The organism is Fibrobacter sp. UWP2 (assembly GCF_900141705.1).
Lineage (GTDB): Bacteria > Fibrobacterota > Fibrobacteria > Fibrobacterales > Fibrobacteraceae > Fibrobacter.
The window spans coordinates 1-57,671 of sequence record NZ_FQYM01000003.1 but is presented as its reverse complement, the minus strand read 5'-3'; the positions used below and the strand labels follow the sequence as shown (position 1 = coordinate 57,671).

Here is a 57,671-nt window from a genome sequence, read left to right as displayed (position 1 = left end):
TTCTTGACATCCTCGCTTGCAGGCAACTTTTCGGGAACGATGCCACGATCAAGGAGCATCTTGCGGACGGCGCGATTGTTGTCCACATGTTCCCTCTCGATTCTCTTTTGTCCGAAAAGATTCTTGGCCTGCGTCTTGACCGAAGTCATCTCGGCGGCAAGGTCCTTCGCCTTGATGCTTACCGTAGGCAAGAAGTCTGCCAGCGGACGGCTTGCAGGTACGTTATACTTTCGCTTCAAGAGATTCGTATCAATGTTGAACAGCGCTTGGTCGCCCTTGGAGCGGATGACAGCAAAGCCCTTGCTATCCACTCCACGTTCAAACAATACTCCAGAAAGCACCTTTTCGGTATGAGCAAGTTTTTCCCTCGCCTGCACACGTTCCAGTTCGCGAATGCGGCCTTCAACAATTTCCGCTACACGAGTCTGCACAGCAAAGTAATTCTGTGCAAATGAGATTTCCGGCTTGCGCGAATCTCCGTTCTGCGCAATCAGGTAGCAGGCGTAACGCGTGAGCATATAGTCAGACACTTCTCGAACAGAACCACTACCAAGGGAGACCATTTTCCCGGCGCCGGGAAAATGGTTCTCAGCGATTTCTCCCGCATTCTTGCAAGCCTCCATCGCCTTATCAATAGCGTTCTGAAAACGCTCCCACTTGGTATAACCAAGTAGCGTACTCAGGTCGCGCGCACTCCAGCATTCCACCCCCTGGTATTCGCAAGCAATCGCCTCGAACTTTTCGAACAGGGTCTTGATTTCTTCGGACTTCATTGTCGTCTCCTTTTGGTCGCATTCTGCGACCGGTTAATGTTTAGAGACGTCCTTGTAAAACCGAAACCCGATTAAAACAAACGTGCCCAGGCCGAGAGCAGCGGAAATAAACTTGTTTATTTTCATTGCCGAGGCCAAACGCGTTGCGTTATAAACGCAATAACGCACCTCGCCTTTCCATAGCGAGATGCGTTCAGGCATTTAATGTACCAAAAACTTAAAACGCAGACAAGTAGTTCAACAAAATTTTACAAATACAGTCCGAATCGGACATCGCACTTGACGCCGGCAAAATCGGCGTAGTTCATCCAGACGGCGCAACCGGCGCTCACCCCGTTAATCAGCACGTCCTCGTCTTCGATGATATTCTTGCGGTTCTGCAATGTATGTTCGTAGCGCACGCCCACTGAATAATGGTACAAGGGTTCAACACGATCCTCGCTATCGAACGGCCTATAAGATGTCACGCCCATGCCGACTTCGGGCGCAATTTTCCAGATGCCGTTCATGTCGATTGGCGGCCTGTAGAATAATTCCCCATTGAGGAAGTACACCGACGCATTCGCTCCCCCGCCCATCATTGCGTAAAACTCGCCAAACCGGAAAACAAAGCCGAAAACAAGGTCCAGCCCGAACATCACCTCCCTATCTTCGGCGACAAACGGAGCAGTCAAGGACAATCCCAAATAATAGTCCTTGTAGTTCCGGTTTTTCTCGTTCCACTTTTTCCTGTTCTCCTTGAGTGTGCGTTCCCTCTCCCGTTCTCTCGCCTCGCCTGCACCTTTCTCGTCTGCCGCCTTTCTCCGCTGGCATTCCGTATCGTCCTTGTCGCAAGAAGTCGCCCAATCAGCAAGGCCCAAAATCACCTCCAGTACGGTAGGCTTTTCGTCCTCGCTATATGATTTTGAAGAACCCGCCCATGCCGGAAAAACAAGCATGCACACGCATACCAGAATCATCCGCAAATTGTGTTTAGGCGAGAACATAACTAACCCCCATATTCATGAAGATATATTAACGCACTTGAAAATGAACGTAGGTTATCAGCAAATTCAGTGCGCTCGTCGGAACTTATTTCTTCTTCGCTTTCCATTGAACTGCGCCACCACATGGTCACGAAACTTTTCAGAACTCGGCATGGATTCCTCTCAACTTTTTTCACAATATAAAAAATTAATTTGTATATTCTCCCTATGCTCAACTACGTATTCCTCATCCTCGCCATTGTCGCGGAAGCCGCCGGCACCACGCTGCTCAAGATGTCGGAACAGTTCACCAAACTCGTCCCGTCCATCGCCTCGCTCGTCTGCTACGTGGCGTCGCTTTACCTGCTGAGCCTTTGCCTGCGCACCATCCCCATCGGCATCGCGTACGCTACCTGGTCGGCGCTCGGCATCGCCCTCATTACAATAAGCGGCATCTACTTTTTCAAGCAGACGCCCGACTTGGGCGCTATCATCGGGCTCGTCCTGATTATTTCTGGTGTAGCGGTCCTGAATCTATTTTCGAAGATGGATATCCACTAGGTTCACAGAACCTTTTCCATGTACACGCATTCGAATGTGTCATGATGGGCTTTACCGCTTTCGTTGAAGCGGTAGCCCATTTTTTCATAGAAGCTTGCGGCATTTACGCGGCTCGAAATCTCGATTTTCTTGACGCCAGCCTCGCACATCCACTTCTCGGCCTCGGCGACAACAGAGCGGCCCAATTGCTTGCCGCGGTATTCCGGCAGCACCACGACACGCCCGATTTCGGCAACACCTTCGCGAAGCTCGAACCAGCGGCATGTCGCCACCGGATAAATACCATCTAGCGCCAGAATGTAATGGCAGTTTTCGCCATCATGGGCATCGACTTCGGCATCGAGCGGAATCTGGTACTTGCGCATCATCGCAGTCATGCGCACGTAGTAGACGCCAGCGCGCTCACATTCTCTTGAAACCCGGATAATTTTCATTGAAGGTCCGGCTAATCTTCGTCTTCCACAATACCCATGAGTTTCATGGCGCCTTTCCAGGTTTCCTTGTTTTCGAAACCATCGCGCTTGCCGCCGCCGTAGCGGGCGTGCGCGAATTCTTCCACAAGCGATTCCCAACCTTCGAGCTTGCCGTCCTTCACAAGCGTATCAAGGTTCACCGCGGAGGCGGCCATTCCGAATTTACCGGCCACGCATTCCTTGCAAATGCTTTCCAGCTCCAAAAGCCACTCACGGCTGTCAGCCGTATTCACTCGCTGCTTCAGGACCATCATTTTGAACCGCAGTTCCGCGGCAGCGGAATTCTTTGCGGCGACCTCGGCTGCCTTTGCCTTGCGGCGACGCATGCGCCACACGGCCGCCACGGCAACGCACGCCCCAACGCACAGTCCCACGGCAAACGGCACCGCATTGAACTGCTCCGACACGCGCACCGGTACCGGTTCCGAGCGCATCTGCAACGGTTGCCCCATCTGGGTCGGTATTTCGAACCGGAGGGCGGGAATATTCAGGCTACCCGTATCCTGGGCAACAAGTTTGTATGTAAAGGTGATTGAAGCGACTTCCTTGCCGTCCTTTACCGATCGCGAGGACTCCTGCGAAACACCCACCTGCGCAATGCCCTTGGCGGTCGCCGTGCTCGTGGGCATTACCAAAAGGGCAGACCCCTGCACACTCCAACTGACTGTCACGGGGAAATCAAAGGTGTCGCCCACCGTGAGCGGGCCCACCGCCCCAGCCGTCACATGGATGCCCAAGTCCTCCGCCGTCGGCATCGGCAGGGCGGCGGCGCTGTCCAAATCCGTTTCTGTATTCAAGCTATCTTGTTCCATACCGCCGAATATACAAAAAATCCGCAGTCCAGAGACCACGGATTTCTAAAATGCAAACTAGAGGCTAGAAAGTCTTTGTGAACATGCCGTTCAAAAGTTCGCTGTACAGCATCAGCAAAATATCTGTAAAGTAGCTGTTGGCGTTGTTGGTAAGGCCCGATGCATTCACGAGCTTTGTACAGTCTTCAAGCCATTTGGAATTGGTGCCTATACCCGTTGCGCACCACGCTGCCAGCCATTGCGTGGGAACCGAGGTATTCTTTGCCACATCGGCGCCCTCGGCCAAATTCCAGGAATAGTTGATGGCCAAGGCTGCACTACCGGGGTCACCATTCGACTTCGCCACAATGAAGTTGTTCAAGACGGTGAGGACACTCAGGGCGCGCGGATCCTGGAACCAGTAGTAATCCCAAGCAATGCGCCACGGAATGCGCACGGATTCCTTGTTGAAGGAATGGTAGGTGAAGCCGGTCTTTTCGTTACCGGCGGCACCATTAGGCGGATTGACCGAGGTCAAGCCAATCAAACTCCAATCCGGGAAAACGCCTGTACCTGCGGCCTGCATCTTTTGCATGTAGTCGTACATGGCATTCAGCACGGCCTCCCACTGGTGAGTTCCATCGTACATGGCGAACAGGCGCAGTGCCACCGGAGAGAAATAGCTCAAGTTGTAGGTAATCGGCTTCCCGTTCTTGCCATTCCACATCGAAGTGTTACCCGACATAATCATATATGTCCCCGGTTCGATTTCCTCGTCCCAAATGGCCTTCGCAATAACCAAGGCATCGTTCAAGTATTCTTGATTTTGGGTCTTCTGGTACATCAAAATAAGCGATGTGGCAATATCCAAATCGGCGTCCGTAGCACTGGAGTTGTCCACAAGGTCAAATGTGAAAGACCTCGTAATCCAAGGCGTCAGGTTCTGGTTGTTGTACGCCCTGTAACCACGGGAGTAGTTCCACAAGCGATTAAAGGTCTCTGCATCGTTTTGGAACGCGGAGATAAGCATGCCATAGCCAATGCCTTCCGACACGGTACAGGCTCGAGACTTCATCGCACCCGAAATTTCGGTTTTGCACTGGTTATTGGAAGCCTGGGTAGACCAAATCACACGGCCTGCCGCAGCGTACGGACCATTGAACACATACGAAAAACCGCTGGCAAAATCAACATAATACTGGGATTCCGCTTCCAAGGTCACATAGTGGAAACCCAACCACGAAGGGTACAAACCAATAGGAACATTCGGGTTAGCCACAGAAGCAAGGGCGGCAACCGTACCTGCAGGCGTCGACGGAGTGGTCCCCGTAGAGGAGGCAGGGACTGGACCCGCCTGCGACATAGGGGTAGAGTTGAACGGATCAACCGGAGCAGCCGCGCTATCGGATTCGCCGCCACAAGCCGACAGGCCCAAAGCCAAACTTGCCATTAGCGGTATCAAATATTTCTTGGTGTTCATAAAAACCTCTAATTTTGCTAATCTCGCCATAATATATATTCAAATAGCCCATTTCGTGGCAAAAAGAACTAAAAAATAGCCTTGTGCATCCCCAAATTTGAAACAAATCACAGCAAACCGGCACTTTTCACCACAAAACATAAAAAAGGCCGCCCACAGGGCGCCCTTTTTAACACCGAGACCGAGTTCAAGAGAAGCCGGAACATCAACCGTATAGACGATGCAAATGCCACCCCAAGTGGAAGCATTGGCCGGTTCGGCAGGACCACCGGAGGCGGTCGCAGTACCAGCAACATTGAAACCTATACCGACACACTCCCTATTTAAAGGCCCTTGCGTCTTCACATAATTAATTTATATAAAAAACTTCTGCGGCACAAAAAAAAGACCGCCCTAAAAGGACGGCCTTTTTAAAGTGTCAGTCAAGGATTACTTGATGATGATCTTCTGGCTGAAGTCGACGGACTTGCCAGCGACGCGGACCATGTAGACACCGGCGTCGAGAGCAGAGAGGTCGAGAGAAGAAGAAGCATCGATAGAGCCCTTAACAACGATCTGGCCCTGGAGGTTCATCACTTCGGCGGTAGCAACGGACTTGATACCGGAGAAGGAGAGGGTACGACCAGCGAGCATAGCCTTCACAGAGGAGGCAGCGCGGACGGCCTTGATCGGAGAACCTCCGTTAACGCTAGCAACAGCGACGATGTTGAACTGACCAGCGGTAGCATCGGCAGCCTGGATCTTGAACTTCACAGAAGCGAGAGAAGCGCCAGCTTCGGCACCAGTCACCTTGCCCTTGCCCCAGCCAGCCTGGTTGAAGCCAGACCATTCGGTGCAAACCTGCTTAGCAGAAGCGGACTTCGGGAGGCTCACGAACGGGTTGTCGTAACCGATTTCGGCATCCTTGTCGTCGCCAAGACCAAGTTCCAAGGTAGCAGGAACATCAACCGTGTAGGAGATGCAAAGGCCACCCCAAGCGGAAGCGTTGGCCGGTTCGGCAGGACCACCAGAGGCGGTTGCAGTACCAGCAACGTTGAAGCCAATGCCGACGAACGGCTTGTAGGTCAGAGTACCGGCAGCAAGGGCGAACGAACCGCAGACACCACCGCATTTGTCAATGACGGGATCGAGGGCGTTGTCGCTATATTCGTTACCGAGAGCAACCGGCCAAGTGATTGTGGACTGACCGCCATCGGCGTCGTCAGCGTAGTTATACCAGTAACCGGCAGTTTCGGTGCCGTTGTCGAGACCGGTATTGACAAAATATTCGCCATCAGCACCAGACCAGCTCATTGCGGAAGCAAAGCCGGCAGCAGCGAGGATAGCTGCAGCGGAAAGGATTTTCTTATTCATAATTCTCTCTCTTGTTAATTGTTATACCCCTAGGGGCGGTTTGATGGTAATATAGTTTATTTTCTCGATGTTTGCCAATTTTTTTTTGAAAAGCAAAAAAAATGTAAGCTACATCTCATTTTGACTAGGAACACAATGCTTCAGAGTCCTTTGTTCTTTTTTTTTTACAAACAGCGGCCGTTAATCCATTGCAAACCAATGTGTTAGAGGTCACAAACGGCTCCTTCGCAACTTTTTTATTACTTTCAAGTCCCCCAAAAGCCTTTTGGGGAAATCTATTTTCACTATTATGTGTATAGAGAGAAAAAAACTACTCGGCACGGTCCTCGCGGCCGGAGCCATTTGTGCATCAACTGCGGTTGCTGCACCCCAATTCCCATTCCCGCAGCAAGTCACCTATAAGTATGGGCACACAGCCACCTTTGTGGACCCAGCTGTCATCCAGAGCCATTTTAACGACTGGAAGGGAGCCTGGTACAAAGACATGGGTGACGGCACCGCCCGTATCATTAGCCCCAACGATAGTACCGAGATGTCGGTCTCCGAAGGCATCGCCTACGGCATGCTCATCATGGTCTACATGTCGAGCAATAACGGCGACCACCAAAGCGAGTTCGACAAGCTCTGGGCCTACTGGAAAAAATACTCCAAAAACAACGGCGGCATGAACTGGCACGTGAACAACAACTCGGGGCGCGCCGACGACGGCACCGCCACCGACGCCGACCTGGACGCCGCCATGGCCCTGGTCATGGCAAGCAAGCAGTGGGGCAAGGACTCCTACCTTTCTGATGCCAAGGCCCTCATTAGCTGGATCAAGAGCAACGACATGGAGAGCGACGGTCGTGTCAAGGCTGGCAGCAACTGGAACCCCGCCCTCAACTCGAGCTACGTATTCCCTGCCGCATTCAGGCTCTTCAAGGATGTCACCAACGATTCCTTCTGGGAAACGGCGATTACAAACAACTTAAAGCACGTTTCGCAATGCCAGAATGCGACCACAGGGCTTATGCCAGACTGGTGCGACTGGAGTTCACACAAGGCGACCTCCACGGGCGCAGCCGTTTCGGGCGGTTCAGGCGGCTTTTACGACGACGCGGCCCGCACCCCGTGGCGCATGACCATGGGCTACCAGTGGTACGGCATTGAGGATGCCAAAAAGATCAACGACAAAATCGTAGGCTGGCTCGACAGAACGACCTATAGCAACGCAAGCCTCATTTGGCCCGGCTACAGCCTAGACGGTGCCTCCCCCTACAACATGTTCGTCACATCGACCTATGTAGGCGGTCTAGGCCTCGCCATGGCGTCTGCCGACAATCCCGGCTACTATCTCGAAACCATTTACGACGCCCTAGGGAACACCGTAGGCAAAAAGAAACCCGCCGACGGCAAGGGCGAAGCCTACTACCCGGCAACCTTGAACATTCTTTACTTGCTCTCGATGAGCGGCAACATGCCCAATTTTTACGACATGAGCGGCCTCACCAAGTATACCAAGACCGAAATGCGCCAGCCGCAGACGCCTGCGGGTACGCTCTTGCCCGTTAACGGCACGGCGAGCATCTCGGGCTACACCGGCTGGGGTGCCTATGGCGACAAGTTCGGCGTAACCGTGGTACACCCGGATTCCGGCAGTTCGGGTCTCTTCCAGCAGGCAGACGGAAGCGTTGTCGGCGCCATCGAGTTCCGCATTGCCCCGGAACCCACCTACGACGCCACCGCCGATTTAAAGTACCCGTTTGCGGGTTTCGCCCTCTCGTTCGACGAGAACGATAGCTACTACGACCTTTCCAACATTGCCAAGATAGTCATCAACTACAAGAGCCAAGGTGTTATCCGCTTTGCCATTTTGGACCAGCAAACGCAGCTGGACGGCAACGAAGGCGGCGAACCGGGCATTTACCTGCACCCTACGGACAATTACACTACGCTTGAAATCGACGTCACCTCGGCGAACTTCGCCACCAGCTACGACGCCTTTGTCAAAGACAAGTTCGTGGTACCTTCGTGGGTTACCACCATCCTTTCGCACGATGACGTGATGAAGGCGGTACGCGGTTTCAAATTCGAGCCGAAAATGCAAAAAGGCGGTTACGGAGCCATTTACCTGAGACAGTTTGACATATACGACAACACAGGCAAGCTTGTCACCACCTTGAGGAACCCCAACGCCGGACTCAAGCCCATTGCAGCGAACAAGAACGGTCTCTCCTTGAACGGGAAAACCCTCCAATACGCAGGTCTCGGCAAAAACGCAAGGCTCGAAGCCTTCGACTTGAACGGAAATTTGGTCAAAACGCTAAAAATCAGCGGTTCCGGTGCAATTGAGGTAGGAAACCTGCTCCCCAGCAAAGGAACTTACATCATCCGGCTTTGTGACAAGTCTTACACAAAAACCCTGCGTATTCAGCGGTAAACAGAAAAAAAGGTCCCCTAAAATTCATTTTTGACATAATAAATTATCTTATAGTAAAAAATCAGGAGTTTTTATGAAATTGAGTAAGCTGCTCCCTTGTCTTCTTTCCTTGGCGGTCATCCCGGCATTTGCCAGCGCCACGACGGCAGTCCCCAAAAAGGTCGGCCCTGTTAGCTACTATGGCGCCCTCCACACCAGCGGCGGCAAAATCATAGGCGAAAAGAACAACCAGGAAGTCATGCTCCGTGGCATGAGCCTTTTCTGGTCTGACGCAACGGGCCTCCCGTACTACAAGAAGGACGTGATCAGCTGGGCTGTAGACAACCTGAAAATGGACGTGTTCCGTTTTGCCATGGGCATTACCTGCTATAGCAGTACCTCGCAAAAATCCAACGGATGCGTCGACAGCGCAGACTCCCTCTCTAGCGGCTACTCCTACGCCACCTCCCCCGACAGCTACAAGACCATCGTCGACAGGATGGTGGAAGCTGCCGTCGAGAACGACGTGTACATCATCATCGACTGGCATAGCCACCGTGCAGAATACGAGCAGAGCATGGCGAACTCCTTCTTCAAGGAAATCTCGGCCAAGTACGCCAAGATCCCGAACGTGATCTACGAAATCTATAATGAACCCGTCAACACAAGCTGGGGAACCATCACAAGTTATGCAAACCAGGTTGTGCCGGGCATTCGCGCCAACACCCAGAACCTGGTTCTCGTCGGAACCCCGAGCTGGTCCCAGTTGACCTCTTACGGTGGCGTCTCCGGCACCAACATAGGCTATGTATTCCACTTCTACGCCGGCACCCATAAGGTGGGATCTTACGGAAGCCGCATCACGGCGGCCAAGAACAGCGGCAGCCCGGTGTTCATTACCGAATGGGGAACCGTCAATGCCGACGGCGCCGGTAGCGCCGACCAGGGCGCCACGAGCGACTGGATGAATTTCATGGAACAGAACAAAATCAGCAACTGTAACTGGAGCTTGCGCCAGACGAACGGCAAGGAAACCTCCGGCATGTTCGACGGCAGCACGGAACTTTCATCCCAGGGTCTGCTTGCCTCAGCAACCTATAGTACTTCTGGTAACCTTGTCAAGCAGTACCTCACCAGTCACGGACAGTCTTGGGCAGACTCCTTGATCAAGGGCAAAAACACCGGCTCTTGTGCCTTTAAGCACGCCCAGGCCAAAGAAACCGACGGTCAGCTGACCAATGCCCTCAAGTCGGGCTGCACCTACACATCGAGCAACGAAAATGTCGTGACGGTTTCTGGGTCCACTCTCGAAATCAAGGGAGCCGGCTACGCCATCTTGACAGGCAATGACGGTTCACAGAGTGTGGTCACTATTCACGAAGTCGCCAAGCAGACCATCCCGAACTTTACCGACATGTACTGCCGCTACAACGATGCCGACACGCACCCCTGCAGCATCGGCCGCGGAGCCAACTACTCGGGAAGCAACTCCAGCAACGCCACCTTCGACTGGATTCTGGGTTCCGAGAAAAAGACTCTCGAAGGCGCCACTTACACCCTCAAGGCTTTGAACCCGGACATTGTGGATATCAAGACCGCCAAGTGCACGAACTCGACTTACTGCTCTTCGACGCAAAAGGAAGCCAGTTCTGTAATCATGCTCCAGTTCAAAAAGATTGGCGAAGCCAAGTTTGTCGCTACGGCTCCCGCAGTTACCGGCTACACCGCCATGAACGACACCATCACGGTCACCTACCGCAAAGGCGAAAACAAGCTCTCGAACAAGATCAAAGACATGGTTCTCTCTCCTGGGGCTACCGCCGCCGGGGCTGCTCCCGACAAGACCCTGCTGGGAACCCCGATGAGTGTCTCGTTCAATGGAGAAGCGACATCGGCCTACATCACCAAATCGGGCACGGACCTTGTCGCTGGGACACAGAACGCGATTATCTACTACAAGGCTTACGCCGAAGAAACCGACGTTCTCGACGCCATCTCGAAAACGGTTACCATCATCATTGGCGACTCTGCCAGTGCGGTCAACAAAAACGAATACTACAATCTTTCCACCCCGGTCCTGGTAAAGGGCGTCTCCGGCGTCAAAGCCCAGTTCAGCAACAACGGTGTGGTGTTCTCCTCGAACTCCAAGAGCCCGCTTGAACTCTCCATCTTTAACGTGAACGGAGAAGAAGTGTTCCACAAGACGCTGAACTTGAGCCTCGGCTCTCGTTACGTCTCGCTAACCGGGCTCAAGTCTGGAAGCTACATCGCCAGCGTCAAGCAGGACGGCGGCAGAACCGTGTTCAACTGGAACAAGAAGTAGTTTATATCATAGAACAAAGAAAACCCGCGCTTCTGTGTGAGGCGTGGGTTTTCTTTTTGCCGTCTCCGGCAATCAACAGTACGTATTTACGTAGCGCTTTTGAAACTCCGGATCCTCATAGAGCCAGTGCTTTTCTTCCATGGACTGGTATTGCCATTCTATGGCCTTCATGTAGTTCTCGGGATTGCACAGCGCATTGAACTTAGCATCGAGTTCTTCGTCCGTTCCCGACTGGTTCACTAGTTGTTCCTTGGGAATGTAGCCATAGGGACTCCCCGCAAAATCGCTACCGAGGAACACGGCTCCCAAGGCGGCGGCTTCCTTCAATTTAAGGTCGCTCTTTGCCTTGTTGAAGTTGATGTTAGTCAAGGGCGCCAGGTAGAAGTCGGGGCGATAGCTTGCCGCCACCGAAGGGAACTGCATTACGCTGGTGTACGGGATGGTCGTGTACTTTCCTTCGAGCCCCTCCAAAAAGGAAGGCGTCCCAAAAACGTAAAAGTCGATGGTCCCCTCTTCAATACGTTTGCGCAACCACGGCACCCAGGGTCCTTCAAAGTCGCCCAGGTTGTCGGGAGTGCAATGCCCGAGAGCGCCCGCGTACATGACCTTGGGGACTCCCTGGAAAGACGATGTCGTTTTATGAGCGCCAAACAGCGATTTAGAGACCCCGTTGGGAGAAACAACCGCATTGACGCCCAAATCCGACTTGATGCGGTTCGCCAAATAGCGCGTGGAACAAACCACCGTATCGAACAGCGGGAGGATTTGCTTGTAGCGGCCGGCGACAATCCCTTCCACATCGCCCAGCCCCTTGGCGTCCGCCTTGATGATAGGCGACAAGTCCCACTGGAGGTCATCAATGTCGGTGACCAGTTTAAAGCCGCATTCTTTTTTGAGCTTGGCGTACATCATGACGGCTTCCATTTTGCCAGAGGCCGTGGGTCGCGGGATAATGACGGAGCGCACCTTCTTGAGTGCTTCCCTGCTCGTGCAGGTCATATGCGTAATAGAAGGGAACACCTGGAATTCATTGGCACGCATAAATTCCATCATAGGCAAAATAAGCCTTACCCAGTCGGACTGTGCCATATCACTCGGATGCACAATGACGTGAAACTTGTTCATAACAATTCCTCTTCTCTTTAAAAAAGCCTTCCCCGTTGCGAGGAAGGCTTTTCAAAGTTCCTAGACAAGCTAAAATTACTTTTTCTTCTTGGGCTTGTAATCCATGTCGGGGCGAATCTGCAAACCGATGGTCACCAAAAGGGACACAATCGGTTCGTGATGGTCCTGGGAGAGGTCATAAACGGCCACGCCCCCCATGCCGTCACCCTTCACCTGTTCGGCCACGGCCTTCACAGAGGGGATGCCCATGAACACAATCGCTTCGGAAGCACTCACGGCAAGTTCAGACTTGCTGGATTCATCGAAAGTCACCTTGTAGTCAGGAGTGTTGAACTTGCCCATCAACTCGGCATAGGAGAGATAACCTTCGTTGCCGCTACCCGTTCCCTGGTGTGCGGAGCCAAATCCGGTCGCGCCCATGAAGGACTTGCCGTAAAGGTAGATTACCGGGACCAACAGATCCTTTTGAACACCCTTCTCTGCGACAGCATTCAAAGCCTGCTGGACAATTTCGGCACCCTGGTTAGGAACCAAGGTCGAGGATTCTTCGGTCATCTTGTCGGCCATGAACACGTCCACATAGGTAAGGCGGTTCAGAGCTTCGGCGGTATAGCCGTCAAGACCGGCATCGGGGTAAACCGCAGCCGTCACAATCGAACCCGACATGCCGTCGACCAGAGCAGAGACCATCTTGGCGTAGGCCTCGGCATCTTCGCCCGTGAGGTTCTGCCAATCGAGTTCCACACCATCGCCGCCATTCGTAGAAATCCAACTGCTGAGGTTCGAAACAAACGTCGGCAAAACTTCTTCGGAAGTGGCGATAGTCTTTAACGTGCCCTCGGCTTCGGCGCCACCCACAGAGACCACCAACTTGACGTTGTTCTCCTTGGTGAGGCGGACGAGTTCCTTAAAGTTCTCGGCATCGTTTTCGTCGGCAAAGGCGACCGAGCCGTCTTCACTCGGAACCAAGTTCGCATAGTGAATGTTGGTCACGAGGTTGTAACGGATATCCTTGGGATAGAACTGGGAGTACTGGCTCCAATACGGATAGTAGCCCACGATTTTGTCGGCGGCAGCCTGTGCAGAAACAGCCATACCCAAAGTCAAAGCTAATGCAATTACTTTCATATTCATAACAACCTCGCCTTACTTGATTTCGCGGACAACGCCGGCTTCATCAACGCAATAAAGTTTAGTAACCGGGTACGTTTCGGTAATGGCCGGGTTCGACGCCTCGTCTTCCTTGCACTTGCGGTAAGCCCAACCATTGTCACGACCAAACAGAATGTACTGGATGCTAAAGGCCATGGTGTCAAGCGGAATCTTCTTCAGCCTGGTCAGGTCGTCTTTAGTATCAACAAAGTTGAACTTCTCCAGGTAGTTCTTAGTCACCGTAGGAATACCGGTCGAGGGGACCGTGTCCACCTTGGTCACACAAGTGGCCGAATCCACAACAGACGTTCCCATGTTCTTTCCGGACATCACCCAAATAGAATCACCCATGGTGTATTCCTTGAGGGTTCCGGCAGAATCAACGGCACCCTTTACAGAAACAATGGAATCAGGAGAAGTCGCCCCTTCGGGTGTAATGGTAATGGGGTCAAGCAACTTGATCTTGACTGTGTCGACGGCATCGCCTTCACCGGCCACAAGCTGCTGCAGGTTCAAAACCGTAAACTTGTTACCGCAAGTCGTTTTCTCTGATACCACCGGAAGCCAAATGGAATCCCATTGTGCTTCAGAGAACCCACCCAAATTGGGGTCAGCATAAATCTGGTGGATCTGGTCCAAATTGGCATGGAACGAATCGACATCGGCACTGATTTGTTCCGTTGTCAATTTCGTCTTGGCCTCGGCATTGTAGGTGTTGACGTAATCACGGACCTGCAAGCTGACCAGTTCCGGATGCAACTGCATGTAAACGGCATGGTCAAAATCATCGGGGAAGTTTTCTTCGACAGCCTCGGAGTATTCCACATCCATCGAAGAGCAAGCAACCATAGAAATTGCCGCAACAGAAATCAAGTATTTGTTAAGAAGTTTCATTGTACGTACCTCTTAGAAATTAACCGTTACATCGGCAATGATTACATTCTTATCTATGGCGAGCGAACCCTTACCAGGCTTGCCGACGCGAAGCTCGTTTCCAAACTCGTCGTACATCACGTTACCCGATTCGTCGAGTGCTGGGCTATACTCCACTGTATTGAACGTAAGCTTGTCGGTCAACAAACCGTATTGAACAGAAACGTAGGAATTCGGAGCAATTTTCACACGCGGGCCAGCCAGGAGCATGGTCTCTTCGGCCTTGACCAGGTTGAGATCCAGCGCACCGTTGGAAATCCGCCACAAGCCTTCGCCAAACTGCTTTTGGTACATCTGGTAGCCACCGAGGAAGCTGATCGGTCCCCAAATTTCGGCAGAAACACCAGCCATAAGGCGGTCGCTCTTGCGCTTCATGAACGCGTCTTCTTCGCTATGGTCATAAGAGCCTTGGAACACCAAGGAACGACCAATGTTCACCAGCTGGCCGATGTCAATGGATCCGCCTGCGGCGTATTCCATAAAGGTATCATCGGCGCCGTCCCACTTGATTTGGGCAAAGTAGGCGTCAAAGGTCACAGCGTCATTCCACTTGAGATTCAACGACAGGTTGAAGCCGTTGCGGTCCGGCGTGGCAAGACCAAACGGCAAAGCCATGTTCACCGACGGGTCTATAGCCAAGAGGACGTTTTCTTGCATTTCCAGTTTCTTGATGGTACCGGCATCGTAGCCATTGCGGTAGAAGTGGGCGTTTTTGTAGTTGTTGTACACCTTCGAATACAGATACTGGGATTCAGCCGTATTGGAGAGGGCGCCCACCAGGGACTGAGACGTCATAATGTTTGTGACGTTGAGCGGATTCGAATTGTACACAGACATATAGAGATTTTCGAGGCTCGACATGCCGAATGTGTTTACAGCGGTCGAATAAATGTCGTTGCTGTAGAGGGCGTTGGCGTTCAGCACCACAGAACCGCCGCGGAAGTTCGGAGCAGAAGCCATTTCGGACCAGAACTTCTCTTCGGTCTTGAGGTAGGTGAACTTCAAGGCTCCGGCAATGCCGGCAATATCGAGATTCACATACGGAGTCACGTAGAAGCTCGTCCCATCTTCGTCAGCAACATCTTCGTTGTAATAAGTGTCTGCCACCAAGGGAGCCGTGCTCACGTACACCGTAGAGGTCAGGTCGCCGTCGGCATTGATATACGTGCCTTCGGCCACCTTGTACTGGGATTTCTTTTCGGTTCCGTAGTAATCACGGTTGGCTTCCCAATTGGACATGGCGAATTCACCGTTCAAACCAAACGTGACCGGCAAGGTCGACAGCATCTCCTTGGAATCATAACCGAGCTCAAAAGACAAGACAGAGTTATCTTCGTAGTAGACAGTGTCACCGGCTTCAAGGCCGTGGGAGCGACGGGTCTTTACGCGGTCAAACACATCGGTGTAGTTCACACCGAGGCTTGCCCCAAAAGCACCGGCACCGAGGCGGGCACCATAGAAATAGCGGTCGGACCAGTCGAAGTCAAAGAACAACAGGTCTGTCTTTTTGGCCACGTTGCGGAGACGGGCTCCGGTCAACTGGGCGTGGATATCGTCCATCGGGCCAAGCTTGCCGCTGTGGTAATCGGCATTCACACCTTGCAGCAAACGGCGGGAGGTCGTATCCAAATTGCGCTGGGCCAATGCCTCAACACGCTTTTGAGCGAACACTTCCGGTTCCTGCAGCAAGAAGTTTTGCGGAACGTTGAGGGTAAGCGGGGTAAAGCCAACACGCATGTAACCCAAATTGAAGTCCAGGTGCTTGTTCAAAATAGAACCGTCGTAGCTGAACCAGTGCCCAATGACCGGATTGTTGTTCTCGTCAAAGGCATTCTGCCAATCCTTGTGCAAGCGAAGCTGCAAGGTGACCATGGACTCGCTACTGGGGCGAGCGGTCATCATGAGGTTCACATCGGAATAAGCCTGCGTTTCGTCCGTTGGCGAATCATCGCTAAACTGGCTGGACTTGGCCATCGAGACTGCCGCCCCGGCCTTTGCCGTTCCGTTCAGCTTGAGACCCAGCACCGACTCCTGGAGAGAATCCAGCTTTTGCAGGAGGGACTTCTGTTCTTTTACAACCGAGTCCTGGGCGCCAGCAGCAAAAGCCGCAGCGGCAGAGAACAAGACTGCAGAAGTGAGAGCGATTGTGCGATTTTTCATATTGAAATTCATGCTAACATCCTCCCTTTAAAATTCCACGTTAAGGGAAGCTTCAATGATAAACTGGCTGAACTCATGCTTGTACTTGCCATTATCCGTTGCCACATCGTAGTAGACCGGCAGGTTGTAGAGGGCGTTCTTTGTAGCAGCACTTAGCACTTTCGCCTTGGACGGGTCCTCGGCGTTGCTCGCATTGTATTCGGCAACCACAGCCGAGGTGTTGTACTCGTTGCTCACGTTGATGGTGCCCAAGTTCAAAGCAAGCCATGCATTGTTTTCGATGGAGTAGTCAAAGCCGACCATCCATTGCATTTGCTTACCCTTCATGAGCGGAGCCATTTGATTAGAAATAGCCGCCTGAAGATCGTTATATTCAGTATTGATCATCTGGAAGCCAGCCGTGAATCCCAAGCGAGGTAAGTACTGAACATAAAGGCCGGCATTGATGAAGTCGCTAGTGAGTTCACCCGAGCCTCCGGCTTCCAAGTCGGACTTGTTAACAGAACGTTTGTAGGATCCCGAAATTTCAAGAGGCTTGGAGAACCCAATGGCCTTGAAAATGTCGACCTTGGCGCCACCACCAAATTCCATGTAGTTGACCGACTTGAAACCAATCAGCGGGTCGACCTGGTTCAAGAAAGTGAACAAGCCCTGGACCTCGGCAAAGTCCTTGAAGGAGCCAATCACGTTCGCCTGGGCACCCACGCGGTTCGCCGTGGCAAGGCCATTCGGGAGGGCCATTTGAAGAGCCGGGTCAGCGAGCATGGAGAGCAAGGCAAGTTGATTGCGCGTATAAACGTTTGTCGTGTAGGAATTCTTGTTGTAGTTCGCAATGTTGTAGCTGTCGGTTTGGCCGTCCTGGAAGGCGCCGTCGTCGGTACCCAGGGAGGTCGCCACCGGAGAGAACTTCGGGGCAAAGCTGTAGAGAGCGCCAAAGGTGCTATAGAGCGGAGCATGGACGCCGTACTTTACCGTTCCGCCATCCATATCGGTATTGAGGATGCGCTGGGCAAAGAAGCTCGGGGACTGGGCCAAGTTGTTGAACCAGTTGCTGTCATTGAAAATGACATTGACCGCCAATTGGGCTCCCCAAAGGCTAGTTTTGTAGCCGGCGTTGATGTTGGCCAAAATAGCCATGCCGTTCAAGTTATCGTCAGAGACTTCGTCGATAAAGGTCGCGTTGCCTTCGGCGTCCAAAACCGGGGCTCCGGTTTCGTCAACAGCAGGATTTATCGCGTGAGAGTATACCTTGTCCATGGACATGGCGAATTCACCGGTCACATCCAAAGTCAGGTTTTTGTTTCCCATAAAGCCGGCGATATCGCCACCCAAGCGGGCGCTGATGACCGTAGTCTGCTGGGCGTCGGGCTCGGTGGGGTTAATGGCTTGACGTTCGTAGTAACCGTCGTACTCACCCGTGACAGGGTTCTGAGCCATCACGTTATTACCCGGATGACGTTCGGTATACGAGAAGGAATCCTCGTTATCGAAGATGTACATGCCGGTGGCACCCACATAAAGGTTCTTGTTCACCGGGAACAATTCAAAGTTTCCGGCGGCAAGCCACTTATCCATGTTCGAAGCCTGCGAGGCTCCCAGGATTTCTTCGTTCGGCAAGATATTGCCTTCGGCACCGGAGAGGTCCAAAACCGCAGTGCGGTTCAAGCGCGCCAGCAAGGCCTCGGCACGAAGCTCGCCCACCATCGGATTGATGGTGTGGCGGAACTGGAAGTTCGCACCTTGCAGGTTGCGCTGGTTGCCTTCAATCAGCTGGGACTTTTCGGCCATGTGACGCTGACGGGCAAAAATCAAGGGTTCATACATCACGTCGACACCCGGCAAAAAGAGGGTGAGCGGTGTGTATTGCTGGCGGAAGTCACCCACAATCCAGTAGAACGACTTGCCAACGTTGCCTTCGACGTTAATCCATTCCACCGAGATGCTCTTTGCCGCAGAGGCGAAGTATTCCTGCATGCCGGCTTCCAAGCGCATCATCACGTTGGCGCGGACATTTTCGTAAGGGCGGAAGTGGAAGTCGAGGTCGGCCGTCACAAATTCGTCCTTCTCTACATCGGGCATTTTGTCGATGGCGGACGGGTCCTGATCGGTACTAAAGTAGGAGGCCTCGGCAACTCCGCGAATAGAGCCGCCGAATTCCACGCCGCGCTTGGCGTTAATAGAATCGACCTTGCTTTCGAGCAGATTCTGGTTTTCAAACACCGGCGTAGCAGATGCCGCCACTGTAGAAGCAAGGAGAGCAATCAAAGATTTTTTCATGTTCATATTCATTTTCAGCTACCCCCTCTTAGAACCAGACCTTGGTTTCTGCAGCAATGTAATGGGAATGCCAGTCATTGTCCGAAATCAATTCATCAGAATGGGTCATGTACTTATAGCGAACGTGCAAACCGGCGCGATCGGCAAAGTCCCAGTCAAAGCCAAGGCCGATGGCGGTTTCCAAGTAGTTGATCGGAGCCTTCTGGAAGTAGTTCGTTCCAAAGGTGCCCGCAAAGTCGGATTTTTTAGCAACGGTCGAAACGGCAGCGACGGTCGTGTAGGCGTTCTCAGCGCGGAAGGTTTCCATACCGAGGATACCCACCATGTGGAACTTCGGCGTCACGGCGACAGCCGGTTCAAACTGCGTGTAGAAGCTCCACATGAGCATGTCGTCCTGGGACTCGCTGTAGGCAATCGGGGCAAACGAAGTCGAAAGACCGGAGAGTGCTGCGTAGAGGGTCATCATGATGGTGCGGTCGGTACCAAACCAGCCGCCAATGTCGTAGCCGCCCATAAAGGAGAGGTAGCTGGACCACTTGGCGTGGGACGGAACTTCGCCCGAAGAAATCTGATCGGCATCCTCGTAAGCCACAAAGGATTCCCAGAGTTCCCAAGTACCGCCATACAGACCGCCTCTTTGACGATACTGCTTGATGCCTTCTTCGGAACCCAGCTGGACACCCGTACGGGCAATGTAGGCGGCGTTGTCGGCGTTACCGGAGTCGGCAATGAACAACGGTTTGTGCTTGGTCCAGGAGCTCGTGCCTTCCCACATGTTGCGGCCATTCAAACGATAGTTAAAGTAAATGACGTCATCGCCGTCTTCAATTTGACGGTGCTGGCCGTACTGCAAGTCAAAGTAACCGCGGTTGAAGGTCGGTTCCAACTTGAAGTTGAGGCCGGCCATGTTCGGGGTGTAGCGCAGCGAACCGCCGTTCAGGTAAGATTCGTCCTTGCGCCAGCTCGGGAAACGGGACGGGTTGCCCAAGGAGTACGGGGAGTAGAATTCCTTGGGGAGATAGATGGCTTCGAGAGTCATGGGCCAGCCTTCCAAGTACTTGCTCTGCGCCTTCACGTAAACGCCCACCTGCGGGGTATTCATTTCGTTCTTGTAAGCGTCCTTGGTATAACCAGTGCTGGCGCTGGTATCGACATAACCCGCGGCATCGCTTGTGCGGTAGAAACGCACAGAGTCGGTCATGCTCAAGGCAACATCGGCCATCAAGTAAAGTTTCGGAGTGATGTTGCCCCTAACATCCACGGAGGCCACATGGGTATTCAAAAGGGTCGGTCCCACATCGGAGTAGACCAGCCACTGCGTACGGAATTCCGGTTCGTAAATAATGGCATTGTCAAACACGACTCCCATGTAGTTCAAACCGACAGTCAGGTTGTCCATGATTTTGTCCTTGGCAACACGACCATGGTACACGGAACCGCGCATGTCGTAGGTACCGGACATTTCGAGTTCGCCCGGCTGGCCACCGTACATACGAAGACCGTCACGAGTACCCATGTCGGCATCGGCCGGCTGGGAAACCATGAACTGCGCCTTCATGTTGAACGGCAACTGGTACACGTTCATGAACACACCACCAAAGGAACGGTTCGTCCAGAAGGCGCGGCCGCCTTCCTTCACAGGCTTAAAGACCTTCTCCTTATAATAGGTACTCACCGTCTTTTCGTCTTCGAACAGTTCGTACTGCCAAGCGAAGCGCGGCATAGTTTCGCGCTCCCACATGGTAAGCGGGGAAGCGTTCGCCCAAATCACGCCACCGGCGGTCACATAGGCGCCAAAGACGCCCGCGCGGATGTCCACGCCAAAGTTCATTTCTTCGTTGATCGTGGAACTGTGGTAGTCCGTAGAGTGGTCGAACAGCACGCGCTGGTCATGCGTTTCGACGCCCGTCGGCTGTGAACCGAGGTAGTTGGAATACAAACCGCTCAGGTCGAAGGGGAACGACATGGACGACCAGAGGGTCATGTAGGAGTTCGGCATGGCGACGACGTTCACGTTCAAGACGGCGTCGACAGCGGTGCGAGCTCGGTCGTTCTGGACCCAGGGGCTCTCTTCGGAATAATGGAAGTTCTTGAGGCGGAATGCCATGTAGCCGGAGACCGCCAGGGGAAGGTCGTCCTTGCCCATCAAGGTAGATTCCATGTTTCCAGAAAGGGTATCCAAGGAGGCGTGAATAGAATCAAGCTGCACTTGGGGGGGCAAAGCCCAGGCTACTCCAATGCAAGATGCAAGAAGAATCGATGTTACTGTTTTTTGCATAAAATCCTCTTATACCCTCTTAAATCTCGTTACGGAACGGATAGTTGGCCGGACCTTCATAAGGCTTGCCATGTTTCTTGATGACAACGTCGTCAATCCAGACCTTGAAGGATTCGTTTTCGTCCTTACGGACTTCAAGACGGAAGCCCTTGAAGTTCGACCAGGAGAACGGTAGCATCACTTCGCGGGTATTCTTGGCATCCCAGTACACACCGGTCATGCCAAAGAGCTTGAGCGGGATGCTGAAATGGGTCCAGTCGGTTGTAATTTCACCCAAGCTCTTGGAACGGAGCTTGACCTGCAGGGATTCGCCGCCGCTCTTGACACCGTCGTCCACAAGCACGAACAAGGCGTTTTCGCCGCCCTTTTCGCCACGGATCCAGAATTCCAGGACGCCCTCTTCGAGGTACGGGGTCAAGTCCACAGAACCGGCAATACAAATAGCCACACCAGAATAATCGCTGGCGATAAGTTCAATTTCCATGGAAAGAGCACCTTCCATGGCATACTTATCGGTGAGCACCGGTTCAGGGTTTTCACGCGGGTACTGGTAAGTATAGCCACCACCACGCGGAATGGCTTCACGCATCACAACGCTGACCACATCCTTGTCGGGGCGGAACGGTTTACCTTCCTTGGTGATAAAACGGGCTTGGTCACGGTCGCGGTAGTCGCTAATGCCGTAGCCAGCAAAAGAAGTCGAAACAAGAAGTAGCGCCCCCAAGGCACACTTCCAAATGGCTTTTTTGAAATTTCCATTCATAATAGGTACAAATCTCCAAATTTGGATAGGCTATAATATAAATTGTTTTTGCGGTTCTGTATCGAATTCCAAAAAGAACTTGGACTCAAACAAAGCTTTTTTTTGACCAATTCACCCATTTTTGAGTCATTTTTCTGTTTTTTTGAGTTTTCTCTTGTAAACACTTTATTTTTTTTATTCTGTATACAGAAAGGCAAAAATAAGTACTTTTGTTTACAGAAACTAAATACATGTTTGTCGAGGTTTTTATGAAAGCGAAGTTCCTTACCGTCATAACCCTAGGGCTCCTCTTGGTCGCCTGTTCCGAAGACAGCAAGCCTACTGCAGCCGAGACGACCGACAACGGTTCCTCTACCGAGGATTCCTCCGCCGAACCCGTCGACTATTCCAAGGGACGTGCCATGAACAAGCGCCTGGGCAAGGGCATCAACCTTGGCAACGCCTGGGATGGCGCCTCGTACTACACCTGTGGAACCCTCAAGGACGATTTGGACGCCGAAAAGACCGACAGCTATGTACCGCTCGTCCCCGCCGATTCGTCCTACCTAAACAACATGCCGTCCAAGCAGTACAACTACGGCTGCGCCGACCGCTTGGACAGCAGCTGGAACAACCCTATCAAAGACGAGTACTTCCAGTTGGTAAAATCCGTCGGCTTCAACTCCGTGCGTATCCCCGTAAGGTGGCAGCACAACTCCAACCCCGAGACCCACGAAGTGAACCCGGCCCGCCTCAACGGCGTGATGGACGACATCAAGCTTGCCATTGACGCCGGGCTCGCCGTAGTCGTGAGTTTCCACTGGTACCACGAAATCATGTACGCCGGCAACCACGCCACCACGAACCCTGACTATTACGCTAAAGAAAAGCAACACTTTGCCGCAATCTGGTCGCAGGTCGCCGCCAAGGCCGAAGCCCTGAACTTCCCCGACTCCATGCTTGTATGGGACATCCTGAACGAGCCGACTTTTGTGAACACGGATATTCTGAACGACGTGATGATGACCGGCTACGACGCGATCCGCGCTGCAGCCCCAGGCAAGACGATTATGTTCGAAGCCCACCATGCTGCTAAATTTGGCGACCTCGGCGCGCTCAAGCTCCCCAAGGACGGCAACATCATTTTCAGCGGCCACTACTACGAACCGTACACTTATTCACACCAAGGTCACGGCTACGCCTGCAAAGGTGACGACGCCTATGCCAACACCGCCAAGACCGACATGAAAAACTACGTGGCGCTGGCCAAAAAGCTCTACCCCGACGTGAACGGCGGGAACATCCCCATGAACATGGGCGAATTCAGCGTCACAAGTCAATATGGCGGCTGCGGCAAGCAGGGTCCCTCTGACAAGATGAGGGCCAAGTGGGCGCAAACCACCATCGAGGCGGCAGAGATGTACGATGTTTCTTGGCACTACTGGGCACTGGCAGGCGTCGGCGGATTCGAGGCCTACGACAAGCAAAACAACACCTGGTACCCCGGCTTCCCGATGGCATTCGGTTTGTAACAGATTCTACGGGCGGACGAGAGAGCCACCCCAATGCTCGTCAAAGAAGGCTTGGAACAGAGGTTCCGGGCCTTTTTTTAATTCCTCGACGACTTCAGCCATTGGACGGCCGCTGCGGTAAAGGGTGCGGTAGGCGCGGCTAAGTGCATCAATGCGCTCTTGTGGGAATTCGTCGGAATGAAGACGCAGGGCATGCAGGTTGAGGGCTCCCCACTTGATAGGGTTGCCAAAAGCCTTGCTCGCCGGTGGCACGTCGCGGTCCACCTTGAGCGTGCCGCCTACGAACGCGTAGGCCCCCACCTGATTCCGCTGTTGGATGGCAGTTGTGCCGCCGATGGTGGCATAGGCGCCTATGCGCACATGGCCGCCCAGCTGGCAACCATTGGCGAGGACAGCGCCCTCGCCGAGCTCGCAATCGTGGGCAACATGGCTGTAAGCCATAATCAATACTTTGTTCGCAATCTTCGTGACACCGCCGCCCTGAACGGTTCCGCGATTCAACGTGCAGTATTCGCGAACAATACAGTTCTCGCCCACATGGAGTTCCGTCTTTTCGCCGGCATACTTGAGGTCTTGCGGAGGACCGCCGAGAACGGCGCCATCGTAAACATGCGTGCCAGCACCAATAAAAGCACCCCCGTACACACGCACACGGGATTCCAGGACCACATTTTCGCCTATTTGAGCTCCCGCGTCCACAACGCACCATGGGCCAACAACAGCCGATTCAGGCACATTGACTGATGGATGGACAAACGCAGACGGATGGATCATAATATACATACGCCAAAGGCGCAGTTTCCAGTTACTAGTTACGAGTTACTAGTGGTAATTTAGAAAAAAGCGGACTCACTCTAGGAACTAGGAACTTAGAATTAGGAACTCTTTTTACTAGATTTGAACGCATGAGTGGATTCCTTATCGCAGGGCTCACCGCCATATACGCGTTGCTGTTCCTGTTCTTCATTATCGGCGTCATCAAGACGCACCGGTACCGTGGTCCCAAGGCGACCCCAAGCGTTACCGTCGTGATTCCGATGCGAAACGAAGAGGAATTTGCCCAGCGCACCCTGAATGCCCTCGCCGAGCAGGACTACATTGGCGAATGGGAAGTCATTTGCGTGGACGACCGCTCCACCGACAGGACCCGCGAGATTCTCGAGAAATTCGCCGAGACCCACGAGCGGTTCCACGTGCTCAGCCTGCCGCAAGACTTGCCGGTAATCGCAAGCCCCAAAAAGCGAGCCCTCGAAAGCGCCTTCAAAATCGCGAAGAACGAAGTGCTTTTGACAATGGACGCCGACTGCATCCCGCGCAAGAGCTGGATTACTGCCATGGCGGGCCGATTTGTCGACGGCATCAGCATTGTGCAAGGACCCAAGCAGAACAACGGGAGTCGCACCATGCCCCACCTTTACCAAAAACTCGAGACCCTGGGCTACACCGCCATGGAAGCCGCCGGTTTCAGCTGGGGGCACCCCATCGTGGCAAGCGCCGCCTGCCTCGCCTACAAAAAGGAACTCTTTTTTGAAGTCGGCGGTTTCGGCGACCTCGTGAACCTCTCGAGCGGCGACGACGACATGCTCATCCACAAGATGATGAAGATCCCGGGAACCAAGGTCTGCTACAACCTCGACAAAGACGCCGTCGTGGAAACGGCGCCGGTGCACACCTGGAAGCAACTGTTTAACCAGCGCGCCCGCTGGAGCAGCAACGGCACAAGCTACGAGAGCAAGGCCTACATTTTACTACTCACGCTCATTTACACTTATTACATTTGGATGTTCGCAAGCCCCTGGTGTGTCGCCTTTTTGGATTGCCCGTGGCAATGGTGCGCATTCAGCATCTTGACAAAGGTCGTAGTGGACTTCGTATTTTTGAGCATCGCGGCCTGGAAGTTGCACGCCAAGCGCAAAATGTTCTTCTTTATCCCGACCGAGCTGATCCAGATCCCGATGATCGTGTTCGCGGTGCCTGCAGGCATTACCGGCTTATTCCGGTGGAAGTAATGCGGGTGCGCGCCCAGGCAATTGCTTCTTCGACGTCCGTGATTTTCCCATCGAGCTGCAGTTCAAAACTCTGCTTGATAATGTCGCCCATCTGCTTGCCCGGGGCTAGGCCCATATCCATGAGCATCTTCCCTGTGAGGTAGGGCTCGGGAACCTTTTGCAAAAGCCCGAGGCGGGCGGCGGCATCGCGGAATTCCTTGGCATAGTTTTCGTTCATCGCAAAACCCTCGCCGACCGACGGAAGGGATTCCACCAGAACGCACAATGGTTCCAACCCGCCAAGGAATTTTTGCGAACTCACACCTAAACGGCGCATCTCACTGTCGGAGGGCACCCTCTCAAAATCAAGAACCGAAAGACAGCGCAACAGTTCGGGCACGCCCTTGAGCAACTTGGACTCGTTCGTAATCCGGTTCAAAAAACGGAGGGACTGTTCTTCTATGTCCTTTTCACTCCCAATGACACCGCCAAGGAGAGCCGCAAAAGCGACAATCATCTTTTGGTCGTCACGCAAAACTGACTGGTGGCCCGAAACAGAGTTCAGTAACGAACCCAACCCCTCCCAAGAACCATAAAACGGGCAGACCTCAGGGAAATATCCATCGAGCTTGATGTCCAAAAAGGCGCGCAGGCCAAACGACGGCTTGCCCGGCTTTAAAAGCCACTTTTTGAATTCCTCGAACAGGCGCTCAACGGAGAGGTCCGCGAGGCTCAGCGTCCGGCAAAGTTCAACAGTCTCGGGCGCAAGCGTGCATTCAAAGCGGCTTGCGAACTGCACCCCGCGCAAAATGCGGAGCGAGTCCTCCACAAAGGCGGGCCCCACGTGACGGAGCACCTTAGTCTTGAGGTCGTCAATCCCGTGGTACGGGTCGCAAAGAGTCAAGTCGGGCAGTTCCATCCCCATCGCGTTGATGGTGAAATCACGGCGGAGGGCGGCTTCCTTGAAGTTCAGCTTTTCGTCGGTATGCACCACAAAGCCGCGGTGCCCGTAGCCTACCTTGCTCTCGGTACGCGGGAACGAAAAATCCAGGGATTCGCCCTTCATGGCAAGATGGATGACACCGAACGCCTTCCCCACCAAGTTCGTTTTGCCATAGCGTTTGAGAATGGGGAGCAGTTGCTCTTGCGTGAGGTCGTACACCTCCACGTCGTAGTCACGGCAGTTCTTGCCCAAGAGGGCGTCGCGAACCCAGCCGCCCACCAAAAAGGCGCGGCCACCCGCATTGCGGATCTCGCCTGCAATGGCAAGCAAACGTTCGGGAAGTTCCGGCGTGAATTCGGTTCCTGCAAGTGTCTTGACGATAGGCATTGCGACCCCGCAAACTACTGAGCGGTTTGAGTAGCGGCGCTATCGGCGAGAGGAACAGCTTTGGCGGTATCGCCGCCCATGGCACCGTAACGGTCGTAAATGCTGGTCGTCTTTTCGCCCGAGGAATCCTTCATGAGTTCCGAGACCGACACATCTTGCGAAGCGTCATGCGCCCCTGCAGACGCACTGTCGCCCACCTGCGTGGAGTCCACCTTCTTGGAGGTATCGCTCGAGGCAAAGCGGTCGTAAATGCTTTGGCGCCTGGCAGCAGCCTCGCCCTTCTTTTGGGCTTCTTCCTCACGGCAAACGCGAAGTTCCTCTTCGGCAAAGGCGCGCTGGTCCGGCGAGTACGTCATGGTGTTCAAGCGGTATTCAATTTCGTCGCATACCACGCCTTGACGCTCAGCGGCGCATGAGGCCAGCAAAAGCGCAATCCCGCAAACAAAAAAAACGGACCATATATATTTGAGTTTCAACTGCACTGTCATCCCCTAGCGGATAAGAATGATTTTGCCTTTCTTCGTCTTGGAAGACGTCTTAACGACATAGTAGTAAACACCCGGCACAACGTACCATCCGTTTTTACCTGTTCCATCCCACGTTACACGCCCACCCATCACGTCCTCCCCGCTAAAGAACTTGATTAAGTTGCCACCACGATTGAAAATGCTCACGGTAGCATCCTCCGAGATGTTGTCGATGGTCATGTACGCATTCTGTTGCATACGGAACGGGTTCGGATAAGCCTTGACATCTTCCTTAGCTTGGGCGGTCATAAAACTAGACGCATTGCGAAGATCATTCCGGACATAAGCAGAAACACCCTTGTCATGTGCAAACCAAGCCATCCCCAGAACCGGGTCAACAGCCAAATCCGTCACGGAATTATCGAGCAATCCGTCCTTTACGGTAAAGTGCAAAGTCGAAAGAGTGTCATACGTCTTCCCCTCCTTCCTCGCACGATATACGCCTAAATTGGTCGTTCCTAGCCAAACATTGCCTTGAACATCTATGTCTATGGACGAATACTCCGGGTTCTGCAATCCTTTGATGGAGTGAGGCGCGTATACAGAATCCTGATCCAATTCAAGATAACCCAAGTTGGAGTTGGACACCATCCAGAGGACCTCGTTCTTGGGGTCCAGAACCATGTCAATGGCGGCGTTGTTGTTAGGGATATTGAAACTCTTGTGCGAAGAGCTCTCCAAGCGCCCACCATTTTTCGCGGGCGGCGTAAAGGTGTACACATCCAACACGCCCGTTGTAGAAGTAGTTATCTGGTCACGGGTAGCGACATAGACCTCCCAGTTTCCATTCTCATCAAATCGCGCCTGAATTGGGCCCGCCATGGGAGCCGTTCCCAAATGGGTCGCACAGCTGACATCTCCATAAACGGTCATATAAATAACGCTATAGCCGTCATAGGATGCAGTCGTCGTCAAAAATCCCGAAGAATCAGGAGCAACCGTAGTGCCGGCAGCTATGGTAAAATTGGGGAATAATTGATCCAGGCAATCGTTTTGACCAGCCAGGACGGACGGCAACATCAGCTCGCCAAATTTTGCAGACATAAAGAACCCTTGTCCCCAAATATGAGTCAAAACAAAACCATACGGCAAAACAGCGAGCGTCTTTATTCGGTGTGCATACGCATCGTTCGCATTTGAAATCGGCAAGTCCCAAACATTATAAGGCTCGGCCCAACCAAAATTGTTAGCGTAAGCCAAAGGCCCGTCCAAAGAAGCCGCCATCACACCGCCATCGGGATGTTTAACCAAATCATAGACAGCTCCCAATTTGTAGTTCTCCATTTGAGAGATGTCATTCAATTTTCCATTTTCGTACTTCCAAACGGACTGCGAAGAAATAAGATAAGAGGTTCCGACATCATTCGTGTAGATCCATTTAACCAAGGTTCGTCCATCATGGTACAGAGAAGGCTCCGTCAACTCCCTTCCTTTGAGTAAAATTTTTGCAGCAGAATCCTGGACCGCAGAAGTTTCCACACCGCCATCCCAAGACCGGAACCCTTCCGTCTCGTACATTTCAAGGGTATTTCCCTTCAAGGCAAAACTATTCACTTCCTTTTGAACAGGAATCTGAGTCCAAGAAGCAGGGTCTATCAACCTGATGTCACCAGAGAGATTCGACCAGTTCATTTTTCGGGCATAAACAGATTTGCCCGTAGACACAAACAAGGTGTCTTCATGAACAGCCACAGCCTTAGGCGATTGTGCCATCAAGGAAATGTTCGCAATATGGTCTATAGTCAATACAGACAGTTTTTTCTCTATGTCAAAAAAGCCTATACGGTTTTCAAACGGAACAACCATAATATTGCCAACAATGACACAGGCATCGGGAATAGTCCGAACCCCGTTACTGAAAAACGAGCGGTTCAAGACCTCCCACCCCACAATGGCATCTCCATTCGCCACCAGCTTGGCGATGACGCCATACTCCGAAACGGCGTACACGTCTTCGCCATCTTTGATTACCGTATAAAAACGGGCGCCACCCAAACCATCTGCTGAAGCATAAGCTTTATCGACAAACTTCAGCATAACTCGGATGCCACCATCGGTAGCAAGGATAAGACCGTCCCTGTACGGAATCGCCGAATGCACCGGGAACGGTTCGGAATACGTCGTCCAACCTTCGGCAGCAAATGACGGCAAGCCTAGCAACAGGCACAATAGGATTATCTGTAATAAACGCACACCCTAAAATTACGAAATTATTTGCCGGGAAACCATTTAGCCCGCAGTTTCCCAAGGGCAAAAAGCCGCCGTTTGCGGATTGCTCCCGCCGAAAGCCCCACAATGGAACTGAGCTCGTCAGAACTAAACCCGCCTATATACGACAAATCCACTATCATGCGTTCCAACGGATTCAATACAGAGTAGAGAATCTCATAGTCCTCCGAGGCGTTTTGCGGCCTGTAGAAAACGGACTTTTCTTCGGAAAGTGCCGAGAGTCTCTCTACGTAATCTGCCATTTTTGACATCGGGTATGTGGCATGGCGTTCAGTCACCATATCGCAGTGGGCATTGCACAAAACTCGAATTAACCACTGGTAGGTAAAGGTCTTCCCCTGCAGCCGATGCGCATTTTGACAGAATTTCAAGGCCACGGTTTGAAAAAGATCCTTGGCGTCTTCGACCGAGTCACTTTTTATCTCGCATAATTTGTAAATTTTTGCAGAATACAAACGCCAAACAGTTTCAATCCAGCTTGGAGAATCCTTTACTGTCACATTGCTGTTTCCCATAGCATCCCAAACAATTTCATCCGCGTCCAAATTTATGAATATTTTGAACAAATTACCAAAAAACCTTCATTTTGCAAACAACTGTTACAATTTGGCAACCATTGTTTGCTTTTTGTTATTGTTTGTTTGCACAACGCATGCCGAAGAATTCAACATGAACGGGATGCCGCCTCCAGAAACCTCCTTGCAGTTCAGCGATGGAGCCCTCTCGGCAAAGTCCAATGTGACCATCGACGTCGTGGTTCCCGACAAATGGCACGTAAACGCGAACGTCGTGACCGACGAATTCCTCAAGCCCTCTTCTGTTGAAATCGCTGCTAACGGAATCGAATTCGGCGGCCCCATTTGGCCCACCCCCATCAGGGAATACAACGAGGCGTTGGAACTCGAAATCCTCGTGTTCAAGGGACACTTTCAAATCCAAATCCCGGTAAAGGCCGTTGCCGAAAATTACGACAGCTTAACGACCAAGGCGACCTTCCATTACCAGGCCTGCGACAACTCCATTTGCCTAGCCCCATCCAAGGTCGAAATCCAACTAAGCGGAACCGCCCTACGTGCGAGCAACAATTTCACCAACACCACCAGCAGTTTAAAAAAAAACGATGAGGCAGAACCCGTCGAGGGTTTCGCCGGCTCGCTGACTCTCTTACTGTTCGCCTTTTTCGGCGGCGTCATCTTGAACCTGATGCCGTGCGTGCTGCCGGTGCTTTCGCTCAAGCTGTTCAGCCTCATCAAGCAGGCCGGGGAGTCCCGCAAGCGTTTGCTTTTGCTCGGGCTCACCTCGACCGCAGGCATTCTCGCCAGTTTTTGGCTTTTGGCAGCCATCATTTCGGCCATCAAGGCGGGCGGCGGCGCAGCCGGCTGGGGAATGCAATTCCAGAGTGCCGGGTTCATCGCCTTCATGGTGATCATCCTCTCGGCATTCGCCATGAGTTTTTTTGGCGCTTTCGAAGTTTGGCTCCCGGGTATGGCCACCACCAAGATGGACAGCGCCGGTCAAAAGGCAGGGCTCGGCGGAGCATTCTTTACAGGCGCCCTCCTCGTGCTTTTGAGTACGCCGTGCTCGGCTCCGTTCCTCGGCACCGCCATGGGGTTCGCCTTTACCGCGAGCACTCCGGTACTTTTCCTGTTCTTCACCGCTGCAGGGCTCGGACTCGCCACGCCGTACCTTTTGGTAAGCGCCTTTCCCAAGGTGCTCTCGTTCTTGCCCAAGCCTGGCGCATGGATGGTCTCCCTGCAAAAGTTCATGGGCGTACTCCTCCTCGCCACGGTCGCTTGGCTTTTGTGGATTGTGAATGAGCAGGCGGGCGGCACAGGCGTAGCCCTGTTCGCCATCATCGTCGCCGTGAGTATCGGCCTGAGTTTCGCCATCGGAAAAATAGCCCCGCCAGGGATCGCCTTCGCCCGCGAGGCAGGCGGTTTTGCCGTGGCCATCATAATACTTGCCGCCTTGTGGTTTGCAGCGATCGCCCCCAGGTACGAACTCGCCGTGACCGAACGGCTCGACGTCCGCGCCTCGCAACAGATTCTGGAAAACGGCTGGTACAACTACAGCCCCGCGCTCATCGAAGATTTCGCCAAGGCGGGACGCACCGTTTTTATCGATGCGACCGCCGACTGGTGCCTCACCTGCAAGGCGAACGAAGCCGCAGTCCTCTCGGGGAGCGAATTCCTCCGTAAAATGGATAGCGCCGGTGTCGCCCGCGTCAAGGCGGACTGGACCCGCGAAAGTCCGGAGGTCAACGCGCTCCTTAAGAGCATGGGCAAGTCGGGAGTGCCCGCCTACGCCATCTACCCGAAGGGCGATGCAAGCAAGCAGATCGTTTTGCCGGAACTGCTGACCGCCGGGCTGATTCTGGAAGCTATCGCCGAGTAAAAATCAGGCCAGGATTCAAGCTCATAGAGCTTAACTCAACTAAGGCAATAAATTGCCTAGTTTCGTATATCGCGACTGTCGTCGTTCAGGATGACGTCAGCGGGTTTTCGCGCCGTTCAAACGGTACGACTTTTCGCCGTCGCGGATAATCACGCTGTTGCGCTCCCTCTGAACGAAGGGAGCGTTTTTCTTTTGCGCATTTCCTGATGGGAGTGCACGCGGAGCAATAGATGATTTTACCCTATTATCTGAAATAAACGTTCCGATATAGATGCTTCTAGATGACTTCTCGTTCGCAAAAGCAACGCAATCATTGTATTTTTGCTCGTTGCAAACTCTCAAATACACCTGCATTGTACCCTGATAGCCGTCTACCTTGGTCTCGATTGAAATTTCATTGTTGCCGTCAAAGGTCATCACCGTATCGGCTCCCTTAATTTCGATTTTACGGCTATGCACATTCCTGAAATCAATGGAATCCGGAAGCTGAACGCCATAGCTATACAAATCAATGCCATAGGAATCATCGCGAGGATCAAGACCTACTACAATTTCCAGCGAAGCGTTCATCTTTCGCGTCAAGTTTCCAAAGCCCACATTCTGAATGCGGAGTTTCGCACGTAAAATTCCATCATCCCCAACCGTATCGCTCATCCACGATTCGCGCAGCACAAAACGGTAGCCCAAGTGGTCGTTGATGTACTTGAAGCCTGTAAGCGAATCGACTCGCGCTGGGTCGTAGTCAAAATCCTTCTGCTTGAATAGCGTCTTTTTCCAGCTGTCAATCAGGTTGTTGTTCCACTGAATATTCAGGTAGCTCGTGTGCGTGCGGAAGCCTTCGTACGCCAAGAATTCCGGCGTGTTGATGACCTGGTAATTCTCGGCCGTCGTGAGCGCCTCGCCACCGTATGGCGTGTTGATGCTGTACTTCTCGAGCCAAGCCACGCCCTCTTCGCGGCAGATGGATGTCGCACAGTCGGCGCCCCAGGTGCCGTAATCATACTGCGTTCCCAGATAGCCGTCGTTGAACATTCCCACGCGGTACATGGTGTCGCCCTTCGCCTTCGCAATTTCTTTGAACTTATCGCCGTCGATATTAAAATCAACACCCCAGTTGTCAAAGCCCAAAACTTTTGCCGAATAGTTACCCGTTCGCGTCAGGATTTTCAATTCGGGCGGAGTGTTACGCAGCATCAGGTTCGTCGCTTCGGCAACGCGATCGTAAGTGATGTTCGTATCGGAATGCATCTCGCCGTAGGCGCCGTGCATGCCCATCTCGAGCGCAACAATCACGTCGGTATTCTTCGAGAGCACCGGAGCCAACTGCTTCACATGCTTCAGCACCCACTCGTGATCCGGCGTCACGTTGCTACGGCCATTGTACCACGGATCGTAACAGATGCGCACAATTACGTGTCCGTCATTTTTGCGGATGTTGTCAAAAGTCTCCTGCAAAACATTCAGGGCGTCTTCAGTCAGGTCCTGGTTCTTGCCCCAAGTGGTATCCTTCCTGCCGCCGGTGGTGTCGATTCCTAGCCAGGCATGGCTACTGAATTCCGAAATTTCGGCGCGCAAATGCAACAGCCTGCTCCAAGGTTTTTCTATCGGCTTGCCGCCCGAGGGCTTGAGGTGCAACACCTGCGGCGTATAGAACCCGCGGTCAAAATTGTCAAGCGTCGCCATCGCATCGGTCGTGTCAATAGACTGTTTTACGAGACCAGCCGCAAAAAGCGGGGTCTGCAAGAGTGCGACACCGATTATAAACAAAAGACGGATATGGATTCTAGCCATATCCGTAATATATATTTTTCTCGGCAAATAGATCCTGCTCCTTCGAACCTAATTCAACTAACGCTCTAAAGAGCGAAGTTTCATATATCGATTCCGTGCTTCGCACTTCACTCAGGATGACACGGAGCCTGCCCTGAGCATAGCGAATGGGTGTCACTTATTATAAATCGCCTCGAGGGCGGCGGCCAGGTACGCAAGCGGAGCGTTCCAGTTGATGGCCACTTCGTTCGTCGCGTAGCTACAACGGTTGTCGATGTAAGCGAGCGCCGGCTTGTCGGAGGCGGCATAGTTCGGGCACTTCCAGCTTTCCTTGCCGTCGAGGTTGATGTCCTGCTTGCCCAGGTGCGGGCCACCCACGAGCATTCCCGGCACCGGATCGTCCACCATGTCGGATTCGCTCGGGCGGTGGTGCGGGTTGCGCGGGCTACGGTAACCGAATCCCGTCACGTACGTGATATCGTGCGGGTTCTTTCCGAGCAGGTAGTCCAGGCACTGTTGTGCGCCATCCAGATAGCTCTTGTCACCAGTGAGCAAGTAAGCGTGAACCAGCACCATGCCGTTGTTCGCCATCGCGCTATTGCTGCCCCAATTCCAGCTCCACGGGAAAGCGGGCAGGCGGTAGGCGCTCGTGTCGCCCACGGCACGCAAGTTGTTCGCCTCGTTCATCACGACCTTCTTCGCAGCGTCGACGAGTTCCTTTTCAAAGTCCGCGGAATCGAGCGCCACGCGGAACGCCGCAAGCATATTCACGTCACCCCACCAGGCGCCATTCGCGGTAAACGCGTTCGCCTTCAAGTCTTCCTGGTACTCCTTCTTCTTGGTCGCACGGAAAAGCTCCGCGGCAGCCCAGCGGAATTCATCCTTGCCGTTCTCGTCGCCGGGGGCGTAGCTTCCCGTCTGCACGTCGTAGGGCTGCTTGTAGAAAGCTTCCGGGTTCTTCTTGGCCCAAGCATAGGCCTTCTCTGCCGCCTTGAGCATCTTGTCGGCATACGCCTTGTCAATGCCCGCATACACAACGCTCGCCTGCGCCATCACGGCGGCAAAGTCAAGCGTCGCCGTCACGTTCTTGATAATCGCATAGCGCTGCGCCACGTCGTTCTCGGGCAGCACGCTACCGCTGAACTTGAGCGTCGACACCTTGTGATACACGCCGCCGTCCTTGTCCTGCATGGTGAGCATCCAGTCCAGGTTGTAACGCACCTCCTCGAGGAGCTCCGGATACTTCGGGAATTCGCGCGGGATGTTCCAATGAAGCGAATCCGCATACTTCGGGAAATGTTCGTAAATCTCGAGCAAGGTGAACACGGTAATGCCCGAGTTCACGATGTACTTGCCGTAGTCGCCGGCATCGTACCAGCCGCGCTGGGACTTGATTGCAGTTCCCTTGCCCTTGCCGCCGGTCGCCTTGTCGGTGCCGTAAACAATCACCTTGTCGTCCTTGTGGCCCGCGGCACGCGCCCACTTGCCCGCATACTGCGGCTCGAGCGCCATGCTGGAACGCTGGTAGTAGAACCACTTGAGGCTCGCCTTCACCAGGTCGTCATAGACGTTTTTCGCGACAACCATGGGAGTCCCAACGTATTCGCCACCACGGAACAGGCGGTAGGTACCGGGCTTCTTGACAGCAGAAATATCGAAAGTCTGTACTTCCTCGCCGCTGTAGTCCCATTCGTACACGTCGGGAGCCTTGAGCTTGAGCACCGTCTTTCCGGAAAGGTCGCGCACCTCGAGCCCGTTCGCGTCGTTTCCGGGGAAAACGACCGTCTTTTCGGCATCGGGGGCAAAACCCAGCTGGTTCATGAGGGGGGCTGCCCCGGCAGAAACCGCAAGCAGTGAAATGGCGGCAGGGACCGCCACACACATTCCAAAAACGCTTTTAAATGTATTCATGCCTAGAATATACTCTAAAATACGCCCACTCGGCGCCATTCAGCATTATATTCCGTTTTCTACAGGAAACAACGGCGTTTCCCTGTATACAGAAAAGCCGCAGCATCGTTCGCTGCGGCTCTCCTTCACAAGCTGGTTTATTCCAGGTGACCCGGAAACCGAATTACTTCTTGCTTCTGTGGCTGTTCTTGATCCACTCGGTCTTGTGGACTTCGGGGATGTCGTCCAGCAGGCGCAAGGTATGCGGTTCCGTGGTGTTGTCCAGCACTTCTGCCGGAGTACCCTGGTTCACAATCTTGCCGTCGTGCATAATGAAGATACGGTCCGAAACGTAGTTGGCAAGGCCAATGTCGTGAGTCACGAACACCACGGTCATCTTCAGCTCGTCTTTCAACTTGCGGAGGTAATCGAGGATGTTGGCGCGCACACAGGCGTCCACCATGGAGGTCGCTTCGTCAGCAATCAAGACCTTCGGGCGAAGGGCGAAAATACGGGCGAGCAACATACGCTGCATCTGACCACCAGAGAGTTCGAACGGGTACTTGCCTTCGATGTCGGCAGGCGTCACGTTCACAGCCAAAAGGCCTTCGTCCACGCGGCGACGGATTTCTTCCTTGGAGGGCTTGACCTTCAAAATGTTGAGGGCGTCCTCGAGCTGGCTTCTGATGGTGAAGAACTGGTTGAAGCAGCCAAACGGGTCCTGGAACACGGACTGAACTTCGTTCCAGTGGTCCTTCAAGTTCTTGATCTTGTGATCGCGGTAAAGGAACTGGCCGCGAGTCGGCTGGTACAGGCCCAGCATGATCTTGGCGAGCACGGACTTGCCGCAACCCGAGCCACCCACGATGGAGATGAACTCTTCGTCATAGATGTCAAAGGAAACATCCTTAACAGCGGTCTTCAAGCTCTTGCCGGCGCCAAAGTCCTTGCTGATGCGCTTGGCAGAAAACACAATGGGCTTATCACTTAGCATAATCGCACCTCACGTCACGATCGCCGACAATGCGGAGATTCTGGGTATTCTTCTTGCAATCCGGGCATGCCTTGCTGCAACGCGGGGCGAAGCGGCAGCCCACAATCTTGTTCTTGAGGCTCGGAGGAGCACCTTCGATAGCCACCGGGTGGCGGCCACGCTGGCTGGCCTCGGTACTGAGCATGGCGCCCATAAGAGCCTGGGTATACGGATGACGCGGATCCTTGACGACCTGTTCTGCCGTACCCTTTTCCACGAATTCACCGGCGTACATGATGGCGATATTGTCGGCCACGTGGTACAGCAGCGGAAGTTCGTGGGTAATGAAAATCATGGTGCTGAAGATGCCCTTGTCTAGCAAGTCAAAGATCATCTTGATCACTTCCTTCTGGGTCGAAACGTCCAGAGCGGAAGTCGGTTCGTCAGCAATCACCATCTGCGGGTTGAGCAAGGTGGAGATACCGATCACTGAACGCTGGCGTTCACCGGCGGTCAGCTGGATCGGGAAGCTGTTCAGCACACGCTTCGTGTCCATCCCGAACAAGTCGAAACGGTCGCAAAGACGGTCATAAATTTCCTTGTGGTCCAAAGCCTTGCCGGGCTGCTGGTGGGCGGCGATCACGTCGGCAGCAATATCCTTGATCTTGCGCACCGGGTTAAGAGCGTTAAACGCGCCCTGCGGGATCATGGAAACCTTCTGGGCGAGCACGTTCCTGCGAACATCCTCAATGGAACGGTTCATAAGGGATTCCATCTTGTCGCCGTTCTTCACGCGAACGTCGCTCTTGCCTTCGGGATAGAGCGGCGGGATGCACATGCCCATAAGGCCGCTCACCAAGGTGGACTTACCGCAGCCCGATTCACCGGCAATGCCCAGGATTTCGCCCTGCTTCATGGAGAACGAAACGTTGGTCACTGCGTGAGTCTTGTCGCCAAAACGGCCGAGGTAATAAAGGCTCAAGTTTTCTACTTCAAAAACATTTTCAGACATTTTATACCTCTTACTTGCGCAGACGCGGGTTAAAGACGCCTTCCATGGACGTGTTAATCAGGTAGAGGGCAAACACCGTAAGCGTAATGACGATGGTCGCCGGGATGAACGCAATCCAAATGGAGTCAGAAAGGGCACCGTTATCCTTGGCCTGGTTCAAAATGATACCGAGGCTCGTGGAATCCACAGGGCCGAGGCCAATCATGGAGATGGACGCTTCGGAGAGGATTCCCGAAGACACCTGCATGATGAACACCATGAACACGTACGAAAGCAGGTACGGGAGCACATGCTTGATGACGATGGTCAAGGTGCTTGCACCGTTGATACGGGCAAGGGCGATGTGGTCACGGCTACGGAGGGAAGAAGCCTGCGCACGAACAGCACGGGCAGACCAGCTCCAAGCGGTGAGACCGATGATAAGGCCAATCAAGGTGAGAGAGCGGCCATCCTTAACAGCGGAGCTGATAAGAACGAGAATCACGAACTGCGGAATCACGATGAAGATGTTAGTGAGCATGTTCAACACTTCGTCAATCCAGCCGCCGCGGAAACCGCCAAACAAACCGATGAGCACGCCGATGGTCGTCGCGATGATACCCGCAATAAACCCGACGTAGAGGGAAGAACGGAGACCCGCAATCAAAAGGGACACATAGTCACGGCCAAGGTGGTCGGTGCCAAGCAGGTGGTCTGCACTGGAACCGGCATAGGGGCCAGCCATGATGTCGCGGGCGTTAATATCCACACTGTAGAAGAGCGGTCCAAAGAGGGCAATCAACAGCGAAAGGACAAAGATCGATACACCGATGACAAACATCGGGGACTTGAGAAGGTTTCTTAAGAGTTTTCCCATGATTACTTACCTCCCATCTGGAGACCGGCCTTGACACGCGGGTCAAAGACTGCAATCAAAACGTCAACTGCAAAGTTTGCAACGAGCACGCAAGTAGAAATCATCAAGGTGCAGCCCTGGATGGTTGCGTAGTCGTTCTTTTGAATGGCATTAAGCATCGCCATGCCGAGACCCGGGTAGGAGAAGATCATTTCGGTAATAAGGGCACCACCCACCATCGCACCGAGGCTCTGAGCAAGACCCGTGAGCTGCGGGAGCATGGCGTTGCGGAACACATAGCTAATGATCTTGCCTTCCTTAAGGCCGAGCCACTTGGCGTACTTCATGTAGTCGGTGCCGAGTTCGTAAATGGACATGGAGCGCATACCCGTTGCCTGACCCGAAAGAAGAATCGGGAACACCGAGAAGAACGGGAGGATGTAATACCAGCCCACACTCTTGATGCAGGCCCAGGAGAACGTCAGCTCGGGAATATCGGAGCTGTAGGCGCCCATGGCGGGGAACCAGCCGAGAGTGATGGAGAAAAGGGCCACCAAAAGCATACCGAACACGAAGAACGGCACACCGTTCAGGAACATGGCCACCGGGAAGAACACCTTGTCAAACACGCCGCGCTTGTAAGCGGCAAAGGCGCCAAGGAGGTTACCGATGATCCAGCCGAGGATGATGGTCGGGGCCTGGATGAGGAGCGTCCACGGGAGGGACTTCTTGATGATGTCGGTGACAGGCTCACTCGTAGAGAAGCTGCGGCCGAGATCGCCGTGGAACACGTTAAGAATGTAGGAGCCAAACTGCGAAAGCGCAGAGGAGAGCTTCGGGTCGGTCTTAAGCACAGCCTGGTCCACCATGACGGTGTCTTGGTGTTCTGCCTGGACTGTTTCCATGACGGGAACCTGTTCGACCTTCGCGACCTTCTTCTTGGTCTTCGGGTCTTTTTCCATCACAGGCTTGCCCTTGGCATCGAGCACCGGCTTTTCTTCGAACACCGGGTTGCCGGCTTCGTCGACCTTCTGGCGTTCAACCATCTTGGGAGAGCCGTCTTCGTTCACTTCCTTGACAGTCTTCATCACCGGGGCACCGTTCTCGTCGAGTTTCGCGACGCGAACAGTCTTCATCTGGCCGTTCTCGTCCACTTCCGGTTCATAAATCACATTGCCCTGTTCGTCGAGTTCGGCCATGCCGAAGGACTTCAGGAGTTCGGCCTTCTTCGCCTGGGCTTCAGTCGGAGAAAGGCCCTTGCCCGCTTGACCCATAATGATGTCGACCGGGTTGTTGTCGCCAAGACGCGGCAACGCAAAGTTGAGTGCCACTGCGCAGACGAAGGTCAGCAAGTACCAGAACGCCTTCTGCAGGACATATCGTAGCATAGGATATTGTTTAAGCATTTGTTAATCCTTCATCCTTTATTTAGCAAGCTTCAAATTCCAAAGGGTCTTGGTGCCCGAAGCCACCCACGGCAGCTGAGCCGGAGCGTAGGGGTTTTCGGCAGTCGGCCAGTTGGTCCAAACGCGGTCGCTGAATTCGTAGAACTGTTCCGGCAGGTAGACGAGCGGAATCGACGGCTGGTCTTCCATAAAGATCTTGTTCAGTTCACGGTAGGACTTGGCGATTTCAGCAGAGTCGGTCATCAGCGGGATGGCGTTCAACAGTTGGTCCACTTCCGGACGGAATTCCGGAGTGCCCGGCTGGTTGTAACGGCCGATGTTCACGCCGGCCCAGGCGCCAAGCGGCTGCCAGTCACGGCTGGCCATCACCTCGTTGAAGCGGCTCCACGGGAGAGACGGAGTCACGTCGGCGACGGGCTTGTGCATCACGAGGTCAAAGTTGCCAAGGCCCATGGCCGGCCAGTAGGAACCGCCGTCCACAAAGCCTTCACGAATGTCGATGCCCGCCTTGCGCATGCCTTCGACGGCGATGGTCACAATGGCTTCCCAGTCGGTCCAACCGGTCGGGCTCGTAATGTAGAGCGTCGGGAGCTTTTCTCCCTTGGCGTTTTCCATGTGGTCCAGAGTGCCGTCATCCTTCCAAACCGACTTGAAGCCGGCGTCGGAGAGCATCTGCTTCACCGTGTTCAATCGTTCGGCCTCATCGCTAATGCCAAGATTCACACCGTACTTGGCGCAGTCGGCGTCGTCAATGTACTTGCCTTCGAGAACCGTGGGCATAATGAGCCCCGGCTTAATCTGCGAGGTGTAGTTCGACACGGCGAACTGGCGGAGGGCGTTGTAGTCAATGGCGGTAGCCAAGGCACGGCGGAAGCGCTTGTCGTTGAGCGGTTCCTTCATCGTGTTGATGATCATCATCGGCATGGCGCCCGGCAGGTAGTACGGCGGTTCGTTCAGCCAAGTGTGAACGCCGGCGCCTGTCTTGCGGTTGATGCGCGGGATGTAGCTCTGGGAAGCGTCCAGGTTGCCTTCACGCATGGCGATGGTGTTGTGCTCGTTGTTTTTGTAAATCGGGTGAACAATGTACTTCGGAGCCGGGAGCTTGCCATCGTGAAGGGCGGCATTGCCCCAGTAGTCGTCGCGGCGTTCCAAAATGATCTTGTTCGGGTCGGCGCTGCGGAGATTGTACGGACCGCTCACGATCGGGGTACGGTAGTACTTGCCGTTGAGCATGCTGATCTGGGAAGCCGGCATACCTTCGATGCTTGCGAGTTCCTCGGAATCCATCAGGAGTTTCTTGACTTCGTCCTTGGAGCCCTTTTCCTCAATGAGCTTGGCAAACACGTGGGCCGGCACAATGCGGATGGCCTGCAAAAGGTCACGCACCGAGAGCGGGTTGTTGCGCTGCGCCTTGTTCACAATGAACGAAAGGCGTTCGCCCTTCATCTGCTTCGGGGCGGCGGTCTGAGCGGAGTCCTGGGCTGCCGGTTCGGCGTAGAGTGTATCCACGTGGATAGCCGAAATCTGTTCGCTCGTGTTGATGGCGCCGTTCGTGAAAATGAACTTCACGTCGTCGGAGACGACCGGCTTGCCGTCGCTCCACTTGGCAGCGGGATTCAAGTCAATGACAATGCTGTCGTTGTTCGAAAGTTCAGCAACAAGAGTTCCCAACAACGGCTCGATTTCGCCCGTGAGGGAATTGTACGTAATCAACGGTTCGTAAACCAGGTTGAAACGTCCGCCAATCGGCCAAGCGGCCATCCAGCTTTCGGCCAGCGGGTTAAAAGTAGCAGGAGCGTCATTCTGCTGCCCAGACAAATAAAGCGTTTCTTGACGCGGAAGGGATCCGCCGGCAAGGCCATCGTCAGATGCGCTTCCACATCCAAAAAGGGCCGCCGATGCCGAAAGCGCTACTGCGGTCTTGGCAATCGTTTTCAATCCAATCATTGGTATCCTCTTATTATAAGCCGATTTACGGCTTTTGATGAAAAATCAAAACTTAATATAGATTATTCCAAAAAAAATGATTTCATTTAATAAAAAAAACCGATACGTGCGTATATACAGTGGGATTCGGCACCGGATGTTTAAAAATTTTTACCAAAAATCTTCTTTTTGTGGGGTTTTCCTGTTATTCCAAGCCCTCCGGACCGGCCGCCCGCCACACAAACAGGCATCCCGGCAGAGCCCTCCCCTTAAACGCTGCGACGGCAGACGGGAGTTCTGCGCCCGGCCCCAAAAAGCAACTTGCATCAAATTACAGATAAACTCACTCCCACAAACTGCAAAAAATTTGTCTATACAAAAGAAGCGTCCCTTGATAGGGACGCCTCTTTCAGTAATTCTAATGGTTTAAGAAATTACTTTTTGCAAGCCTTCTTGCAGCCGCACTTCTTGGCAGCAGGAGCGGCCTTGCAAGCCTTGCGCGGGTCACCGGCGTACACGGCAGCCTTGCCGAGTTCTTCTTCGATGCGGAGGAGGCGGTTGTACTTGCAAACGCGGTCCGTACGGGAGAGAGAACCAGTCTTGATCTGGCCAGCGGCAGTACCGACGGCGAGGTCAGCAATGAAGGTGTCTTCGGTTTCGCCAGAGCGGTGAGAAACGATCGGAGCATAGCCTTCGTTCTGAGCGCGCTTGATGGCAGCGAGAGTTTCGGACACGGAACCCACCTGGTTCACCTTGATGAGGATAGCGTTGGCGATGCCAGCCTTGATGCCTTCGTCGAAGATGGTCGGGTTGGTAACGAACAGGTCGTCACCCACGAGGTTGATCTTGCCACCGAGCTTGTCGGTCATGACCTTCCAGCCAGCCCAGTCAGCTTCATCGAGACCGTCTTCAATGGAGAAGATGGAGTACTTGTCGATGAGCTTTTCGTAGAGCTTCACCATGTCGGCAGACTTGACAGTCTTCTTGGTGCTCTTCTTGAAGGTGTAGGTTTCCGGCTTGCCCTTCTTGGTGTTCTTGTCGCAGAATTCAGAAGAAGCAACGTCGAGAGCGATCTTGATGTCGGAACCGAACTTGTAACCGGCCTTTTCAGTAGCGGTCTTGAGGGCGGCGAGAGCCTTTTCGAGGGTCATCACGTCCTTGATTTCGTAACCGAACTTGTTCTTGGCGGGCTTGATAGCAACGCCCGGAGCAAAGCCACCTTCGTCACCGACGGTGGTGTCGAAGCCACCGTTCTTCAGCACGGACTTGAGGGCGTGGAAGATTTCGGTGACCATCTGGAGGCCCTTGGAGAACGTCTTGGCGCCAACCGGGGCGATCATGAATTCCTGGAAGTCGATCGGAGCGGAGGAGTGAGCACCGCCGTTGATCACGTTGCACATCGGGCACGGGAGCGTGAGCTTCTTGGTGCCATGGAGCTTGGCGATGTACTGGTAGAGAGGCATCTTGGCGTCGTTAGCAGCGGCGCAGCAGACAGCCATGGAAACGCCGAGGATGGCGTTTGCACCGAGGGTGTTCTTGAGCATGCGGTTGCCGTCGAGAGCGATCATGGCGTCGTCGACTTCGGTCTGCTTGGCCGGGTCCATGCCGATGATCTTCTTGGCGATCTTGGTGTTCACGTTCTTCACAGCAGTGAGCGTGCCCTTGCCGCAGTAGGTCTTCTTGTCGCCGTCGCGGAGTTCGCAAGCTTCGCGTTCGCCGGTAGAAGCACCGCTCGGGACAGCAGCGTGACCCTTCACGCCGTTTTCGAGGGTAACATCAACTTCGAGAGAGGGATTGCCGCGAGAGTCGAGGATCTGGCGGGCAACAACGGATTTAATTTTAGAAGCCATTTTTTAGCCTTTTGGTTTAGTGTGAAATTTTGTGCTGTAAATATAGGAATTTCGTCTTCAGTCCTTCAAGCACCTAATGGAAAAACCTTCATCCTTGCGATCATAGGACGACTTAGATTCCATTGAATCGACGAGCATGTACCACATCCACGCATATACATTAGGTTTGGGCGTCCCTAGTTGGTCTATTGTCCAAAAAATCGTCTGGTCCATAAATTTCAAATAGGACGGCCACAATGTTGATGCCGTATCGTCCATAGTACGATATCCATATCCCCCTAAAAAAGCCCCGAATGAAAATTCATCTATATACTCATTCGAATTATATTGCAACGATGCGTTTAATTTATGAGCTAAACTCAAAAAGAGGTTACCCGACTTACCACAATCGCGTACATATTTAGACAATTGTTCGAACTCAGCAACGCTCGGAATGTGGAAACCCTCAGGGCAAATACCTCTATATGGTTCTTCTACTTGATTACAAAGCTTTTCAACACCACATTCATCTTCGGTCCGTCCCATAGCCGATGCCCAAGTATATAGCCGTCCATATTGGCTACAATTTTTTTCATCATTATCAAAGCAACCACTGTTATGAGCCTTAAAGACAAGATTTTCTGAAAGCCAAACCTGTTCCCCTATACGAACCGTCCCATAAATATGTCCATCACGATTATCCCTTATCTCGCCTTTTTCACATTCCGCCCGACAGACCAAATTCTCTTGCGAAGCTCCATCAAGCTCTTTAACATCACCGATATTGCTGCTGGAAACGTCGCCACAGGCCGCAAGCAGAAATGTAGCAGCAACGATGGCTAGAGATTGCTTCGCGACGGCTTTCAGCCTGCTCGCAATGACACGCTTCTTGAATCCCATGATAAAACCCCATTTGTTTATTTTAAATGTAAAAATAACAGAAAAGGCTCGCTTTTGTAAGCGAGCCCTTCCTCTAGGATAATTCTGTGCTAGTTCGTAAGAATTAGAAACGGAAGTGGGCGAAAGCCTTGTTGGCTTCGGCCATCTTGTGCGTGTCGTTCTTCTTGCGGACGGCGTTGCCTTCACCGGCCTTGGCAGCAACGAGTTCAGCGGCAAGGCGAGTAGCCATGTTCGGTTCGTTGCGGTTACGGGCAGCATCGAGCAACCAACGGAGAGCCAAAGCCTTGGCACGGTCCGGAGCCACTTCCATCGGCACCTGGTAGTTGGCACCACCAATACGACGGGACTTGACTTCGAGGCGCGGCTTGATGTTTTCAAGGCAGGCTTCAAACTTTTCGAGGGCAGTTTCTTTGCCTTCGACCTTCTTGTCGAGTTCTTCGAGAGCAGTGTAGACGATCTGTTCGGCGATGGTCTTCTTGCCCTGCTTAAGGACAACACCGACGAGTTCGGTAACGAGAGTAGACTTGTAACGCGGATCCGGGAGGATGGAGCGATGGAGGGCCTTTCTTCTTCTAGACATATTTTACCACCTTACTTCTTTGCCGGAGCGGCACCTTTCTTTTTAACACCATACTTGGAACGGGCGTTCTGACGGCCGTTGACGGCCTGAGTATCGAGAGCGCCACGAATGATGTGGTAACGAACACCCGGAACGTCCTTCACACGACCACCGCGGATGAGCACGATGGAGTGTTCCTGAAGGTTGTGGCCTTCGCCGGGGATGTAAGCAGTCACTTCCATCTTGTTGGAAAGGCGCACACGGGCAATCTTACGAAGAGCGGAGTTCGGCTTCTTCGGGGTGCTGGTGTACACACGGGTGCAAACGCCACGCTTTTGCGGGCAGGACTTCAAGGCCACGGAAGCGGTCTTGTTGCTGATCTGTTCACGTCCGTTACGGACGAGCTGTTGAATAGTTGGCACTGTTAATCTCCTAGATTTTGGAGTGCAAATATAGTTTTTTTCCCAATTATTTCAAGTACTTACGCAAATTATTCCGCTTCTTCCTCGTCAGAGACGCCGATTTCGTTATCCAGCATCTGGATGCCGCTATCGACTTCAGAATATTCTGCATGTACGTTTTGCAAACGAGCGCGTTCCTCTGCCTCGGCATCGGCATCGAGCACCTGAACGTTCCTCAGGTGGCGGGCACCGGTACCGCACGGAATCAGTCGACCCATAATCACGTTCTCCTTGAGGCCCATGAGCGGGTCCACCTGCCCTTCGATAGAAGCGCGGGTAAGGATCTTGGTCGTTTCCTGGAACGAGCAGGCAGAGATGAAGCTGTCTGTCGCGAGGGAAGCCTTCGTGATACCAAGGAGCATCGGCGTGAAGGTCGCCGGCGTCTTGCCCTGAGCTACGAGCTTGTCGTTCTCGGCGCGGAGACGTGCCTTGGAGATTTCTTCGCCCGGGAGCAGTTCAGAATCGCCGGAATCCTTTACCTTCACCTTACGCATCATCTGGCGAACGATGCATTCGATGTGCTTATCTGCGATAGCCACACCTTGCAGGCGGTACACAGCCTGGATTTCGTTAACCAGGTGGCGCTGGACCTCTTCAGGTCCGAGGATTGTCAGGATGTCGTGCGGGTCTGCACTGCCTTCGCTGATCTTTTGACCAGCGCGGACACGGTCACCTTCGTTGACCGCCAAGTGGACGCCACGCGGAACCAGCACCTTCGCTTCTTGGTCGTCCATCTTGATAATAACTTCTTGGTTGCCGCGGACTTCGTTGCCCATGACGATAAGACCGTCCATCGGGGCGAGCACGGCAGTATTCTTCGGCCTACGGGCTTCGAAGAGTTCTGCCACACGCGGAAGACCACCGGTAATGTCGCGGGTCTTACCGGCTGCACGCGGGAGCTTGGCCACCGTGGAACCGATAGAAACGGCATCGCCGTCCTTGACCGTAAGGATGGCACCATCCGGAAGCATGGAGTTACCCACCTTGTTGCCGGAAGCGTCGAGCACCGTGATAGCCGGACGGAGCTGCTTGGTGCTGCTGCCGTGCTTTTCGCTAATCACAATCCAAGTCTCGACGTCGGTGTTTTCGTCCTTTTCGATACGGAATGTCTTGTTTTCAACGAGGTCGACGAGCTTGACCTTACCGGCCACGTTGGTAATGATCGGGCTGTTATACGGATCCCATTCGAACATCACATCGCCGGTCTTGACGGTAGCGTTGTTCTCGACGTGCAAAATGGCGCCGTACGGAATCTGGTAACGTCCCTTGTTAATGCCTGTATTGTCGAAGATGACCAATTCGCCCATACGGCTGGTGACCACCTTCTGGCCTTCATGAAGCACGGTCTCGACCTGTTCGAGTTCCACGCGGCCATCGACCAGAGCCTTCTTGTTGTTTTCAACAGTCAAACGGCTAGAGGCACCACCGATGTGGAACGTACGGAGGGTCAGCTGCGTACCCGGTTCACCGATGGACTGCGCAGCGAGCACACCCACGGCTTCACCCAAGTCAACCGGGCGACCGGAAGCCAGCATACGGCCGTAGCACTTGGAGCAAACGCCCGTGCGGGATTCGCAAGTAAGCACAGAACGCATCTTGATGTGTTCAAGACCAGTGGCACTGATCTTCGGGAGGTCGCGTTCGGTCACGAGTTCGCCGGCCTTCACAATCACTTCGCCCGTCACCGGGTGCTTGATGTCTTCAACCGGAGCACGACCGAGCAAACGTTCTTCCAAAGGAATCACGGTGTCGTCACCGTCCTTGAATGCGGAAACTTCGATACCATTCGTCGTGCCGCAGTCGGGCTCGGTAATCACGAGATCCTGACCCACGTCAACGAGACGACGAGTCAAGTAACCAGCGTCAGCCGTCTTAAGAGCGGTATCGGCAAGACCCTTACGAGCACCGTGAGACGAGATGAAGTATTCCATCACGTTCAAGCCTTCGCGGAAGCAGGACTTAATCGGGTTCTCGATAACTTCCTGACCACCGAGCTGCTTAATCGGTTTCTGCATCAGACCGCGCATACCGGAGAGCTGCATAATCTGCTGGCGGCTACCACGAGCGCCAGAGTCGGCCATCATGTAAACAGGGTTGAAACCATCGCGGTCGTGACTCAGCAAATCCCACTGCTTGGCAGCGACATCGGCAGTAGTCTTGGACCACACGTCAATAATCTGGTTATAACGTTCACCGTCGGTAATGACACCGTCTTCGTAAAGGCTGCGGATTTCGTTGACCTTTTCGGTGGCGGCATCAAGCATGGCCTGCTTCTCTTCGGGGATCACCATTTCGGCGATAGCCACAGAAGAACCAGCGCGCGTTGCCCACTTGTAACCGTTCGCCTTGAGGTCGTCGAGGTAATCCACAGTCACGCGGTTGCCGGTACGGCGGTAGAGATCGTCAATGGACTTGGCGATGACCTTCTTGCCGAAGGTTTCGTTGGCGTAGCCAAGTTCATTCGGAACAAATTCGTTGAAGATGATACGGCCAACCGTCGTCTTGATGACATTCGAGTCCTTCAAGGTGAGGAACTTGACCTTTTCACCGGCCTTGACGTTCACTTCGATGTTGCCGTTATCGTCAGCCATTTCGCGAACGCAGGTGCAATCCTTCTCGAGAGCGCCCATGTAGATCTTGCGGCCAGCCTCGAGCTTGAGGTAAACATTCGCATTCAAGTCGACAACGCCGTTTTCGTAAGCGCGAACCGCTTCGGCAGCATCGAAGAAGTGCATGCCCTCGCCCTTGCGACCCGGACGCGGCTTGGTGAGGTAGTAAAGACCAAGCACAATGTCCTGACCCGGCACAGCAATCGGCTGACCAGAGGCGGGGTGGAGAATGTTGTTGGAAGACAGCATCAAAACGCGGCATTCGAGCTGGGTCTCGAAGCTGAGCGGAAGGTGCACAGCCATCTGGTCACCGTCGAAGTCCGCGTTGAAAGCGGTACAGACGAGCGGGTGCAGACGGATTGCATTACCTTCGATGAGCTTCGGGTAGAAAGCCTGAATACCCAGGCGGTGAAGCGTCGGAGCACGGTTCAGCATCACCGGATGGTCTTCGATAATTTCTTCGAGAATGTCCCAAACTTCGGGACGTTCGGCGTCCACATACTTCTTTGCGGACTTGAGCGTGTACACAATACCGTCTTCTTCCAAGCGCTGGATAATGAACGGCTTGTACAGTTCGAGAGCCATGCGCTTCGGGAGACCGCACTGGTGCATCTTGAGTTCCGGGCCCACCACAATGACGGAACGTCCGGAGTAGTCAACACGCTTACCGAGGAGGTTCATACGGAAGCGACCCTGCTTGCCCTTGAGGAGCTCGGCGAGGCTCTTTTGCGGACGAGACGTGCCAGAACGGGCCACGCGACGGCCGCCGTCGAACAACTGGTCGACAGCTTCTTGCAACATGCGCTTTTCGTTGCAGAGAATCACATTAGGGGCACGGATGTCAATGAGCTTTTTCAAACGGTTATTACGGTTAATAACGCGACGATAAAGTTCGTTCAAATCGGACGTGGCAAAGCGGCCGCCTTCGAGCGGAACGAGCGGGCGCAGGTCCGGCGGAATCACCGGAAGCACGTCGAGAATCATCCAAGACGGCTGATTCGCAAGCAGGCGAACTTCGTTCGGGTACTTGCGACGGAATTCTTCAAAGGCGTCGGCCAGCACAAAGTCATCGTGCTTGGACTCGTAATCGGCCTTGAATTCGGCGACAGCTTCGGCGAGGCCCTTGAGCCAAGCCTTGCCGGAATCGCGGGAACCGTCCGGATTGTTGTAGTAGCTACGGAAGCTTTCCATCTGGGACTTGCGGAAAGCGTCCACAATCTTCAAACGCTTGATGGCCTCGTCGACCTTGGTGCGGGACTTGGAAGTCGCCTGCAGGCGGAGGTCGGCAGAGAGCTTGGCCAAGTCGATGCGGTCAAGCAACTGCTTGATGGCAGAGGCGCCCATCTTGGCGTCGAACTTACGGTCTTCGGCGACGAGGTCCTGGTAGGTAGCCTCGTCAATGAGGGAATTCTCTTCGAGGTCGGTATCGCCCTTGTCGATCACCACGTAACGTTCGTAGTAAATGACCTGTTCCAGTTCCTTGGTATTGATGCCGAGGAGGGCACCAATGACGCACGGCTGGTTACGGACGAACCAGATGTGAGCGAGAGGAATCGCAAGTTCAATGTGGCCCATGCGTTCGCGACGCACCTTGGAGTGTGTCACTTCGACGCCGCAACGGTCACAGATAACGCCCTTGTAGCGCACGCGCTTGAACTTGCCGCAATTGCATTCCCAGTTCTTGACCGGTCCAAAGATCTTTTCGCAGAAAAGGCCATCCTTCTCGGGCTTGAAGGAACGATAGTTGATCGTTTCCGGCTTGGTGACTTCACCGTAAGACCAGTAACGGATCAGGTCCGGAGCGGCAAGATGAATCGAAATGTCGCCAGAATTTTCTTGAATTTCCATCATTTCTTCGGACATATTACTTATCTCCAGTGGTCTCGATGTCAAGACCCAAAGAATGAACTTCGCGAATCATAACGTTGAAGGACTCGGGGATACCCGGCTTCGGAGTGTTCTTGCCATGGACAATGGCGTCGTACACCTGAGAACGTCCCTGCACATCGTCACTCTTGACGGTGAGGAGTTCCTGCAGCGTGTAGGCCGCACCGTAAGCTTCCATGGCCCACACTTCCATTTCACCAAAGCGCTGACCACCGAACTGGCTCTTACCGCCGAGCGGCTGCTGCGTCACGAGGGCGTAGCTGCCGATAGAACGGGCGTGGATCTTGTCGTCCACCAAGTGACCGAGCTTGAGGTAGTACATGTAACCGATGGTCACCGGGTTCAAGAAGGCTTCACCGGTCTTGCCGTCATAGAGCTTGGCCTTACCGATGATCTTGTTGTTTTCCGGATCCATTTCGTAGTTCACAATCGGGTTCTTCTGGTAAGCCTTTTCGAGTTCCTTGCAGATATCCTCGAACTTGGCACCATCGAACACCGGCGTAGAAACCTTGAAACCGAGGGTCTTGGCAGCCCAGCCTAAGTGCACTTCGAGCACCTGACCGATGTTCATACGGGAAGGCACGCCCATCGGGTTCAAAAGAATCTGAAGCGGACGACCGTCTTCGGTGAACGGCATGTCTTCGACCGGAACGATCTTGGAGACGACGCCCTTGTTACCGTGACGACCAGCCATCTTGTCACCGATAGAGAGGCAACGCTTCTTGGCGATGTAGACCTTGACGCTCTTCAAAACGCCCGGCTTGAGTTCGTCGCCCTTCGTCACCTTGTCAATTTCCTTTTCCATGGTGCGAGTGAGGGTGTCCAGGTTGTCGCGTGCAACGAGCACGAGCGAGAGCACCTGTTCCTGGAGTTCGTCGTCGCCGACCACGAAGGTGGAGGCGGGAGAAACCTTGGTCACGTCGATCAGGGCGAGGTTCTGTTCGTTGTAAATCTGGCCTTCGCGAACAAGGAGTTCGTGAGTTTCGTTGTCCATCACCTTGCCAGCGGCCTTGCCACCAAGGAGTTCGAACAAGTGCTCACGGCAAGATTCCTTGATCTTGTCAATCTGAATCTGGAAGTTGGAACGAATTTCTTCGATGGTTTCCTGATCCTTTTCCTTGCTCTTCTTGTCGGCCTTGTCCTTCTTGCTGAATACGCGGGTTTCGAGCACAACGCCCTTCATTCCCGGAGGAGCCTTGAGGGAGGAGTCGCGCACATCGCCGGCCTTTTCGCCAAAGATAGCGCGGAGCAAACGTTCTTCCGGAGAGAGTTCGGTTTCGCCCTTCGGGGTAACCTTACCCACGAGGATGTCATCAGGACCGACTTCGGCACCCACGCGGATCACGCCATTCTCGTCGAGGTTGCGAAGCGCATCTTCACCGACGTTCGGGATTTCGCGAGTGAGTTCCTCGGGGCCGCGCTTAGTGTCGCGGACTTCGAGTTCGTATTCTTCGATGTGGATCGAAGTGAAGGTGTCCTTGATAGCGAGTTCTTCGGAAATAATAACGGCGTCTTCGTAGTTGTAACCATTCCACGGGAGGAAGCCGATCAAAATGTTCTTACCCAAAGCGAGTTCACCGTGGTCGGTCGAGACACCGTCGGCCAGCACATCTCCAGCCTTGACGAAGTCACCCACGTTCACGATGGGCTTTTGGTTAATGCAGGAATCCTGGTTGCTGCGTTCGAACTTGCGGAGAACGTATTCGTCAATCGGGTCCTTGCCCAAGAATTCATAGTTTTCGCCGAGACCCGTCAACTGTTCAAAGTTGCCGTTCACCATTTTACCGCGAAGGACCGTGATGTTGCGGGCGTCGACGAAGGTCACCTTACCGTCGTGCTTAGCGCGGACCACGGTACCCGAGTCGAGTGCGGCACGGCGTTCGAGGCCGGTACCCACCACAGGGGCTTCGGCACGAAGCAAAGGCACAGCCTGGCGCTGCATGTTGGAGCCCATCAAGGCACGGTTGGCGTCGTCGTGTTCAAGGAACGGGATGAGGCCAGCGGCCACAGACACAATCTGCATCGGGGCCACGTCCATGAGGTCGATGTGTTCCACATCTTTGTCGCCGATTTCGATGCTGTCTTGACGGAGCACGTGCGGGTATTCGCTCTTGTCGCGAACAATCACGTATTCTTCCTTGAAGCGGTTGTCGTCGGTGAGTTCGGTCGAGGCCGGAGCCACCTTGAACTCATCTTCTTCGTCGGCGGTGAGGTAGGTGATAAAGTCAGAAACAACCTGTTCCACGGACTTGTTCACTTGTACGTAATCGGCCTTGCCATTGAAGTCTTCGAGAACAGAACCGTTCTTGACGAAAATGGTTTCGTCGCTAGCGGTAATCACCTGGAAGATCTTGTTCACAAAGCTGTCGAACAATTCGCGCTGGCGATTGTCGAGGTTCATGCGGACAGAGTCCATTTCCTTGTTCGTGAGCTCGAGCTGCACAAACAGGTGCGGGTCATGCACAAAGCCCTTGAAAACGCCAAAGTGCCACTTCTCTTCGGGGAACTTGACCACATTGCCTTGGGCATCCTTAAAATCGACAAGGCCCACAATGCGGTACGGGGTTTCAATGAAACCAAAATGGTTCACCACGGCGTACGAGGCAAGGGAGTTAATAAGACCGATGTTCGGACCTTCCGGAGTTTCGATCGGGCACAAACGACCATAATGGGTGTAGTGCACGTCACGGACTTCGAAGCCCGCACGTTCACGGGAAAGGCCACCGGGGCCAAGAGCAGAGAGACGACGCTTGTGAGTGAGCTCAGAAAGCGGGTTCATCTGGTCCATGAACTGAGAAAGCTGGCTGGAGCCAAAGAAGGCCTGGACCACAGAAGACACCATACGGGTGTTCACGAGGTCACGAGGAGTCGTCTGTTCATCGTCATTGTGGAGCGACAGATTTTCGCGAATCACACGGCTCATGCGGCTAAGGCCAACAGAAATCTGGTTGGCAAGAAGTTCACCCACAGAGCGGGTGCGACGGTTGCCCAAGTGGTCGATGTCGTCAAGCTGGTAACCTTCGTCACCATTGTAGAGGCCGACCATGTACTCGATAATGGCAAGGAAGTCCGTCTTGGTCATCGTCATGTGCGTGAGAGACGGAATCTTGAAATCGGTCAGGTTGAAGCGTTCGGCGATTTCTTTGAGCAAGGAAACCATGGACTGGCTGTAGACCTTGGCGTTCAAGCGGTAACGACCCACTTCGCCGAGATCGTACTTACGCGGGTCATTGAGGAAGAGCCCGTCAAAGTAATTTTCGGCAGCCTGCAGGTTCGGAGCTTCGTCCTGCTGCTGGTGCGTCACAGAGTAAATGGAGCGGAGCGCTTCTTCGCGAGAACGGGTCTTATCAGCAGCGAGCGTGTAGTGGATAAGGAGGTTCTCTTCTTCCTTCGAAAGGAGCACAATCTTTTCGACGCTGCTTTCGCGGAGGCGTTCGAGCTTCTTGTCGTCAATGACAGTGTTGGCTTCGACAATAACTTCACCGGTAGATTCGTCGACAACGTCATTGAAAATAATGCGGTCAATGAGGACGCATACGCCGTCGTCATTGAACTTTTCAGCTTCTTCTGCAACGTTAACTTCTTCAGTCTTCTTGTAGAAGAGGTTCAAAATATCTTGGGTGGTCTCAAAACCGATGCTGCGAAGCATTGCCGTCGCGGCAATCTTCTTTTTGCGGTCGATGATGAGGTAAAGGATGTCGCCTTCGGTATTGAATTCAACCCAGGCACCGCGGTGCGGGATAATGCGGCTCTTGTAGTCAGAGCGGCCGTTGGGCTGGAGTTCTTCGTCGAAGCTCACACCGTAAGAGCGGTGCAACTGCGAAACAACAACGCGTTCGGCGCCGTTCACAATGAACGTGCCGTTTTCGGTCATAATGGGAAGCTCGCAGATCAAAACGTCGTTCTTGACTTCTTCCTTGAGCTTGGTGTCTTCGCCGTCCTTTTCAAAAACGCGAAGGGCGAGTGTCGCGTAGAGCTCCATAGAATAAGTGAGCCCGCGTTCGCGGCATTCAGGGATGCTGTATTTCGGGATGCCAAAAGAATACTTTTCGTATTCAAGGGAGAAAAGTCCGTTGGGATCCGTGATCGGGAAAATGTCCTGGAAAACGCGTTCCAGCCCGACCTTCAATCTCTTTTCTTGAGGAATGTCCTTTTGAAGGAATTGCTCGTAGGAAGCCTTCTGGACTTCGATCAAGTACGGAAGTTCCAGTTGGAACCTGTTGGAGGAATAGCTTTTTCGCTCCGTAGTCATTAGAAATACCTCATCCGGTGAGAAGAGCCTTGTTCAGTAAAAAACACCAAAAGCCCGCACTCGCGTGCAGGCGATTGGTAAAGAAAATTCATCGATGCAAAAGCATTACTTAAGAGTAACCTTTGCTCCGATTTCTTCGAGTTTCTTCTTAAGAGCTTCGGCGTCAGCCTTCGGAGCAGCTTCCTTGATGACGCTGCCGGCGGTTTCGACGAACTTCTTAGCTTCACCCAGGCCAAGACCGGTGATAGCGCGAACTTCCTTAAGAACGGCCATCTTCTTGTCGGCAGGCGGGACTTCCGCGAGCACGACGTCGAATTCAGTCTTTTCTTCAGCAGGAGCTGCTGCAGCGGCTGCCATTACGACAGCACCACCGGCGGCGGCTTCAATGCCGTGGGTTTCCTTGAGATAGTCAGCCAAAGCCTTAGCTTCGAGAAGGGTAAGACCAACGATTTGATCGCCCAGTGCCTTGATATCAGTTGCCATGATGTGTTTCTCCGATTATTCCGTTTAAAATTTTTGGTTTGTGGTTTGTTGTTAAGCTTCCGTTGCAGGAGCAGCTTCTGCTGCTTCAGGGGCTGCATCGGAACCCGATTCTTTTTCCAGCTTCTCCTGGAGGGTCTTGATTTGACCGGCAATCGTGGAGCCAGGTCCGAGAGCGATGGAGACGATCTGAGCGATCATGCCCTTACGATCCGGGATCTTGGAGAGGTTCACGACTTCGGAGCCAGGCATCGGCTTACCATCAAGGTAAATGCTCTTGGCGACCAAGAAATCAGGGTTTGCTTTGTGGAATGCTTCAATTTCGCGAGCGGGCAGAAGCGGATCTTCTTCGAAGCCAACCATCACAGAAGTTGCGCCGGTCAGCATTTCGTCGAGACCTTCAACCTTGAGGGCGGCGAGCACGCGCTTGAGAAGAGTATTCTTCACAGCGTGGTACTTAACACCCTTTGCGGCGAGTGCCTTGCGGAGGGCATTGTCCTTTTCGACAGTGATGCCCTGGTAATTGAGCAGGTAGACGGCGGTAGCATCCTTGAAGGATTCAACGAGGGCGTCCACGGTCTGTTGTTTTTTAACTACAGCTTTCATGGTATCTCCTATCGTGTCAGTGCCATATCAAGTTTGATGCCCGGGGCCATCGTAGCCGTCAATGTGAGGCTCTTGATGTAAGTGCCCTTAGAAGATTGCGGCTTGTTCTTCACCACGGAGTCAATCACAGACTGGGCGTTTTCAGCCAGCTGGTCGACCGTGAAGGAGAGCTTGCCTACGGGGGCGTGAACGTTGGAGCCCTTGTCGACGCGGTACTGGATTTTACCAGCCTTGAGTTCCTTGACGGTCTGGGCGACGTTGACGGTCACCGTACCAGCCTTGGGGCTCGGCATCATACCACGAGGACCGAGGACACGAGCCACCTTACTAATCACCGGCATCATGTCGGGAGTAGCAACGACGGCGTCAAAGTCCAGCCAGCCTTCCTGAATCTTCTGAACCAAGTCGGCACCACCAGCGTAGTCTGCGCCCGCGTTCTGTGCAACTTCAATGTTATTGTCCTTGCAGAACACGAGAACGCGGACCTTACGACCGGTACCATGCGGAAGCACGACAGTGCCACGAACCACTTGGTCGGAATGTTTTGGGTCCACACCGAGATTGAAGTGCACTTCGACCGTCTGGTCGAACTTCAATTCGGACTTTTTAAGAATTTCGATTGCTTCCTTCAAACCATACGCTTGGTTACGGTCAAAAGATTCGGCAATCTTTTTGTATTTTTTTCCTCTGAACATGGTGTTTCCTGTCAGATACGTAACGGTGAATTACCTGCCTCAGTCAGCTACTTCAACGCCCATGGAACGAGCAGTGCCCGCCACCATGCGCATAGCAGCTTCGAGGTCGATTGTGTTTAGATCCGGCATCTTCTTTTGGGCGATTTCCTGGATCTGGGCCTTGGTGATCTTGGCAACCTTCTTACGGTTGGGTTCACCAGAACCACTCTCAATGCCGACGGCCTTCTTGATGAGGACCGGAACCGGCGGAACCTTCGTGATGAAGGTAAAGCTCTTATCGGCGTAGACAGTAATGACCACCGGGGTAAGCATACCCTTGGCGTCTTGAGTCTTAGCGTTAAATTGCTTACAGAACTCCATGATGTTCACGCCCTTCTGACCAAGGGCGGGACCTACCGGAGGAGCCGGGTTTGCCGCGCCACCGGGGATTTGGAGTTTAATATAACCTGTGATTTTCTTTGCCACTGTGTTATCTCCGTTGCAAAAACCGTACTAACAATTAAGCGTCGGCGGACTCGACCTGGTTGAAGGCAAGTTCGACGGGCGTAGAACGACCGAAGACGGTGACCATGACCTTGATCTTGGTCTTGTCTTCCATGATTTCGTCTACGACGCCCACAAAGTCCTTGAAAGGACCTTCCTTGATGCGGACATTTTCGCCAATTTCGTACGGGATTTGGATCTCGCCTTCTGTAGAGCTTTCAGGACTAACTCCAAGAAGACGATCGACCTCGCTCTGTTGAAGCGGAATAGGAACACGAGAAGCGCGTGTCATTCCGGCGAAATGGGTGACGCCATTGATGGTCGACACCAGGTGCTGGGTGAGCTCGTCCAGCTCCATTTCAATAACGATATAAGCAGGAAACAAGAGTTGGGTCGTTGTACGACGACGACCGCGAACGGTGCTTACCACTTCGCGGGTCGGTACGATAATCTGACCAAACTTGTCTTGAACACCTTCGCGTTCAATCATCTGCTCGATGTGCTTCTTAATGTTGTTTTCTTGGCCCGAAAAAGTATGGATGGCGTACCAACGTTTCATAGTACTAGTTCCCCATAATCTTGTCGACGATCCAAGAGAGACCAACATCAAGACCGGCAATATACAATCCCATGATGACACTGAAAAGCATCACAACAAGAGTGGATCCTTTGAGTTCTTCCCAAGTAGGCCAAGTGACCTTTTTCAATTCTTGGATGGACTCCTTGACATATTGCTGAATCTTACGCATGATGACTCCGGAATTTGAGCAGGTCGGGAGGGACTCGAACCCCCAACCAACGGTTTTGGAGACCGTGACTCTACCAATTGAGCTACCGACCTATTCAGAATCCTTACTTGGTTTCCTTGTGAACGGTATGCTTGCGGCAGAACGGGCAGTACTTCTTATATTCCACGCGGGAAGGATGAAGACGCTTGTTCTTGTCGCAGTCATAGTTGCGCTGATTGCATTCGGTGCATTCAAGCGTGATGAGTTCTCTAGGCATTTTTAATCCCGATTACTTGATGATTTCAGTTACGGAACCAGCACCAACCGTGCGGCCACCTTCGCGGATAGCGAAGCGGAGCTGCTTTTCCATGGCGATCGGGGCGATCAGGTTCACGTGGATGGTCACGGTGTCACCCGGAGTAACCATTTCGACACCTTCCGGGAGCTGGATGGTACCAGTCACGTCGGTGGTGCGGAAGTAGAACTGCGGGCGGTAGCCGTTCATGAACGGCGTGTGGCGGCCACCTTCGTCCTTCGTGAGGACGTAGATCTCGGCCTTGAATTCGGTGTGCGGAGTCACGGACTT

At 53.3% G+C, this 57,671-nt stretch carries 45 protein-coding genes, 1 tRNA gene and 1 pseudogene (1 of these 47 running past the window's edge); 6 read left to right on the top strand and 41 right to left on the bottom strand.

Annotated features, from left to right (window positions below; genetic code table 11):
* Both dinD and BUB55_RS02890 read right to left on the bottom strand, forming a co-directional pair.
* Positions 1–773, bottom strand: the 5' portion of a protein-coding gene (gene dinD, locus BUB55_RS02895) for a DNA damage-inducible protein D (RefSeq protein ID WP_073188067.1). It extends 64 nt beyond the left edge of the window; only the first 773 of its 837 coding nucleotides appear in the window; its start codon is at positions 771–773; its stop codon lies beyond the left edge, outside the window.
* A gap of 248 nt (positions 774–1,021) precedes the next feature.
* Complete coding sequence (locus BUB55_RS02890) at positions 1,022–1,759, bottom strand: hypothetical protein (protein ID WP_143152872.1); 738 nt, start codon at positions 1,757–1,759, stop codon at positions 1,022–1,024.
* Positions 1,760–1,966: 207 nt separating this feature from the next.
* On the opposite strand from BUB55_RS02890, the gene BUB55_RS02885 reads away from it, so the two are divergent.
* Positions 1,967–2,299, top strand: coding sequence for a DMT family transporter (locus BUB55_RS02885; RefSeq protein ID WP_073188064.1), 333 nt, complete (start codon positions 1,967–1,969; stop codon positions 2,297–2,299).
* Between the two features lie 2 nt (positions 2,300–2,301).
* On the opposite strand, the gene BUB55_RS02880 is transcribed toward BUB55_RS02885, so the two are convergent.
* The 5 genes from BUB55_RS02880 to BUB55_RS02860 all read right to left on the bottom strand — a co-directional run bounded on the left by BUB55_RS02880 (position 2,302) and on the right by BUB55_RS02860 (position 6,396).
* Positions 2,302–2,733 carry a GNAT family N-acetyltransferase gene (locus BUB55_RS02880; RefSeq protein WP_073188062.1) on the bottom strand — a complete coding sequence of 144 codons (432 nt, stop codon included), beginning with the start codon at positions 2,731–2,733 and terminating at the stop codon, positions 2,302–2,304.
* A gap of 11 nt (positions 2,734–2,744) precedes the next feature.
* Entirely contained in the window at positions 2,745–3,584 is an 840-nt protein-coding gene (locus BUB55_RS02875) for a BatD family protein (protein ID WP_200778510.1), read from the bottom strand.
* Positions 3,585–3,648: 64 nt separating this feature from the next.
* Positions 3,649–5,013, bottom strand: a complete 1,365-nt coding sequence (locus tag BUB55_RS02870; RefSeq protein ID WP_159431923.1) for a glycosyl hydrolase family 8 — start codon at positions 5,011–5,013, stop codon at positions 3,649–3,651.
* Between the two features lie 69 nt (positions 5,014–5,082).
* Complete coding sequence (locus BUB55_RS02865; RefSeq protein WP_073188057.1) at positions 5,083–5,388, bottom strand: hypothetical protein; 306 nt, start codon at positions 5,386–5,388, stop codon at positions 5,083–5,085.
* A gap of 84 nt (positions 5,389–5,472) precedes the next feature.
* Positions 5,473–6,396: a T9SS type A sorting domain-containing protein gene (locus tag BUB55_RS02860; protein ID WP_073188055.1), complete on the bottom strand. Its 924-nt coding sequence runs from the start codon at positions 6,394–6,396 to the stop codon at positions 5,473–5,475.
* A gap of 289 nt (positions 6,397–6,685) precedes the next feature.
* On the opposite strand from BUB55_RS02860, the gene BUB55_RS02855 reads away from it, so the two are divergent.
* Both BUB55_RS02855 and BUB55_RS02850 read left to right on the top strand, forming a co-directional pair.
* Positions 6,686–8,815: a glycosyl hydrolase family 8 gene (locus tag BUB55_RS02855; RefSeq protein WP_073188053.1), complete on the top strand. Its 2,130-nt coding sequence runs from the start codon at positions 6,686–6,688 to the stop codon at positions 8,813–8,815.
* A gap of 73 nt (positions 8,816–8,888) precedes the next feature.
* The gene (locus BUB55_RS02850) at positions 8,889–11,117 is read left to right on the top strand and encodes a cellulase family glycosylhydrolase (RefSeq protein ID WP_073188051.1); all 2,229 of its coding nucleotides are present in this window, start codon (positions 8,889–8,891) and stop codon (positions 11,115–11,117) included.
* 72 nt (positions 11,118–11,189) lie between these two features.
* Here BUB55_RS02850 and BUB55_RS02845 read toward each other — a convergent pair whose 3' ends face one another.
* The 7 genes from BUB55_RS02845 to BUB55_RS02815 form a co-directional block, all read right to left on the bottom strand.
* The gene (locus BUB55_RS02845; protein WP_073188049.1) at positions 11,190–12,242 is read right to left on the bottom strand and encodes a glycosyltransferase family protein; all 1,053 of its coding nucleotides are present in this window, start codon (positions 12,240–12,242) and stop codon (positions 11,190–11,192) included.
* 75 nt (positions 12,243–12,317) lie between these two features.
* Positions 12,318–13,376, bottom strand: a complete 1,059-nt coding sequence (locus BUB55_RS02840; RefSeq protein ID WP_073188048.1) for a glycoside hydrolase family 18 protein — start codon at positions 13,374–13,376, stop codon at positions 12,318–12,320.
* A gap of 12 nt (positions 13,377–13,388) precedes the next feature.
* On the bottom strand, positions 13,389–14,288 hold the full coding sequence (locus BUB55_RS02835) for a hypothetical protein (protein ID WP_073188046.1): 900 nt from the start codon (positions 14,286–14,288) through the stop codon (positions 13,389–13,391).
* Positions 14,289–14,300: 12 nt separating this feature from the next.
* Positions 14,301–16,499: a hypothetical protein gene (locus BUB55_RS02830; protein WP_073188045.1), complete on the bottom strand. Its 2,199-nt coding sequence runs from the start codon at positions 16,497–16,499 to the stop codon at positions 14,301–14,303.
* Between the two features lie 15 nt (positions 16,500–16,514).
* The gene (locus tag BUB55_RS02825) at positions 16,515–18,776 is read right to left on the bottom strand and encodes a hypothetical protein (protein ID WP_073188043.1); all 2,262 of its coding nucleotides are present in this window, start codon (positions 18,774–18,776) and stop codon (positions 16,515–16,517) included.
* 16 nt (positions 18,777–18,792) lie between these two features.
* Positions 18,793–21,042, bottom strand: coding sequence for a hypothetical protein (locus BUB55_RS02820; RefSeq protein WP_073188041.1), 2,250 nt, complete (start codon positions 21,040–21,042; stop codon positions 18,793–18,795).
* Between the two features lie 19 nt (positions 21,043–21,061).
* A complete protein-coding gene (locus BUB55_RS02815) occupies positions 21,062–21,805 on the bottom strand; it encodes a sugar-binding protein (protein ID WP_073188039.1) in 744 nt (247 codons plus the stop codon).
* A gap of 248 nt (positions 21,806–22,053) precedes the next feature.
* Between BUB55_RS02815 and BUB55_RS02810 the strand changes: the two genes are divergently transcribed.
* Positions 22,054–23,316: a glycoside hydrolase family 5 protein gene (locus tag BUB55_RS02810; protein ID WP_159431922.1), complete on the top strand. Its 1,263-nt coding sequence runs from the start codon at positions 22,054–22,056 to the stop codon at positions 23,314–23,316.
* A 6-nt stretch (positions 23,317–23,322) separates the two neighbouring features.
* On the opposite strand, the gene lpxA is transcribed toward BUB55_RS02810, so the two are convergent.
* Positions 23,323–24,099 carry an acyl-ACP--UDP-N-acetylglucosamine O-acyltransferase gene (lpxA, locus tag BUB55_RS02805; RefSeq protein ID WP_234971775.1) on the bottom strand — a complete coding sequence of 259 codons (777 nt, stop codon included), beginning with the start codon at positions 24,097–24,099 and terminating at the stop codon, positions 23,323–23,325.
* A gap of 122 nt (positions 24,100–24,221) precedes the next feature.
* On the opposite strand from lpxA, the gene BUB55_RS02800 reads away from it, so the two are divergent.
* Positions 24,222–25,325, top strand: coding sequence for a glycosyltransferase (locus BUB55_RS02800; protein WP_073188036.1), 1,104 nt, complete (start codon positions 24,222–24,224; stop codon positions 25,323–25,325).
* Here the strand turns inward: BUB55_RS02800 and BUB55_RS02795 are convergent.
* From BUB55_RS02795 to BUB55_RS02780, 4 genes are read right to left on the bottom strand one after another with little or no spacing between them, the layout of a single operon-like run.
* On the bottom strand, positions 25,300–26,634 hold the full coding sequence (locus BUB55_RS02795; protein ID WP_073188034.1) for a CCA tRNA nucleotidyltransferase: 1,335 nt from the start codon (positions 26,632–26,634) through the stop codon (positions 25,300–25,302). The genes BUB55_RS02800 and BUB55_RS02795 overlap by 26 nt on opposite strands.
* Before the next feature lie 14 nt (positions 26,635–26,648).
* On the bottom strand, positions 26,649–27,116 hold the full coding sequence (locus BUB55_RS02790) for a hypothetical protein (protein WP_200778509.1): 468 nt from the start codon (positions 27,114–27,116) through the stop codon (positions 26,649–26,651).
* Positions 27,117–27,125: 9 nt separating this feature from the next.
* Positions 27,126–29,354 (bottom strand): T9SS type B sorting domain-containing protein, encoded by a 2,229-nt coding sequence (locus tag BUB55_RS02785; RefSeq protein ID WP_073188030.1) that lies wholly within the window; start codon positions 29,352–29,354, stop codon positions 27,126–27,128.
* Positions 29,355–29,371: 17 nt separating this feature from the next.
* Positions 29,372–29,935: an RNA polymerase sigma factor gene (locus BUB55_RS02780; protein WP_143152871.1), complete on the bottom strand. Its 564-nt coding sequence runs from the start codon at positions 29,933–29,935 to the stop codon at positions 29,372–29,374.
* Between the two features lie 82 nt (positions 29,936–30,017).
* On the opposite strand from BUB55_RS02780, the gene BUB55_RS02775 reads away from it, so the two are divergent.
* Positions 30,018–31,784 carry a protein-disulfide reductase DsbD family protein gene (locus BUB55_RS02775; protein ID WP_234971774.1) on the top strand — a complete coding sequence of 589 codons (1,767 nt, stop codon included), beginning with the start codon at positions 30,018–30,020 and terminating at the stop codon, positions 31,782–31,784.
* Positions 31,785–31,880: 96 nt separating this feature from the next.
* Here the strand turns inward: BUB55_RS02775 and BUB55_RS02770 are convergent, their stop codons facing one another.
* The 22 genes and pseudogenes from BUB55_RS02770 to tuf all read right to left on the bottom strand — a co-directional run.
* Positions 31,881–33,575, bottom strand: coding sequence for a DUF4832 domain-containing protein (locus tag BUB55_RS02770; RefSeq protein ID WP_073188027.1), 1,695 nt, complete (start codon positions 33,573–33,575; stop codon positions 31,881–31,883).
* Between the two features lie 153 nt (positions 33,576–33,728).
* Positions 33,729–35,465, bottom strand: a complete 1,737-nt coding sequence (locus tag BUB55_RS02765) for a glycoside hydrolase family 9 protein (protein ID WP_234971773.1) — start codon at positions 35,463–35,465, stop codon at positions 33,729–33,731.
* Positions 35,466–35,628: 163 nt separating this feature from the next.
* Positions 35,629–36,438, bottom strand: a complete 810-nt coding sequence (locus tag BUB55_RS02760; RefSeq protein ID WP_073188023.1) for an ABC transporter ATP-binding protein — start codon at positions 36,436–36,438, stop codon at positions 35,629–35,631.
* A complete protein-coding gene (locus BUB55_RS02755; RefSeq protein ID WP_073188022.1) occupies positions 36,428–37,429 on the bottom strand; it encodes an ABC transporter ATP-binding protein in 1,002 nt (333 codons plus the stop codon). The genes BUB55_RS02760 and BUB55_RS02755 overlap by 11 nt, the downstream gene beginning before the upstream one ends.
* Before the next feature lie 10 nt (positions 37,430–37,439).
* Entirely contained in the window at positions 37,440–38,285 is an 846-nt protein-coding gene (locus BUB55_RS02750) for an ABC transporter permease (RefSeq protein WP_073188020.1), read from the bottom strand.
* 2 nt (positions 38,286–38,287) lie between these two features.
* The gene (locus tag BUB55_RS02745; RefSeq protein ID WP_234971772.1) at positions 38,288–39,652 is read right to left on the bottom strand and encodes an ABC transporter permease; all 1,365 of its coding nucleotides are present in this window, start codon (positions 39,650–39,652) and stop codon (positions 38,288–38,290) included.
* A 36-nt stretch (positions 39,653–39,688) separates the two neighbouring features.
* A complete protein-coding gene (locus BUB55_RS02740; protein ID WP_073188017.1) occupies positions 39,689–41,617 on the bottom strand; it encodes an ABC transporter substrate-binding protein in 1,929 nt (642 codons plus the stop codon).
* Positions 41,618–42,030: 413 nt separating this feature from the next.
* Positions 42,031–43,446, bottom strand: coding sequence for a phosphopyruvate hydratase (gene eno / locus BUB55_RS02735; RefSeq protein WP_073188015.1), 1,416 nt, complete (start codon positions 43,444–43,446; stop codon positions 42,031–42,033).
* A 57-nt stretch (positions 43,447–43,503) separates the two neighbouring features.
* Positions 43,504–44,325, bottom strand: coding sequence for an FISUMP domain-containing protein (locus BUB55_RS02730; RefSeq protein ID WP_073188013.1), 822 nt, complete (start codon positions 44,323–44,325; stop codon positions 43,504–43,506).
* A gap of 103 nt (positions 44,326–44,428) precedes the next feature.
* A complete protein-coding gene (gene rpsG, locus BUB55_RS02725) occupies positions 44,429–44,905 on the bottom strand; it encodes a 30S ribosomal protein S7 (RefSeq protein WP_073188012.1) in 477 nt (158 codons plus the stop codon).
* 11 nt (positions 44,906–44,916) lie between these two features.
* Positions 44,917–45,306: a 30S ribosomal protein S12 gene (gene rpsL / locus BUB55_RS02720; RefSeq protein WP_073188010.1), complete on the bottom strand. Its 390-nt coding sequence runs from the start codon at positions 45,304–45,306 to the stop codon at positions 44,917–44,919.
* 68 nt (positions 45,307–45,374) lie between these two features.
* On the bottom strand, positions 45,375–49,817 hold the full coding sequence (gene rpoC, locus BUB55_RS02715; protein WP_073188008.1) for a DNA-directed RNA polymerase subunit beta': 4,443 nt from the start codon (positions 49,815–49,817) through the stop codon (positions 45,375–45,377).
* A 1-nt stretch (position 49,818) separates the two neighbouring features.
* A complete protein-coding gene (gene rpoB / locus BUB55_RS02710; protein ID WP_073188006.1) occupies positions 49,819–54,093 on the bottom strand; it encodes a DNA-directed RNA polymerase subunit beta in 4,275 nt (1,424 codons plus the stop codon).
* A gap of 105 nt (positions 54,094–54,198) precedes the next feature.
* Entirely contained in the window at positions 54,199–54,576 is a 378-nt protein-coding gene (rplL, locus tag BUB55_RS02705) for a 50S ribosomal protein L7/L12 (RefSeq protein WP_073188005.1), read from the bottom strand.
* 51 nt (positions 54,577–54,627) lie between these two features.
* Positions 54,628–55,179 carry a 50S ribosomal protein L10 gene (rplJ, locus tag BUB55_RS02700; RefSeq protein ID WP_073188003.1) on the bottom strand — a complete coding sequence of 184 codons (552 nt, stop codon included), beginning with the start codon at positions 55,177–55,179 and terminating at the stop codon, positions 54,628–54,630.
* Between the two features lie 8 nt (positions 55,180–55,187).
* Positions 55,188–55,874 carry a 50S ribosomal protein L1 gene (rplA, locus tag BUB55_RS02695; protein ID WP_073188001.1) on the bottom strand — a complete coding sequence of 229 codons (687 nt, stop codon included), beginning with the start codon at positions 55,872–55,874 and terminating at the stop codon, positions 55,188–55,190.
* Positions 55,875–55,913: 39 nt separating this feature from the next.
* On the bottom strand, positions 55,914–56,339 hold the full coding sequence (gene rplK / locus BUB55_RS02690; RefSeq protein ID WP_073188000.1) for a 50S ribosomal protein L11: 426 nt from the start codon (positions 56,337–56,339) through the stop codon (positions 55,914–55,916).
* A gap of 34 nt (positions 56,340–56,373) precedes the next feature.
* Positions 56,374–56,916 carry a transcription termination/antitermination protein NusG gene (gene nusG, locus BUB55_RS02685; protein WP_083596842.1) on the bottom strand — a complete coding sequence of 181 codons (543 nt, stop codon included), beginning with the start codon at positions 56,914–56,916 and terminating at the stop codon, positions 56,374–56,376.
* 4 nt (positions 56,917–56,920) lie between these two features.
* Complete coding sequence (gene secE / locus BUB55_RS02680; protein ID WP_073187996.1) at positions 56,921–57,106, bottom strand: preprotein translocase subunit SecE; 186 nt, start codon at positions 57,104–57,106, stop codon at positions 56,921–56,923.
* Between the two features lie 19 nt (positions 57,107–57,125).
* A tRNA-Trp gene (locus BUB55_RS02675) sits at positions 57,126–57,198 on the bottom strand.
* 11 nt (positions 57,199–57,209) lie between these two features.
* Positions 57,210–57,362 (bottom strand): 50S ribosomal protein L33, encoded by a 153-nt coding sequence (gene rpmG, locus BUB55_RS02670; RefSeq protein WP_072801172.1) that lies wholly within the window; start codon positions 57,360–57,362, stop codon positions 57,210–57,212.
* 12 nt (positions 57,363–57,374) lie between these two features.
* Positions 57,375–57,671 (bottom strand): annotated as a pseudogene (gene tuf / locus BUB55_RS02665) (elongation factor Tu); the annotation flags it as partial.

Bases quoted from the DNA above. Each gene is read 5' to 3' on its own strand.
- rplA (WP_073188001.1), bottom strand. From the start codon at position 55,874: ATGTTCAGAGGAAAAAAATACAAAAAGATTGCCGAATCTTTTGACCGT.
- BUB55_RS02810 (WP_159431922.1), top strand. From the start codon at position 22,054: ATGAAAGCGAAGTTCCTTACCGTCATAACCCTAGGGCTCCTCTTGGTC.
- rpmG (WP_072801172.1), bottom strand. From the start codon at position 57,362: ATGCCTAGAGAACTCATCACGCTTGAATGCACCGAATGCAATCAGCGC.
- BUB55_RS02845 (WP_073188049.1), bottom strand. From the start codon at position 12,242: ATGAACAAGTTTCACGTCATTGTGCATCCGAGTGATATGGCACAGTCC.
- BUB55_RS02890 (WP_143152872.1), bottom strand. From the start codon at position 1,759: ATGTTCTCGCCTAAACACAATTTGCGGATGATTCTGGTATGCGTGTGC.
- BUB55_RS02855 (WP_073188053.1), top strand. From the start codon at position 6,686: ATGTGTATAGAGAGAAAAAAACTACTCGGCACGGTCCTCGCGGCCGGA.
- BUB55_RS02770 (WP_073188027.1), bottom strand. From the start codon at position 33,575: ATGGCTAGAATCCATATCCGTCTTTTGTTTATAATCGGTGTCGCACTC.
- secE (WP_073187996.1), bottom strand. From the start codon at position 57,106: ATGCGTAAGATTCAGCAATATGTCAAGGAGTCCATCCAAGAATTGAAA.
- BUB55_RS02730 (WP_073188013.1), bottom strand. From the start codon at position 44,325: ATGGGATTCAAGAAGCGTGTCATTGCGAGCAGGCTGAAAGCCGTCGCG.
- BUB55_RS02840 (WP_073188048.1), bottom strand. From the start codon at position 13,376: ATGAATATGAAAGTAATTGCATTAGCTTTGACTTTGGGTATGGCTGTT.
- nusG (WP_083596842.1), bottom strand. From the start codon at position 56,916: ATGAAACGTTGGTACGCCATCCATACTTTTTCGGGCCAAGAAAACAAC.
- rplJ (WP_073188003.1), bottom strand. From the start codon at position 55,179: ATGAAAGCTGTAGTTAAAAAACAACAGACCGTGGACGCCCTCGTTGAA.
- BUB55_RS02750 (WP_073188020.1), bottom strand. From the start codon at position 38,285: ATGGGAAAACTCTTAAGAAACCTTCTCAAGTCCCCGATGTTTGTCATC.
- rplL (WP_073188005.1), bottom strand. From the start codon at position 54,576: ATGGCAACTGATATCAAGGCACTGGGCGATCAAATCGTTGGTCTTACC.
- rpsG (WP_073188012.1), bottom strand. From the start codon at position 44,905: ATGTCTAGAAGAAGAAAGGCCCTCCATCGCTCCATCCTCCCGGATCCG.
- rpoB (WP_073188006.1), bottom strand. From the start codon at position 54,093: ATGACTACGGAGCGAAAAAGCTATTCCTCCAACAGGTTCCAACTGGAA.
- BUB55_RS02860 (WP_073188055.1), bottom strand. From the start codon at position 6,396: ATGAATAAGAAAATCCTTTCCGCTGCAGCTATCCTCGCTGCTGCCGGC.
- BUB55_RS02820 (WP_073188041.1), bottom strand. From the start codon at position 21,042: ATGCAAAAAACAGTAACATCGATTCTTCTTGCATCTTGCATTGGAGTA.
- BUB55_RS02760 (WP_073188023.1), bottom strand. From the start codon at position 36,438: ATGCTAAGTGATAAGCCCATTGTGTTTTCTGCCAAGCGCATCAGCAAG.
- BUB55_RS02825 (WP_073188043.1), bottom strand. From the start codon at position 18,776: ATGAATATGAACATGAAAAAATCTTTGATTGCTCTCCTTGCTTCTACA.
- rpoC (WP_073188008.1), bottom strand. From the start codon at position 49,817: ATGTCCGAAGAAATGATGGAAATTCAAGAAAATTCTGGCGACATTTCG.
- BUB55_RS02880 (WP_073188062.1), bottom strand. From the start codon at position 2,733: ATGAAAATTATCCGGGTTTCAAGAGAATGTGAGCGCGCTGGCGTCTAC.
- BUB55_RS02835 (WP_073188046.1), bottom strand. From the start codon at position 14,288: ATGAAACTTCTTAACAAATACTTGATTTCTGTTGCGGCAATTTCTATG.
- lpxA (WP_234971775.1), bottom strand. From the start codon at position 24,099: ATGTATATTATGATCCATCCGTCTGCGTTTGTCCATCCATCAGTCAAT.
- BUB55_RS02830 (WP_073188045.1), bottom strand. From the start codon at position 16,499: ATGAATTTCAATATGAAAAATCGCACAATCGCTCTCACTTCTGCAGTC.
- BUB55_RS02850 (WP_073188051.1), top strand. From the start codon at position 8,889: ATGAAATTGAGTAAGCTGCTCCCTTGTCTTCTTTCCTTGGCGGTCATC.
- BUB55_RS02745 (WP_234971772.1), bottom strand. From the start codon at position 39,652: ATGCTACGATATGTCCTGCAGAAGGCGTTCTGGTACTTGCTGACCTTC.
- BUB55_RS02870 (WP_159431923.1), bottom strand. From the start codon at position 5,013: ATGGCAAGTTTGGCTTTGGGCCTGTCGGCTTGTGGCGGCGAATCCGAT.
- BUB55_RS02875 (WP_200778510.1), bottom strand. From the start codon at position 3,584: ATGGAACAAGATAGCTTGAATACAGAAACGGATTTGGACAGCGCCGCC.
- BUB55_RS02815 (WP_073188039.1), bottom strand. From the start codon at position 21,805: ATGAATGGAAATTTCAAAAAAGCCATTTGGAAGTGTGCCTTGGGGGCG.
- eno (WP_073188015.1), bottom strand. From the start codon at position 43,446: ATGGCTTCTAAAATTAAATCCGTTGTTGCCCGCCAGATCCTCGACTCT.
- BUB55_RS02740 (WP_073188017.1), bottom strand. From the start codon at position 41,617: ATGATTGGATTGAAAACGATTGCCAAGACCGCAGTAGCGCTTTCGGCA.
- BUB55_RS02800 (WP_073188036.1), top strand. From the start codon at position 24,222: ATGAGTGGATTCCTTATCGCAGGGCTCACCGCCATATACGCGTTGCTG.
- BUB55_RS02795 (WP_073188034.1), bottom strand. From the start codon at position 26,634: ATGCCTATCGTCAAGACACTTGCAGGAACCGAATTCACGCCGGAACTT.
- BUB55_RS02755 (WP_073188022.1), bottom strand. From the start codon at position 37,429: ATGTCTGAAAATGTTTTTGAAGTAGAAAACTTGAGCCTTTATTACCTC.
- BUB55_RS02765 (WP_234971773.1), bottom strand. From the start codon at position 35,465: ATGAATACATTTAAAAGCGTTTTTGGAATGTGTGTGGCGGTCCCTGCC.
- BUB55_RS02885 (WP_073188064.1), top strand. From the start codon at position 1,967: ATGCTCAACTACGTATTCCTCATCCTCGCCATTGTCGCGGAAGCCGCC.